Source organism: Zobellella taiwanensis (assembly GCF_003012795.1).
GTDB lineage: Bacteria > Pseudomonadota > Gammaproteobacteria > Enterobacterales > Aeromonadaceae > Oceanimonas > Oceanimonas taiwanensis.
Genome location: NZ_PXYH01000016.1, coordinates 1 through 56,976, shown reverse-complemented (window position 1 = coordinate 56,976; position 56,976 = coordinate 1). Strand labels below are relative to the sequence as shown.

The following is a 56,976-nucleotide window of genomic DNA, read 5'->3' as shown; positions in this document are numbered from 1 at the left end:
CAGATCGTAGGGCGCCACATGGCTGTTCACCGCCCCCGCCAGCACGGTGACCTCGCCGTTGACGCTGACATTGACTCCCATGGAAGCCAGCAACTGCAGGGTGGTGTCCACGTCCTTCAGGCGGGGGACATTGGTCAGGCGTACTTCCTCGTCGCACAGCAGGGTGCCGAACAGTATCGGCAGGGCGGCGTTCTTGGCACCGGAAATGTTGACGTCGCCGGCGAGCCGGCAAGGGCCCTGAATCTTGAATTTGTCCATCTGGGCTCCTGTCAGGACGGCATGAGGAATTTTTTCTCCCGAGCCCACTGCTCGGGAGTAAAGGTTTTGACGGTCAGCGCATGAATGGCGTTCTGGGCAATCAGCTCCATCAGGGGACCATTGATGGCCTGCTGGCGTTTGAGCCGGCTCATGTCGGCAAAGGCCCCGGACACCGCTATCACCTGGAAGTGGCTGCCTTCGCTTTTGACGTGGAGCTCATCCAGGGGCAGGGCTTCCCGCAACAAGCGCTCGACTTCGTTATTCAGATCCATGTTGGCTCCCGGAATCGTTGTCGGCCAGTGTAAACAGTTCACTGACACCATATAAATCGGCTAAGGGGTAGAAACTGGCCGGCGGCGCACTCAGGGTCAGCCCGCGGCCGGCGGCCGACAGGGCCTGGCTCCACTGTACCAGGAACGCCAGGCCGACCGAGTCGATCTGCTCGACCTCGCCCAGCTCGGCATTGTCCTCGGCAAACAGGGCATGCCGCTCGGCCCAGTAGGCCGGCAACTGCTCCCGGATCAGCGGCCGCGTCAGTTTCATTGGGTCACATCCAGCGGGGTGACCGGTTTGCGGGTATGCTCCTGCAACTGCCGGCTGACCTCGTCGATGCCGTTCTGGCGGATCAGGCCGCTCAGTTCGGATTGCTTGGCGGACAGCAGGCTGATGCCTTCGGCCACCATATCGAATACTTTCCATTCGCCGGTACGGCTGTTCTGGCGCAGTTTGAACTCCAGCTTGATATCGGGCTTGCCGGGATCCTGCACCGTGACCGGCACCGAAGCCAGCTTGTCATCGCTGCCCACCTGACCCCGGCCGATATCCAGGGTCTGGTTGTTATAGGCCGCCAGGGCATCCGCATAGGTCACCACCAGGTAGTCGCTGAAAGCCTCCACAAAGCGCTCGCGCTGCTCGGCGGTGGTGCTGTTGAGCTGGCTGCCAATGACCCGGAAGGCGGAAAAACGCACGTCCACCGCCGGCAGCATTTCCTCGCGCACTATGGTGCGCAGGTGTTCGGGATTGGCGCCGATCTCGGCCTGCTCCTGCTTGAGCCGGTCAAAGGTATTTTGGGCCACTTCGCTGACCAGGCGATAGGGATCGGACGCCGAGGCGGATGCCGCCAGCGGAGCCCAGAAGCCGGTCAGGACCAGCAGCCAGGATAACCATCTTTTCATGTTTCCTCCTCAGGATCGCCGTGGTTTCAGTTGTTGCCGATGGAGTAGATAAACTTGCCGATCAGCTCTTCGAGCACCAGCGCGGACTGGGTATGGGCTATGGTATCGCCATCCTCCAGCATGCCGATGCCCATTTCCTCGTCGGCAAAGCCCGGGTTGAGCCCCAGGTACTGCTCGCCCAGCAGCCCCGAGGTCAGGATGGACGCCGTACTGCTTTCGGCGAACTCGCCGGCATCCTTGTTCATCACCAGGGTCACCACCGGCACCTGATCCCGGGGATCCAGGCTGATGCCGGCCACCCGGCCAACCACCACGCCCCCCACCTTGATCGGCGAACGCACCTTGAGGCCGCCGATATTATCGAACTTGGCATACAGGGTATAGCTCTCGCCCTGGCCGTTAACACTGACGCCGGCGACCTTGAACGCCAGCAGCAGCAGGGCGCCTATCCCGGCCAGCATAAAGCAGCCGACGCTGAATTCCAGTTTGCTGTATTTCATTATTGTTTACCCAAACATGACGGCGGTGAGCACAAAGTCGAGCCCCAGTACCGCCAAAGATGAATGAACCACGGTCCGGGTGGTGGCCTGGCTGATGCCCGCCGCCGTGGGCCGGGCATCAAAGCCATTGAACAGCGCAATCCAGGTCACCACCAGGGCGAACACCAGGCTTTTGATGAATCCCTGCATGATATCCTGCTGCCAGTCCACCGCCGCCTGCATGGCCGACCAGAAACCGCCCTCGTCAACGCCCAGCCAGTCCACGCCCACCAATTTGGCGCCCCAGATGCCAACCAGGCTGAACATGAAGGCCAGCAGCGGCATGCTGATGAAACCGGCCCAGAAGCGGGGCGCAACCACCCGCCGCAGCGGATCTATGCCCATCATTTCCAGGCTGGACAGCTGTTCGGTGGCTTTCATCAGGCCCAGCTCGGCGGTCAGGGCCGAACCGGCCCGCCCCGCAAACAGCAGGGCGGTGACCACCGGGCCCAACTCGCGCAGCAACGACAGGGACACCAGGGGCCCCAGGCTGCCCTCGGCACCGAAGTCCACCAGCACGTTGTACCCCTGCAAGGCCAGCACCATGCCGATAAAGAGGCCGGACACCAGGATAATCAGTACCGACTGCACCCCCACCACCTGCAGTTGCTGTACCAACAGCGGGAAATGCTTGCGCGGCTGGGGTCGGCCCAGCAGGGCGTGCAGCAGCATAAAGCCGGCGCGGCCCAGGGCGGTGATGCCGCCGACGCCACGGCGCCCCAGCCGCCCTATTACATCAATCAACATAACCTAACGACTCTCTGAAGGCGGGCGCCGGATAATGGAAGGGCACGGGGCCGTCCGCCTCGCCGCGCAGAAACTGAACCACCCGCGGATCGGCATGGGCCTGCAACTCGGCGGGCGAGCCTGCCGCGATCACCTGCCGGTTGGCGATGATATAGGCGTAATCGGCGATCCCCATCACCTCATCCACATCATGGGTGACGATAATGGAGGTCAGCCCCTGGGCCCGGTTGAGTTCGGAAATCAGCTTGACCAGCACCCCCATGCTGATGGGATCCTGGCCGGCGAAGGGTTCATCGTACATCACCAGTTCCGGATCCAGCGCAATGCAGCGGGCCAGTGCCGCCCGCCGCGCCATGCCGCCGGACAGCTCGGCCGGAAACAGCCCCGCCGCACCGCGCAGGCCCACCGCCTCCAGCTTCATCATGACCAGGGTGCGGATGATGGCTTCGGGCAGGCCACTGTGCTCACGCAGCGGAAAGGCCACGTTGTCGAACACCGACATACCGGTGAACAGGGCGCCGCTTTGAAACAGCATGCCCATGCGCCGGCGCACTTGGTACAGGCGGGAGCGGCCCAGGGCCGGGATCGATTCGCCGTCGAAGCGTACATCGCCGCTGTCGGGCTTGATCTGGCCGCCGATCAGGCGCAGCAGCGTGGTCTTGCCGATGCCGCTCGGCCCCATGATGGCAGTGATTTTGCCGCGCGGGATGCGCAGGTTGATCCGCTCGTACAGGGTGCGATCGCCATGGCTGAAACAAAGATCCCGTATCTCGACAAGGCTTTGGTTCAAACTGATTCCCCGTAAAAAAGAGAGAATTGTATGGGTTCGCCGCCGGCTCGGCAACCGCGGGGGCAGGATTTCGGCTGCGGCTACGCCATCCCCTGACCGGCGCCGGCGGCGTCCATGAATCCGTGCCGCGCCAGTCGCTTATCGGGCCGAGCTTTTCTATAATGGCGCAGCCCAAGCCGTGGAGAGCCTTATGTCAGCAGAATTTGATTACCGCAAAACCGCCCGCCGTGTTCTCGATATTGAAAAGGCAGCCATCGACGGCCTTTATCAATATCTGGATGACGCCTTCAGCCAGGCCTGCCGCCTGCTGTTCGCCTGCCAGGGCAAGGTCATTGTTACCGGCATGGGCAAGTCGGGCCATATTGCCAACAAGATTGCCGCCACCCTGGCCAGTACCGGCACACCGGCCTTTTTCGTCCATCCCGGTGAAGCCAGTCACGGCGACCTGGGCATGATTGGCCATCAGGACGTGGTACTGGCCCTGTCCAACTCGGGGGAGAGCGACGAAATACTGTCGCTGCTGCCGGTGCTCAAGCGCCGTGGACTCAAGCTTATCTGCCTGACCGGCAACCCCGGCTCCACCATGGCCCGGGAAGCCGAAGTCCATCTCTGCACCCGGGTCGAGCAGGAAGCCTGCCCCCTCGGCCTGGCCCCCACTGCCAGCACCACCGCCGCCCTGGTGATGGGCGATGCCCTGGCCGTAGCCCTGCTCGAGGCGCGCGGTTTTACCGCCGACGATTTCGCCCTTAGCCACCCCGGCGGTGCGCTCGGCAAGCGTCTGCTGCTGCGGGTCGCCGACCTGATGCACAAGGACGACCGGGTGCCCAGGGTGGCGCTCAATACCCTGATCATCGATGCCCTGCTGGAAATCGGCCGCACCGGGCTTGGCTTTACCGCCGTGGTCGATGACCGGCAACGGCTGGTGGGCATCTATACTGATGGAGATCTGCGCCGGACCCTGGATCACAAAATAGATGTGCATCATACCCCCATCGACCAGGTGATGACCCGGCACTGCGTAACCGCCCGCGCCAACATGCTGGCAGCGGAAGCGGTCAACCTGATGGAAGAGAAAAAAATCAGCGGCCTGCTGGTGGTCAACGAAGACAACCAGCCGGTCGGGGCCTTCAACATGCACGATTTGCTGCGCGCCGGAGTGATTTGATGATAGAGCACAGTCTTTACGGTCCACTGCCACGGGAAGTCTGGCAACGGCTGGCGGCTATCCGCCTGTTGATCTGCGATGTGGATGGCGTGTTGTCCGACGGCATGATCTATCTGGGCAACCAGGGCGAGGAATACAAGAGCTTCTGCACCAAGGACGGTTTTGGTATCAAGGCCCTGCTCAACGCCGGCATCCAGGTGGCGGTGATCACCGGGCGCGACTCGCGTATCGTCAGCGAGCGCATGGCATCGCTCGGCGTCCGCCATGTGTACCAGGGCCAGGGCGACAAGATGCCGAGCTACCGGGCCCTGCTCGACACCCTCAAGCTTGAGCCCAGCCAGGCCGCCTATATCGGCGACGACGTGGTTGACCTTGCGGTGATGCGCCACTGCGGCCTGGGGGTGGCAGTGGCCGATGCCCACCCGCTGGTACTGCGGGGCGCCGACTATGTGACCCGGCTGCACGGCGGCCGGGGGGCGGTACGCGAGCTGTGCGACCTGATCCTGGAAGCGCGCGGCGAGCTGGAGCAGGCCAGGGGCATGAGCCTATGAACCGCCAGACCTGGCTGTTCGGTATTCTCTTTGTGCTGGCCCTGGTGTGTTTCCAGTGGTTTCGCCAGGACGGCGACATCGCCCTTAACGACAGGGATTTCCAGCCCGATTTCGTGGCCAGGGACCTGGCCAGCATCCAGTACAACCGGCTCGGCCTGCCCTACCGGGGATTGGCGGCCGAGTACGCCGAGTACTACGATCCGCTGTCCATGACCCTGATGGAAAAACCTGTTATCTTGCTCTATTCGCCCGACGGCCAGCCCCAGTGGCGGCTGAGTGGCGACGAGGGCACCCTCAACACCGGCGACAACGCCGTGCTCAATGGCAATGTAGTCGGGCGGGGGCTGCTGCCGGACGCCCTGGTGGACACCCTGACCACAGAGTATCTGGAACTGGATTTTATCAACAACCAGCTGCGCTCCAACAAGGAAGTGCGACTGCAAAGCCCCCAATACCTGGCCGAGGGCCAGGGACTGCTGGGCCAGCTTGACCAACAAACGGTGGAATTACTGCATGAAACCCGGGCAACTTATTTCAATCCTTAGCCTCGGCGGCCTGCTCGGCCTGGGACAGGCCGCAGCCAAAGAATCCGACTTCCGCCAGCCGGTGACCATAGATGCCGGTCGCCAGCTGGTGGAGCTGGCCGACGACAAGGTGACCTTCAGCGACCGGGTGGTGGTCAGGCAGGGCACCATAGACGTGCGTGCCGACGAGCTGGTGGTGATCCGCAACGAGCAAGGCCTGCAGTCAATGACCGCACGGGGCGCGCCGGCCACCTACCAGCAGACCCTGGACAACGGCCAGCCGGTCAAGGCCGAAGCGCGGGAAATCCACTTCGACATGCGCGCCCGCACCATCACCCTGGTGCAGGACGCCAAGCTGACCCAGAACGACAATATCGTGACCGGCTACCGCATCCGCTACCACATCGACCGTGAACAAATGGAGGCAGAAAGCCAGGGCGGCACGGACAGGGTGACCACCATTTTCCTGCCCGAGCAGGTCCAACAGCTCGACAATCAGGGCCAGGACTGAGCCATGGCGGTACTCAAGGCACGCGGACTGCAGAAAAGCTACAAGGGCCGCAAGGTGGTGGCCGACGTCAGCCTCACCGTCAACACCGGCCAGGTGGTGGGACTGCTCGGCCCCAACGGCGCCGGCAAGACCACCTCCTTTTACATGATAGTAGGCCTGGTGCAGCGGGACGCGGGCAGCATCACCATCGACGACCAGGATATCAGCCACCAGCCGATGCACGTACGGGCCCGGGCCGGCATCGGCTACCTGCCCCAGGAAGCCTCCATCTTCCGCCGGCTGAGCGTGGCCGACAACCTGATGGCGGTGCTGGAAACCCGCAAGGATCTGAACGCCGCCGGCCGCGACGAGAAACGGGAACAGCTGCTGGAAGAGTTCAATATCACCCATATCCGCGACAGCCTGGGGATGAGTCTGTCGGGTGGCGAGCGCCGGCGGGTGGAAATCGCCCGGGCGCTGGCGGCTGATCCGCGCTTTATTCTGCTCGACGAGCCTTTTGCCGGGGTCGACCCCATTTCGGTGATAGACATCAAAAAAATCATTCTGCACCTGCGGGACCGGGGACTGGGCGTGCTGATCACCGATCACAATGTGCGGGAAACCCTGGATGTCTGCGAGCGTGCCTATATCGTCAGCCACGGCCACCGCATCGCCGCCGGCACCCCGGCCGAGATCCTCGCCGACGAGCAGGTCAAGAAAGTCTATCTTGGTGAACAGTTCAGCCTCTGAGTGGGCACCGCCCGACGGCGGTTGATACAGAAGGACTTTTTTAACAGATGAAGCCAACTCTTCAGTTACGCCTGGGGCAGCAGTTGACCATGACGCCCCAGTTGCAGCAGGCGATTCGCCTGCTGCAGTTGTCCAGCCTGGAGCTGCAGCAGGAAATCCAGCAAGCCCTGGAGAGCAATCCCCTGCTGGAACAGGAGGAAACGGACAGCATAGCGGTGGCCGACAACCACAATGAAGAGCAGATGGCGACGGATACCGCCATGGAGCAGAGCCAGCTGCCCGACGACCTGCCCATGGACACCAGTTGGGACGATGTCTACACCGCCTCTTCCGGCGGCGGAGCCGGCCTGCCCGACGGCATCGAGGATAACGTCTACCAGGGGGAAACCACCGAAACCCTGCAGGACTACCTGCTGTGGCAAATGCGCCTGACCCCTTTCAGCGACACCGACCAGGCCATCGCCCTGGCCATTATCGACGCCATCGACGACGCGGGCTACCTTACCATAACGGTGTCCGACATCCTGGAGGCGGTGTCCGGCGATGAGCTGGACATAGAAGCGGACGAGGTGGAGGCAGTTCTCAAGCGCATCCAGCACTTCGACCCCATAGGGGTAGCGGCCCGCAGCGTCCAGGAATGCCTGCGCATCCAGCTGGAACAGTTCCCGCCCGATACCCCCTGGCTGGAACAGGCCCAGGAGGTGATCAACCTGCACATGGATCTGCTCGGCAACCGGGACTACCGCACCCTGCAGCGCAAGACCCGGCTCAAGGAAGAGGAGCTCAAGGAAGTGCTGGCGCTGATCCAGCAGTTGGAGCCCAGGCCCGGCAACAGCGTGATCCAAAGCAGCTCCGAGTACGTTATCCCGGACGTGGTGGTACTCAAACGCAACGGCGCCTGGGTGGCGGAACTCAATCCCGAAGCCATGCCCAGGGTGCGCCTCAACCAAACCTACGCCGCCATGGCCCGGCAGCCGCGCAGCAGCGAGGACGGCCAGTTCATCCGCAACCATCTGCAGGACGCCAAGTGGTTCCTCAAGAGTCTGGAGAGCCGAAATGAGACCCTGCTCAAGGTTGCCAATTGTATTGTCGAGCAACAACAGGCATTCTTTGAGTATGGTGAGGAAGCCATGAAGCCCATGGTACTGAACCATGTGGCGGAGGCGGTGGAAATGCACGAGTCCACCATCTCGCGGGTGACTACCCAGAAGTTCCTGCACACCCCCAGGGGAGTGTTCGAGCTGAAGTATTTCTTCTCCAGCCACGTGGGCACCGACGACGGCGGAGAGTGTTCTTCAACGGCAATTCGCGCCCTGATCAAGAAACTGGTGGGGGCGGAAAACCCGGCCAAGCCGCTGAGCGACAGTAAAATCGCCCAGTTGCTGGCCGACCAGGGGATACAGGTGGCCAGGCGAACCATCGCCAAGTACAGGGAGTCACTGGCCATCCCCCCTTCCAATCAGCGCAAACGCCTGGTTTAAAGGCAGACAAAGAAGGAAGACGTTATGCAAATAAACCTGACTGGACACCATGTGGAAATCACCGACTCACTGCGTGACTACGTGAACAGCAAATTTTCCAAGCTGGAGCGCCACTTCGATCACATTACCAACGCTCACGTCATCCTGAATGTGGAAAAAATGCAGCAGATTGCCGAGGCCAAGCTGAACGTCAGCGGCGGTGAAGTCTTCGCCAATTCCCAGCATGAAGACATGTACGCGGCCATCGACAGCCTGGTCGACAAGCTGGATCGCCAGATCATCAAACACAAAGAGAAGCTCAAGCAAAAATAACCATGGAAGTCGCCGATATACTGAGCAGGGACTGCACCCGCAGTGCAGTTCCCTGCACAAGCAAGAAACGAGCCCTGGAAATCATCAGCGAGCTTGCCGCCCAGCACCTGAACGTCAGCAGTCAACAGTTGTTCGATTGCCTGCTGGCCCGGGAAAAAATGGGCAGTACCGGTATCGGCAACGGTATCGCCATTCCCCACGGCCGTATCAGCAATGACAACCAGGCGACCGCCGTATTACTCACCTTTGCCGAACCGGTGGAATTCGATGCCATCGACAACCAGCCGGTCGGCCTGGTGTTCGCCCTGCTGGTCCCCGAGCAGGAGTGCAAGCAGCACCTGAAAACCCTGTCGCTTATCGCCGAAAAGCTGAGCAACAAGCAGGTCTGCAAGCAACTCCGCCAGGCCGGCAGCGACGACGAACTCTACCGTATCATCACTTCAGCCTGAGGAAAGCCGCCATGCAGCTGGTTATCGTCAGTGGTCGTTCGGGCTCCGGCAAGACGGTGGCCCTGCGGGTACTGGAGGATCTGGGCTATTACTGTGTCGACAACCTGCCGGTGGAACTGCTGCCGGAACTGGTCCGCCTGCGCCGGCACCGGCCGGGCGAGGTGGCAGTCAGCATAGACGTGCGCAACCTGCCAGACAGCAGCGAGCAGCTCGAAGCCTTCCTGGCGGAAGTCAGGGCGATGGACGGGGTCAATTTGTCGAGTATCTTCATCGATGCGGACAACTCGGTGCTGATCCGCCGCTTTGGCGACACCCGCCGGCTGCACCCCCTGTCCCGTCACAGCCTGACCCTGGACGAGGCCATCCGGGAAGAAACCCACCTGCTGGCCCCCCTGTCCTCGGACGCGGACCTGCGCATCGATACCTCGGCCCTGAGCATCCACGACCTGAGCGAGATTATCCGCGAGCGCATTCTCGGCAAAAAGGAAAAGGAGCTGAACTGGGTATTCGAATCCTTCGGCTACAAATATGGCGTCTCCAAGGACGCCGATTTTGTGTTCGACGCCCGTTTCCTGCCCAACCCCCACTGGGTGGCCGAGCTGCGCCCCTTTACCGGCAAGGATCAGCAGGTGGCCGATTACCTGGCCAGCCAGCCCGAGGTCATGAAATACCTGTGGCAGCTGGAAAACCTGCTGATCACCTGGATGCCCCACCTGGAGCGCAACAACCGCAGCTATGTCACTGTGGCCATCGGCTGCACCGGCGGCCAGCATCGCTCGGTATTCATCGCCGAGCAACTGGCGCGGGTCTTCGGCCAGTTGGGCAAGAGTGTCCAAATCCGTCACCGTACCCTGGAAAAACGCAATGCCGAAAATTGAACGGGACCTGCAAATCGTCAACAAGCTGGGCCTGCACGCCCGGGCCGCCATCCAGCTGGTGCAGCTGACCCAGCAGTTCGATGCCGTGGTCACCGTCTGTAACCAGGAGAAGCAGGCCCCCGCCAACAGCGTGATGGGACTGCTGATGCTGGAAACCGCCCAGGGCCACGCCATCCGGGTCGTCGCCGAAGGCCCCGACGCCGAAGCCGCCATGGAGGCCGTGGCCCGGCTGGTGGCGGCTCGCTTTAACGAATCGGAATAACCCTCCCCAGCCGCGCCGGAGCCCGGATGACTGAGCCAGCCGAACAACCCAGAACACCGGATCACCTGGAAACCATCACCCAGGCCCTCAACAGCGGCATGTTCGTGCACGTGCGGCGCATGCTGCAGCAAATGCGCCCGGGGGATGTGGCCTGGCTGCTGGAGTCGTCGCCCTCCCCCAGCCGCAAGGTGCTGTGGCAGCTGATCGACCCCGACGACTACGGCGAGATCCTGGAAGAACTGTCGGAAGAAGTGCGCGACGGCATCATCCGGCTGATGGATCCGGAAAAACTGGCCATCGCCCTGGAAGACATGGAGTCGGACGATCTGGCCTATGTGCTGCGGGATCTGCCCGAGCAGCTGTTCACCCAGGTGCTGGACCAGATGGACGAACAGGATCGGCAGCGGGCCGAGCAGGCCCTGTCCTACCCGGAAGATACCGCCGGCTCGCTGATGAATACCGAGTTCATCAGCCTGCGTCCGGACGTGACCATCGACGTGGTGCTGCGCTACCTGCGCCGCCACAGCGAGCTGCCCGAAGGCACCGACACCCTCTATGTAGTGGATCAGCACAACCGCCTGCTGGGAGACATGCCGCTCGCCAGCCTGGTGGTGCAGGCGCCCACCGCCACCGTGGCCGAGGTGATGGACACCTCGGTCGAGGCCATTCCCCTGACCATGACCGACACCGAGGTGGCCAACCTGTTCGAACGCCACGACTGGCTGTCGGCGCCGGTGGTCGACGACAATAACCAGTTGCTGGGGCGGATCACCATAGACGATGTTGTAGACATCATCCGGGAAGAGGGCGAACACTCCATGATGGGGATGGCCAAGATGGACGACGACGAGGACACCTTCGCCCCCGTGCTGACCAGCGCCCGGCGCCGTTCCATCTGGCTTACCGTCAACCTGGGCACCGCCCTGGTGGCGGCCAGCGTGTCCAACATGTTTGAAGCCACCCTATCCCAGCTGGCCACCCTGGCCATCCTGATGACCATAGTGCCTTCCATGGGTGGCATTGCCGGCAACCAGACCCTGGCACTGGTCATCCGCGGCATGGCGGTCGGCCATATCGGCGACAGCAATGCCCGCTGGCTGCTGACCAAGGAAGCCCTGGTGGGCCTTATTAACGGCATGGTCTGGGCCCTGGCCATCGCCGTTGTGGTCAGCCTGTGGAAGGGCAGTTGGGAAATCGGCCTGGTGATTGCCGCTGCCATGTTCATCAACCTGTCGGTGGCCGGGATCGCCGGTGCCACTATCCCGTTGGTGATGAAGCGGCTCAACATAGATCCGGCCCTGGCCGGCTCCATGGCCCTGACCACCATCACGGATACCGTGGGCCTGCTGTCGTTTCTGGGCCTGGCCACGCTGATCCTGCTGCACTGAATAAGAAAAAGGGACTAGGGACTAGGGACTAGGGACTAGGGACTAGAGCGCCATATAGTTTAAAAATCAGGCAGCTAGACGCAGTGCTATATGCAAGTTGGTGATCATCGCTGTCCGGTTAAGATCGTATTCGTTCAGTCGCAGGCCCAGGTACCTGGTCCTGGGCCCTTTCCGATTACAGATCGATGCCAGAGCGTGCTCTACCTTGACTCGCTCTCTGGCATCGGCCCGTCCTTTCGCCGTTTCTACATACGGCTTTAGGCCTTGCAGCATCGCCTCTTGCGGGTGCAGGGTCAGTATCCTGCCTTGCCCTGAGCTCGTACACTGCGCTTGCTTCGGACACCGGTTGCAGTGGCTGGCTGGGAAATGGGCCCGGCTAACCTGACCGACGCGGATGGCAACGCTGTGCCCTGTCGGGCAGGTGACTTGCCCCGCTACCAGATCAATGTCGAACGCCTTCTTGTTGAACTTGCCGTTGTTGCCCGGATTCCACGGCTTGGCAATGATTTTCTGGCCCTGCTCATGCAGCTCCTTTGTCCAGGCGGACGCCAGATAGCCGCGATCGATGCTCAGTTCAATCACCGGACCATAGTTCAACACCTTAGGCTTCAGCCATGTCGACGCCTCGTGCTCCGCTTCATTGGCCGGGCGAACACAGGTGGCCAGCACCAGCTTGCTGTCCATATCAATGGCAATATGCTGCTTGAAGCCGTTAATGGTGCGAGAGCGCGATTTACGCCCATGCCGCATGCTGCCGTCGGTAACCGAGATCTGCCGGTCCTTGGCCACGGCTTGCTTGATCCGTGCGCCGCCATCCGGATCGGGCTCGATATTTTGCGCCAACACCTTTTCCAGCAGCGACAGGCACGCTTGCAGCTCTTGGTGCTCCACCATCCCCGGCGGCTGACGTTCAAGCCATTGCCTCATCGCCGCCACATCATCAAGCAACGTATTGATGGCGTTGTGCTTTTCTTCCGGAACCGACCAATCTATATCCAGCGCCGCCTTGATGCTGGACTGACCGAGGAGGCGGGTCCCCGCCTCCGCGATAATCTGCTCTTCGCTGACCATCCTGAGCCGGGCGGCACAGTCCAGCACCAGTGCCAGTGCGTGCCCCACCAGATTAAAGGTGTCCTCCACCCGTCCAGCGCCCTGCAATGGGGCGGAGTCCAGCGCGACCCTGAGCTGCTGGTGGCCAAAACCACCAAATTCCTTGGCAATCTGGACGGTTCGCTCCAGTAGGGTGACGTCCAAGTTATGTTTGATCAAGCGATGGCGGAAGTCACACAAGGTCCCTTGAGAAAAGGGCGCGGTGTCGTCATCCCCCAGACAGTTGAGCACCATCCGCCAACGTACATCGAACATCGCCTCCAGGGTGGCGCCGGCGTCAGATTTCTGTTCATAGGCCTGTAACAGGGTGGCCATGGCCAGTTGTGCCGCCGGTACGGGCGGCTTGCCTTTGGGGTGATCGGCGTACATGGCACACAGCTGATGGTTGAGCTCGTCATTGAAGATGAGATGCCGCGTTTCCCGCAGGAAGACAAACAATTTTCCGGTTGTTTTCAGCTTACTGCAGATAAATTTCTCTTTTTTGGTCAATTCAACGGGACAGTCCCAATAGCGAGGATCGGACATGCATCAATACTCTAAGTCTGAACAGATACTGTGTATTTGATCATGTATCAGAACGCATGTCGATCTGCTCAACTTTTAAACTGATCGGTGCTCTAGGGACTAGGGACTAGGGACTAGGGACTAGGGACTAGGGACTAGGGACTAGGGACTAGGGACTAGGGACTAGGGACTAGGGACTAGGGACTAGGGACTGAAGGTATGGTTTCTAATCCCTAATCACCAGTCCCCAATCCCGGTTTTTACTGTCCAGCTATCTTCATATTGTCGATCAGCACAGAGCCGGTCTGCAGGCTGGAGCGGGTTTCTATGTCGGTGCCGATGGCCTGAATACCGGCAAACATACCCTTCAGGTTGCCGGCAATGGTGATTTCCTCCACCGGATAGGCAATTTCGCCGTTCTCCACCCAGAAACCGGCGGCACCACGGGAGTAGTCGCCGGTGACAATGTTCACCCCTTGTCCCATCATCTCGGTCACCAGCAGGCCGGAGCCCATCATCTTCAGCAGTTCCGCCAGGCTCTGGCCACTGCTGGAGACCGTCCAGTTGTGGATGCCGCCGGCATGGCCGGTGAGCGGCAGCCCCAGCTTGCGCGCCGAATAGCTGGTCAGCAGGTAGGTCTGCAGCACGCCCTGCTCAATGATGTGGCGCTCACGGGTGCGTACCCCTTCGTTGTCGAAGGGGGCGCTGGCCAGGCCCTTGTCCAGATGTGGCTGCTCGTGGATGTCCAGCCAGTCGGGGAAAAGGCGGCTGCCCTTGGCGTCGAGCAAAAAGGAGGACTTGCGGTAAAGGTTGCCGCCGCTGATGGCCATCACCAGATGGCCGAACAAGCCGCCGGCGACGTCCGGATGGAACAGCACCGGCGCCTGGGTAGTGCCTATTTTGCGCCCGCCCAGCCGGCCCAGGGTGCGGCTGACCGCCTCGTCCGCCACCCGCTCGGGCGTCCAGAGATCGTCGAAACTGCGGGCCGAGGTATAGCCGTATTCCCGCTGCATGTCGCCGTCCTGCTCGCCGATCAGCACGCAGCTCAGGCCAAAGCGGCTGCCCGCATAGCCTTTGATGAAGCCATGGCTGTTACCGTAAACCTTGATGCCCAGGTTGGTGGAGAAGCTGGCCCCGTCCGACTGCTTGATACGGCTGTCGCGGCCCAGGGCCGAACGCTCGCAGCGCAGTGCCAGCTCGAGGCCATCCGCCGGCTCCAGCGGCGTCGGGAAACACAACTCGAGCGCCGGGGCGTCCCAGGCCAGGTCGGCCGCCTCTGCTATACCGGCAAAGGGATCGGCGGCAGTATAGCGGGAGATATCGAGCGCCGCCGCCACGGTGCGGGCAATGGCGTCGGGACGCAGGTCCGAGGTGGACGCGGAGCCCTTGCGGCCATCCCGATACACGGCGATACCCAGGGCGCCATCCTTGTTGAATTCAATGTTTTCCAGCTCGCCATTGCGGGTGTTGACCGACAGGCCGGTCTGCTTGCTGATGGAGACTTCGGCCGCCTCGGCACCCAGCCGCTTGGCCGCCTCCAGGGCTTGCTCTACCGCCAGTTCGAGCTGGCGCTGTTCGGTTTGAATCTCTTCCGGGGTCATAAATGAAATCGCTGGCTCTGTTTGGGGTTAGCATAACAGACCCCTGCGCCCCTTGGGAGAAGCTGGTAATATATATGCAAATCTTTGTTTGAACGGAAAAGCCATGCGCCAACACGACGAGCACACCGACCACGACGACGACATCGAGTGGGTCAGCAAGAGCGAAATGAAGCGGGAAAGCCATGCCCTGCAGCAGCTGGGCATGGATCTGGTCCGGCTCAAGCCCAGCGAGCTGGCCAAGGTGCCCCTGGATGAAGAATTGCAGGATGCCATCGCCCTGGCCCACAAGCTCGGCAACAAGCGGGAAGCCCTGCGCCGCCACCTGCAGTTTATCGGCAAGCTGATGCGCAACCGGGACGTGTCAGCCATCCAGGAGGCCCTGGCCGCCTTCGACCACAAGAGTGCCGTGGCCAATGCCCGTTTTCACAAGCTGGAGCTGTGGCGGGACCGGCTGATCCGGGAAGGTGACAAGGGGGTGGACGCCCTGATGGCGGAATTCCACGGCCTGGATCGGCAAAAGCTGCGCCAGCTGGCCCGTACCGGCCGCAAGGAGCAGGCCGCCGGCTTGCCCCCCAAGGCCTACCGGGAGCTGTTCCAGTACCTCAAGGAGAATATAGAGCCCTGATTTCCGGGCGCCATTCTCCGATAACGACAACGCCGGCCTGATGCCGGCGTTGTCGTTATCAGGGCTGGCGGCTCATTGGGTGCCGCCAACCGTCATCCGGTCCAGCTTGAGGGTCGGCTGGCCTACCCCCACCGGCACGCTCTGGCCATCCTTGCCACAGACTCCGACGCCGCTGTCCAGCGCCAGATCGTTGCCCACCATGGAAACCTGGCTCATGGCCTCGGGCCCGTTGCCAATCAGGGTGGCCCCCTTGATGGGAGCGGTCAGCTTGCCGTCTTCGATCAGATAGGCTTCGGAGGCGGAGAACACGAACCGGCCAGAGGTGATGTCCACCTGGCCGCCGCCGAAATTGGGCGCATAGATGCCCTTTTTCACACTGCGGATAATCTCCTCCGGCGGTGTCTGCCCGGGCAGCATATAGGTGTTGGTCATGCGCGGCATGGGCAGGTGGGCATAGGATTCGCGCCGGCCGTTACCGGTGGGCGCCATCTTCATCAGCCGGGCATTGAGCTTGTCCTGCATATAGCCCTTGAGCACGCCGTTCTCGATCAGCACGTTGTAGCCGCTGGCGGTGCCTTCGTCATCGACGCTGAGTGAGCCGCGCCGGTTGGCCAGAGTGCCATCGTCCACTATGGTGCACAGGCTGGAGGCCACCTGCTCGCCGATACGGCCGGAGTAGGCGGAAGAGCCCTTGCGGTTGAAATCCCCCTCCAGGCCGTGGCCCACCGCCTCGTGCAGCAACACCCCGGGCCAGCCGGCGCCCAGCACCACCGGCATGGTGCCGGCGGGGGCATCCACCGCCTCCAGGTTGACCAGGGCCTGGCGTACCGCTTCCTTAACATAGCCCAGGGCGCGCGGCTGGCCGTCCTCTTCCTCCAGGAAATAGTCATAGCCAACCCGGCCGCCGCCGCCGCTGCCGCCCCGCTCCCGCCGGCCGTTGCGCTCGGCCAGTACCGAGCAGTTAAGCCGCACCAGGGGACGCAGATCCGTGGCCAGGGTGCCGTCTGTCCCCAGCACCAGTATCTCCTCGTAGACCCCGGAAATGGAGGCGATCACCTGGGTCACCGCCGGGTCCAGGCTGCGGGCAAATGCATCCATTTGCTGCAGCAGGGCGATTTTCTGCTCGCGCTGCAGGCTGTCGAGGGGGTTCCGGCCGAGATAGCGGGCGGTCACCGGCTGCTCCCGGCCAATCTGGAAGCGGCCGTCGCCGCCGCGCTCGGCGATGCCCCGGGCGGCGGTCACCGCCTGGCTCAGGGCCGACGCGGTCAATTCGTCGGAATAGGCAAAGCCGGTCTTGTCGCCGCTGACCGCCCGCACACCCACGCCCTGCTCGATGTTATAGCTGCCGTCCTTGACGATACCGTCTTCCAGCACCCAGGACTCGTGCACACTGTTCTGGAAATAGAGATCGGCAAAATCGATCTGGTGGCGGCACAGTCGCGCCAGCTGGGCATCCAGCAAGGCCATGTCCAGCTCGTTAGGCTGCAGCAGGCTCTGGTTGATCTGTTCAATACTCATTATTGTCTCTCCACACCGCTCGCAGGCGGGCATGTTGGGCCACCGGCATTTGCCGGCGCAGGCTGTCGAGGCGCTGTCGGTCGAGGGAGGCCAGGATCAGGCCCTCGCCCCTGGGCAGGCAGGCACAAATCTCGCCCCAGGGGTCCAGAATAATCGAGTGCCCCCAGGTCTGGCGTCCCCCGGCGTGTTCGCCAAACTGGGCCGCCGCCAGCACATAGCACTGGTTCTCTATGGCCCTGGCCTGCAACAGCGGCAGCCAGTGCGCCTGGCCGGTGACCCGGGTAAAAGCCGAAGGCACCATCAGGATATCGGCGCCCCGCTCGCGCAGCGCCCGGTACAATTCGGGAAAACGCAGATCATAACAGATGGACAGCCCCAGGCGCCCGAAGGGACTGTCGACCACGCAAAGATCATTGCCAGGTGCATAGCTGTCGGACTCCCGGTAGCGGCCGTGACCGTCGGCCACGTCCACATCGAACAGGTGCAGCTTGTGATAATGGGCCACCTGCCGGCCCTGGTCATCGTACACCAGGCAGGTGGAGTGCCATCGTTCGCTGCCGTCGATCAGGGTCGGCATGGAGCCCACCACCAGCCAGATACCGAACTCCCGCGCCCAGCCGGACAGGGTGTCCTGCACCGGGCCCGATCCCAGGGGCTCCGCCCAACGCCGGACCGCGTCCCGGTTGCCGAATACCACGGCGTTTTCCGGCAGCTGTACCAGCAGCGGCCGGCCAACCGGCAACTGTTCCAGCAAGCCCGCCAGTTTTTCCTTGTTGACCGGCCAGTCGGCCGCGCCATTGAGTTGAATCGCCACCAGTTCCATGGCTTGCTCCTTATTGCTCATTCGCCAGGCGCAGGCGCTCCCTGTCTCGCCCAAGCTCGTTCACCTCGGGCTGGTCCAGGGGGCCGCTCACCCGGTAACGGATACGTGTGAATACATCTACCACAGGTCCCAGCACCTTGGACAGGGCCAGCACATAAAGACCGGTAACCGGGGTCACGGCAAAGGCCGCCAGGACCGGCAGGTTGCCGGTGAGGTGGGGAGTGAAGTCGAAACGGTAATCGAGTTGCTCCGCCACCAGGTCTATCCGGCCCTCGCCACGCAGATCCCCCGCGGCGCCTTCCAGCAGGAAGTCCTCGTTGTGCAGCACGCCGTGCTCGAAGTCGCCGCTGGCACGGATCCGATCGAAGTAGAATCCTTTTTCAAAGACATCGCGAAAATCCAGCCGCAAGCGGCGCAGCACCGAATCCACGCTCAGCGCCGACAGCAGGCCCGCGCCCCTGTCATCCAGCTCAGTCAGCACACCGGCGCCGGTCTCTGCCTCCACCCGCCCCTGCAGGCTGTCTGGCCGGGGCCGCCAGGGCAGATCCTGCCAGCCTAACTCACCCTGCAGCAGTGCCTGGGTGTCACTGAAGGGCGAAGCCTGGCCCAAGCCCTGCCACAATCCCTGCAGGGAGTGGGTGCCCCCCTGCCACTGCAGCCGGGTAATGTCACCGCCGTCGTGCTGCAGCCATTGGCCCTGGGCCGTCCCCTGCAAGAGCGGGCCGTCAAGCCAGAGTTCGCTCAGGCGGACCCCGTTTTGTCCCTCGACCGGGTCAAGCCGGAAACCGGCACCACCCAGCGCCAGCTCGCGCCAGCGGCAATCCTCGCAACGAAACTGCAGGGCTGGCAGCCGGCCAGGGTCCGGACGGACCGCGGTTCCGGCATCGCCATCACCCGGCTCGGGATCCAGCCACAAACGGCTGAATACCGCCTCGACCGGCGCCTCGCCGCCCCACTCCAGTTCACCCCGCGCCTGCTCGGCATCAATATCCAGCCGGTACCGACCGGCCTCGGCCGGCACCAGTTCGAGCCGCAATTGATCGAGCGGCTGCTGCCGGAGGCGGGCCCGCTGCGCACTAACCTCGACGCGGTATTGTTCGGGCCAGCTCAGCGCCGGGCCGGGGGCGGTATCAAGGGCAGCCAAGCCCGACCCGGCCAGTAACGCCAGCCAGTCGTCCAGCGCCAGCTCGGGCACGCGCAACGCCACATCGAGCGGCGCCCGTACCGCCGGCACCCGGGCATCGCCCCCCGTCACCCAAAGCCGCTCTATCCGGGCACCGCCAGGGCCGAACCCGAGCCGGGCGCTGGCCTCGATATCCGGCGCCAGGCTGAACGCCAGGGTTGCCCGCTCGTCGTCCCCCGACAGCCGCACCGCCAGCGGCAGGCGCGCCTCCGCCGCCTTGGCCAGGGGCGCTGGCAACCGGCTGTGCCAGCCCGTCAGGCCGGAGTCGGCCTCGAATTCATAGCTCACGCCCGCCGCCGTCAGATCCAGTTGCAACCGCCCGCGCCAGTCGGTCTCGCCGCTCACCGGCAACCGGCTCCCGGCCAGGACGTCGGCCCGCAGCCGACCCTGCATATCCAGCCCCACCCGATAGCCGTCGTCGCCGGCCCGGCCCAGGTAATCCAGCGTCAGGGGCTGGCCCAGCCAACGGGCACTCAGCCCTTCGAACCGGGTCTGCCGGTGGTCGAACAGCAACCGCCCCGATACCTCGGTCAGCGGCAAATCAAGAGGCCGGATCCGTACCCTGTTCTGGGCGAAGTCCACCTCGCCCGCCACGTCCACCTCGCCGCCCCGCAGCGGTATACCCAGTGCCAGCCGGCCAGCCAGGGGGCCGCTGACCTGGATTTGCTCCAGGGTTCGCCCCAGGGAGTCGGCCAGGGCCGACTGCTGCAGATAGGCGGTCACCGCATCGCCCTCGCCCCGGATGTCGGCGTTCAGCTCCAGCCGGGCCGCCGGCGCGAGGGGCGCGATACGGGCCGTAATGGCGCTGGCATCCACCTCGCCCAGGCGGCCGGCAGGACCGGACATGAACAGACCGTTATTTTCAAACAGCAGGTCCAGGCTGAGTCCGGTAAGGGGTTGCCAGTGGGGATTGAATTGAAATTCGGCTTCGCGCAGGGGCACTCGGGCCTGGAACAGGCCGCTGCCGTCGGCATAGGGAAAACGGTCGAGGGAGCCGTACCAGAGCACCTGGGCCTGCTCCGCCCGGCCGGCGCGGATGGCGCCCTGCAGATAGTCCACCAGCGCCGTACCCATCAGCGGTTCGGGGAAATAGGCAAACGCCCGCTCGGCCCGGTGCAAGTCCACTGTCGCCGAGGCGCTGAGCAGGGGCGCACGGTCGGCGTCCAGCTCCAGGTTGAACCAGCCCTGCAGATCCAGATCGGCAGTATCGACCCCGAGCCGGTCGCTCCACAGCCGCCAGCCGCCGGGCCGGCGCTGCCAGTGCAGCTCGGTATCCAGCCGGCGCATCGGCCAGGACTGGCGGAAGGCATCCTGATAATGCCAGTCTGCCGCCTGCCGCTGGGCCAGAGCCAGCCGGCCCTGGTCGGCGGACAGGGCGAAGGAGCCCGACAGCCCGGCGGTCTGAGGCACCCAGCCAAAGGCCCGGGTGCTGACCTGCTCCAGAGCGCCGCCGACCCGCCAGTCCCGGCCGTCAGGCCGGGCCGACAGCCAGATCCCGGTGAGTTGGCCGCGGGGAGCAATACCCGCCAGCTGGCGCGCCGCACGCGGCCAGTAATCCTCGCCCCACTGGGCCAGCAGGGCCAGATCGGTAAAGCTCATCCGATCCAGGTAGCCCCGCAGCCGTTCGGCGTCGCTGTCCAGCTGGAAATGCCAGCTCGGCCAGGACTCGCCGTCCACGCTGATGCCGATGTCCCGGCTCGCCAGTTGCCAGCCCTCGCCGGTCGGCTGCCATTGCACCCGGCCGCCATCGATGGCCACCTCATGACCGTCGCCCCAGCCAAGCCGGTTGCGCCCCAGGGTCAGCAGGCCCGCGGCCAGTTCGCCCTGGCGCCATTCCAGCCACAACTCAAATGCCAGCCGGGCCGACACGGCGTCGTCCTCGGGCCGGATGCCGGCCAGCACGGCGCCGGCATCGACGCCGTCGGCCTGCAGGTAGATGCCGCCGTCCAGCCGCTCCGGATCACCCTCGAGCCGTCCGCGAAACAGAAACTGCTGAGCGGGATCGGGACCAAAGCCGATGCGCCCCTCCCCCTGGTGCAGGCCCTCGCCATTGCGCCAGCTCAGGGTCGGCAGGTGCAGTTCAAGCAATTCCCGGCCGGGACCGGAAAGCACAAAGCGGGCGTCACGCAGCTCAAAACGGGCCATGCCCTCCAGGGCCAGGGTGCGCAGCGCGGCCAGATCGGCACCGCCCTCAGCCCCGCCGCCGGCAGGGGCCTGGGGCAGACGCAGGCCATCCAGTACCACCTCGTTGAGCACGGGCCGCCACTGGCGCAGGCTTTGCCAAAGATGGACATCGACCAGGGCGCGTTCAAGCGTAAGCGCCGGCTGCCGGGGGCGGTGCAGGCTGAGCCCCTCCAGCACCAGCACGGGGCCGTAATCCTGCCAGGACAACCCCAGCCGGCCCACCTCCAGGGTCAGGCTGTGCTCACTCAACACCCGGTCGAGCCAGTATTGGGGCCAGTTGGCCAGCACCGGCGCGCCCCAGCGCAGCAGGGTCACCAGCAGGGCCAGCACCACGGCAATTCCGGCCAGGCCGAACCAGGCCCAGCTAAGCCCCCGCCTGATCACTACATCATCACCACGTCGAACTGTTCCTGGTTGTAAAGGGGCTCGCTGCTCACCTTGACCTGCTTGCCGATAAACACCTCCAGTTCCGCCAGCATATGGGTTTCGTCCTCCTGCAGGGCGCTGGCCACGGCGCTGGAGGCATAGACCACGAACTTGTCGGCGTCATAAGCCTTGTTGACCCTCGTTATCTCGCGCAGTATCTCGTAGCTCACCGTCTCCACCGTCTTCACCCGCCCGCGCCCCCGGCACTCGGGGCACTCGCCGCACAGCACATGCTCCAGGCTTTCCCGGGTGCGCTTGCGGGTCATCTCCACCAGGCCGAGCTGGGAAAAGCCGTTGACGTTGGTCTTGGCCCTGTCCTTGCTCAGGGCCAGCTCCAGGCTGTGCAGCACCCGGCGCTTGTGATCCTCGTCGTACATGTCGATAAAGTCGATGATGATGATGCCGCCCAGGTTGCGCAGCCGCAGCTGACGCGCGATGGCCTGGGTGGCCTCGATATTGGTGTTGAAGATGGTCTCTTCCAGGTTGCGGTGGCCGACGAAGGCGCCGGTGTTGATGTCCACCGTGGTCATGGCCTCGGTCTGGTCGATGATCAGGTAGCCGCCGGACTTGAGCTCCACCTTGCGGTCCAGGGCCCGCTGGATCTCGTTCTCCACGTCGTAAAGATCGAAGATCGGCGATTCCCCCTGGTAATACTCAATTTTGCCCGACAGCTCGGGCACAAACTCATCGACGAAGGCGCGCAGGGCATCGCAGGTACTGCGGGAGTCGACCCGGATCCGGTCCAGTTCGGTGCCGACAAAATCGCGTACGATGCGAAACGCCAGCCCCAGATCCTCATACAGCATGGAGCAGGACTTGTACTTGCCCCGCCGTTCCAGGATCTTGCGCCACAGCCGCTTGAGGAAGGCCGCGTCCTGGGCCAGCTCCTGCTCGCCGATCCCCTCGGCGGCGGTGCGGATGATAAAGCCGCCCAGCTCGTCTACATAGCCGGCCGCCAATGCCTTGAGCCGCTCCCGCTCCTGCTCCGAGTCGATGCGCTGGGACACCCCCACATAGGCGCTGCCGGGCATGAACACCAGGTAGCGGGACGGCAGGGTAATGTCGGTGGTCAGGCGGGCGCCCTTAGTGCCGAGCGGATCCTTGACCACCTGCACCATGATATCCTGGCCCTGGCGCACCAGCTCGGCGATGTTGCCCGCCTGGAAATGGGCCTGTTCGCGGGTATCCACGCATTCGGTGTGGGGCACTATGTCGGAGGCATGCAAAAAGGCCGCCCGCTCGCCGCCGATATCGACAAAGGCGGCCTGCATGCCGGGCAGCACCCGGCTGACCTTGCCTTTGTAGATATTGCCGACGATGCCGCGCCTGGCCTGGCGCTCCACGTGCACTTCCTGCAGTATGCCGTTCTCCACCAGCGCCACCCGGGTTTCCGCGGGCGTCATATTGATAATCAGTTCTGCAGACATGATGGCTCCGCCAGTCGGATGAGGAATATCTTAAGCTACCACAGAATGGCGGGTATCAAGAGCGGGATCAGAGCGGCGCCAGGCCGGCCCGATCGAGCAGGGCCTCGGTTTCCACCAGCGGCAGGCCGACCACGGCGCTGTAGCTGCCATCGATACGCGCCACAAAACGTCCGCCCAAGCCCTGGATACCGTAGCCGCCGGCCTTGTCCGCCGGCTCTCCGCTTTGCCAGTAGCGGAGCATTTCCGCTGCCGTCATCGAGCGGAAACTCACCTCTGTGGTGACCAGCACCCCCTCGCAGCGCCCGTTCCAGGCCAGGGCCATGGCGGTCATCACCTGGTGGCTGCGGCCGGACAAACGGCGCAGCATGGCCAGGCCATGCTCCTGGTCGCGCGGTTTTTCCAGCACATCGCCGTCCACCACCACTATGGTATCGCCGGCCAGTACCGGCAGCGGCCGGGGCGCCAGGGCGGCACCGGCCAGCGCCTTGTCCCGGGCCAGGCGCCGGACATAGTCGGCGGCGGCCTCATCGGGACCCCGGCACTCTTCCACCGCCGGCAGCACCAGTGCGAAAGGGCGCTCCAGCAGGGCCAGCAGTTCCCGGCGGCGAGGCGAGGCGGAGGCGAGATAGAGCACCGGATCCAGGGTCATGCTCAGCTCAGGGCAAACTGGCGGCGGCACTTGCGCAGCAGCAGGAAGATCCAGGGCCAGAACACCATGCTGCTGACGATGGACCAGAAATAGTGGTAATCGAGCTGGACTTCGCTGTTGAGGTAGGCGGTCCAGAAGATCACCAGCTTGTTGAGCATCGCCAGGGCACCGACCACAAAGGACTGCTGCCAGACCGAATAGTTGCGCATACGCTGGAACTGGGACGCCGCCAGGTAAACGGGGATCACCAGCGCCAGGGCATGCACCCCCAGCACCGAGCCCAGCAGCAGATCAAGCATCAGGCCGGCCACAAAGGCGGTGCCGACGTTGGCCCGGTGCGGCAGGGCAATGCTCCAGTAAATGAGGGTGACCAGCAGCCAGTCGGGACGGAAGGGGGCGATCAGCTCGGGCAGCGGCAGGATCGACAGGATCAGCGCCAGCAACAGGCTGAGCAGGATTACCAGCCGCCCCTTAAGGGAAAAGGCACTCATGGCACCGGCTCCTCGTGGACATCGATCAGCCTGTGCTCGGGCCACAGCAGCAGCAGGTAGCGCACCCGGTCCAGGGCGGCAAAGGGCTGCACCCGGATATCGGCAAAGGGCTGGCCTTCCTCATAGCCCACATGGCTGACCCGCCCCACCGGGTAACCCTCCGGAAAACGGCCGGCCAGGCCGGAGCTGAGCAGCACATCCCCCTCCTGAATGTCGGTATTGCGGGTGATATTGTGCAGCACCAGGCGGTCCAGCTGGCCGCTGCCGCTGGCGATGGCCCGGATATCGTTGCGCGCCACCCGCACCGGTATGCCATGGCTGGTGTCGGTGATCAGCAGCACCCGGCTGGTGGTCTTGCCCACAGACGTGATCTGGCCGACCACCCCCTGCTCATTGAGCACCGGCTGGCCTTCGAACACCCCCTGCAGGCTGCCCTTGTCGATCACCACCTGGTGGGAAAAGGGATCCGTATCCACCGCCATGATTTCCGCCACCATGCGGCGGGTATCGTAATGCACCGGCGAGCCGAGCAGATCCCGCAGCCGCTGGTTTTCCTGCTCCAGATGGCGCAGGCGCAGCAGATCGTCGCGCAGCAGGAACAATTCCCGTTCCAGCCGCTCCGACTGGGCCAGCAGCGACTGGCGCGACATCAGTTGGGTGGAAGCGGAATCGAGCAGGATGCGAGGGCTGTTGGCCATGTACTGCAACGGGCTGACCAGGGAGTTAAGGTAAACCTTGGCCCCGGCGAAGGCGTGATAGCGGCTGTCCGCCACCATGAGCAACAGGCAGGCCAGCACCGCCAGGGTCAGGCGGATGGGCAGTGAGGGACCACGACCGAAAATGGGTTTCATGGCAGCAAAGGCAGGCCGGCCAAGCCGGCCTTGTCATCAGTCGTAATGGAACAGGTCCCCGCCGTGCATGTCGATCATCTCCAGCGCCTTGCCGCCACCCCGGGCCACACAGGTCATGGGATCATCGGCAACCACCACGGGAATGCCGGTTTCTTCCATCAGCAGGCGATCCAGATCCCGCAGCAGGGCGCCACCGCCGGTGAGCACCATGCCCCGTTCGGAGATGTCGGAAGCCAATTCGGGCGGGGACTGCTCCAGCGCCACCATGACGGCACTGACGATGCCGGACAGGGGCTCCTGCAGCGCTTCCAGGATCTCGTTGGAGTTGAGGGTGAAGCTGCGCGGCACCCCTTCGGCCAGGTTGCGACCCCGGACCTCGATCTCCAGCACTTCGTCACCCGGATAGGCGGAACCCACTTCATGCTTGATGCGCTCGGCGGTGGCCTCTCCGATGAGCGAACCATAGTTGCGGCGCACATAATTGATGATGGCTTCATCGAAACGATCGCCACCGATGCGCACCGACTGGGAATACACCACGCCGTTGAGCGAAATAATGGCTACTTCGGTGGTGCCGCCGCCGATGTCCACCACCATGGAGCCGGTCGCTTCGGAGACCGGCAGGCCGGCGCCGATGGCCGCGGCCATCGGCTCGTCGATCAGGTACACTTCGCGGGCACCGGCACCCAGGGCGGATTCCTTGATAGCCCGGCGCTCCACCTGGGTGGAGCCGCAGGGCACGCACACCAGCACACGGGGGCTGGGGCGGAAGAAATTGTTGTCATGCACCTGCTTGATAAAATGCTGCAGCATTTTCTCGGTGACATAGAAGTCGGCGATAACGCCGTCCTTCATCGGGCGGATGGCGGCAATATTGCCGGGTGTACGCCCCAGCATCTGTTTGGCGGCATGGCCGACGGCGGCAACACTCTGCGCCGAACCGGATCTTTCCTGGCGAATGGCCACGACCGAGGGCTCGTTCAGAACAATGCCCTGATCTTTGACATAGATAAGGGTGTTGGCCGTTCCCAGATCGATCGAGAGATCGTTGGAGAACATGCCTCTGAGCTTTTTAAACATATGCTGAAGGGGATCCTGGATTGAGAAACCGGAAAATTCGGCTAACTTTACCAACGCAACCCGCCGCTAGCAAGGCGCAACCTTGGCCAAAGCCACCACCGGCGGTTATGAGTTTTAATAAACCGATAAGTTCCTTACACTTGCCGCAAACGCCTTTTTATTTACGACCGTGTCCCGACTTCAACGCTGGCAGCGCCTGTTCGACCAGGCCTCCCCCTCGCCCCTGCAGTCCCTGCAGCATCCCCTGCTCGAACGACACCGGCTGCGCCTGTGGATCAAGCGCGACGATCTGTTGCACCCGCGCATTTCCGGCAACAAGTGGCGCAAGCTCAAGTATGTGCTGCGCCAGGCGCTGACGGAGCACGCGCAAGGCCTGCTGAGCTTCGGCGGGGCCTGGTCCAATCACCTGCATGCCCTGGCCGCCGCCGGACAAGCGCTCGGCCTGCCCACTGTGGGGATCGTTCGCGGCGAGCCGGCCAGTGCCGCCAACCCGACCCTGAGCGATGCCGCCGCCTGGGGCATGGCCCTGCGCTTTGTCAGCCGCCAGGACTACCGCCGCCGCCAGGATCCGGACTGGCTGGCGGCCCTGGCCGCCGGCCATAGCGGCTTTTACCTCATTCCCGAGGGGGGCAGCACCGCCCTGGCCCTGCCCGGCGTGGCGGAACTATGGCGGGAGTTGCCGGCAGTGGATCAGGTGATCCTGCCGGTGGCCAGCGGCGGCACCCTGGCGGGACTGCTCACGGCGCGGCCGGCCGGCACCCGGATCACCGGTTATGCCGTGCTCAAGGGCGCCGGCTGGCTGGCCCGGACGGTATCGGCACTGTATCCCCCGGCCACCCTGGATCCGGGCTGGCAACTGCGGCTGGAGCATCATGGCGGCGGCTACGCCAAATGCCCGGCCCAAGACCGGCAGCGCATCCTCGAACTGGCCGCCGAGCTGTCGGTTCCCCTGGAGCCGGTGTACAGCGGCAAGGCCATACTGGGGTTGTTCCGGGACATTGAAGCCGGCCGCTATCCCGCCGGCAGCCGCCTGCTGTTTGTGCACACCGGCGGCCTGCAGGGCGCGCGCGGCGGCTTATAGCAACCCGAACCGCTCGGGACGGCCAAAGTAGTATCCCTGGCCGCCATATACGCCCAACTGGCGCAGGCACTCCCACTCGGCTTCCGTTTCCACCCCTACCGCTATCACCCGGGTATGGCCGCCGATGCAGTTGCCCACCAGGCTGCGCACCGCCATCTGATTGACCGGTTTGCGCTCTATGTCCCGCACCAGGCTGGGGTGCAACTTGAGATAATCCAGCTCGTAGTCCTTGATGTACTGGGTGCTGACCACATCCTGGCCCGCATGATCCACCGCCAGCCGGCAGCCGAGCGCCTTGAGCGCCCGCAGCGGCTTGATCAGCGCCTGGAAATGGCGGCTGACCTGGGCTTCCGACAGCTCGATCACCAGCTCGCCCAACTGGGACTTGGGCAACTGGATCAGCTCGAAGATCAGCCAGCGGTGGAACCCCCGGTTGAGCAGGCTGGCCGCCGACAGGTTGACCGCCAGGGTGGCGCGCCGGTCGCTTTCCTGCAGCAAGGTCAGGCAACGGAGCATGATATTCCGGTCCAGCTCCTGCAGCAGGCCGCATTTTTCCGCCATGGGGATAAAGTGGCCCGCCGCCAGCTCCCGCCCCTGCTCGTCCATCATCCTGGCCAGCAATTCATGGGCGATCGGCGGCTGCCCCGAGCCGGTATGGATCCCCTGGCGGTCGAGCAGCAGGCTGTCCTGCTCCAGCTGGCGCCCCAGCAGTGTGCGCCAGCGCACTGTCCCCTTGCCGCTGCTTTCCTCGGTGACACCCTTGTAATACATGAAGTAACCGTCGCCGCCCTGCAGGTTCGCACTGCGCAAAGCCAGTTCGGCCTCCTCCTCCACCTGGGTGAGCTGCTCGCCAAAGCGGAAGCAAACCCCGCCAATAAACAGCGCCGGCTCGCGGATGTCGTCGGGCCAGTGCAGCCGCAGCAGCAGTTTCATTACCTGGCGGGCAGCGTCGAGGGCCTCGCTTTCCACCAGGTTGGGAAACAGCAGGGCAAAGGTATTGCCGGTATAGCGGGCCTGAAGGGCGCCGGGATAACGGCGGATCAGGTGGCCGAGGTAAACGGAGGCGGACGACAGCAGTTCGTCGCCCCGCTCGTAACCCAGGTTGTAGTTGATGTATTCCAGATCCTGCAGCTCCACCAGCAGCAGGGCGCCGGAATGGCTGGCCGGATCGTTGAGCGCCGCCTCCAGCCGGTTGTCGAAAAATACCCGGTTGCCGATACGGATCTTTTTATCCACGAACACATTGGCGCGGATGAAGGTATCGAAGCGGCTGCGTTCCTTGCGGGCGTCCTTGAGTTCCAGCATCAGTTTGTCGAGCGCCTGGCTGGCATGATGTGGCCACTCTTCCCCGGGATTGTGCTGCAACATGTTGATCTTGCCGTCGAGGATCAACTGGCCGCGCAAATCGAGCAGCTCGGCGCCGCGCAACTGGCGTCGGAACCAGCGCAGGCTGAACAGCAGGCCGACAAACACCAGCAGGATGGCGGCACTCAGCCCGGATACCGCCGCCAGGGAATGATCGATTTCGTAGAAGGGCGGACGCAGTACCAGTTGCACGCTCAGGCCTTGGTGGGCGGTGAGGGGACGCCGGTATTCCAGGGACAACTCGCTGTCCGACAGCCGGCTGTCGGCCTGGTAGCGGTACAGTACCCGGTCGCCGCGCAACACCGAAAAGTCGATGATGTCGTTGACGTCGAGCAGGGCAGGCAGCCAGCGATCTATGCTGTCCTGGCGCGCTTCCCCGGGATGCCAGCCTTCATTGACCAGGCGCACCACCGAGTCCACCTGCCGTTTCTGGTAGGCCGTTCCCATCTGGTAAAAGCTGATCCCGGCGCCAACCAGCACCATCAGCACGGCCGCCAGCACACAGAGGGTAATGGTGGCGATAAACTGGTTGGTAAATTTCATCGTTGTCCCTGTCGACCGCCTGGGGTCCGCTGTTTCCCTGTCCGGCAGTTATCGCAGACCCGGGTGGGGCCTGGCAACCAGACTTTTCCATTATCGCCGCTTCGCCAGCAAAACCGGGCACACCGAGTCAGCCACTGGCGCGTCAACCATAAAAAAGCCCCGCAAACCGGGGCCTTGGAGTGAAATCCAGAGAGCAATGAACTGAACACGGCGCACTCAGAACGGGATATCGTCATCGAAGTCCATTGGCGGCTCATTGTACACCGGCGGCTGGCTCTGGGGCTTGCTGGCCGGCTGCGGGCTCTGCTGGCCATACTGGGGGGCCTGTCCCTGGGGCTGACCACCCTGCTGGTTCCAGTTGCCTTGGCCGCCCTGATTACCACCGGACTGCTGGCCCCAGTTGCCCTGGCCACCGCCCTGGGGAGCACCACTACCCTGGGGGCGTCCTCCCAGCATCTGCATGGTGCCACCCATGTCCACCACCACTTCGGTGGTGTAGCGATCCTGGCCGCCCTGATCCTGCCACTTGCGGGTCTGCAGCCGGCCTTCCACGTAGACCTGGGAACCCTTGCGCAGGTATTCACCGGCAATTTCCGCCAGCTTGCCGAAGAACACCACCCGGTGCCATTCGGTCCTTTCCTTCTGCTCGCCGCTCTGCTTGTCGCGCCAGGTTTCGCTGGTGGCCAGGGTAATGTTGGCCACCGCATTGCCGTTGGGCATATAGCGCACTTCGGGATCCTGGCCCAGGTGGCCGATCAGGATGACTTTATTGATGCCTCTATTGGCCATAACTCGCTCCGTACTCACAGGTTGATCAGGCGCCTGGCCTGATCCAGTTCAAAAATCTTGCCGTCCACCTTAAGGTAGGCGGCCCCTTCCTCGGGGATAATCAGGGCTTCATGCACGCCGGGCAGGGCCATCAGCCGCTGCAACAGCCGCTCGCGGGCATCCTTGCTTTCTATATTAACACCGATGGGCAGGATGTGAGACCGCACCTGGCTGACGTTGGCCATGCCCGCCGCCAGCCAGAACCAGAACGCCATGGTCAGAGCCACCAGCAGGAAAACGCCGGCGCCGCCCAGTTGCTGGAACAGCAGCCCGCCCAGCACACCGCCGAGAAAGGCACCCAGGAACTGGCTGGTGGAATAGATGCCCATGGCGGTGCCCTTGGCCCCCGCCGGCGCCAGCATCGACAAAAAGGCCGGCAGCGAGGCCTCCATAAAGTTGAAGGCGGTGAAATACAGCACCATGGCCAGGGCCAGCAGCCACAGCTGGCCCTGGCCCACCGCCATCAGCACCAGGGCCACCATCATCACCAGGATGGAGGCCTGGAACAACGGCTTGTTGAGGTTGCGCCGGGCCCCCAGGATCAGGAAGGGAATGATCAGCAGGAAAGACAACAGCAGCGCCGGCAAATACAGCCACCAGTGCCGCTCCGCCGCCAGGCCGGCGTCGAGCAGGGTCAATGGAAAGGCCACGAACACGGCGGTAAGGGTCAGGTGCAACAGCATAATGCCGAAGTCGAGGCGCAGCAGCTGTTTGTCCTTCAATAACCGGCCGAACAACTCGGGGGCGGCGGTCACATCGCGGATCTGGCCCTTGCTGGCCGAGGCCGGCAACAGAAAGCGCACCATGGCCATACCCACCAGCGCCAGCAGCGCCGTGGTCCAGAACACCCCGGACAGGCCGAACCAGGCCGCCAGCAAGGGACCGGCCACCATGGCCAGGGCGAAGGAAATGCCGATGCACACCCCGATGATGGCCATCGCCTTGGTGCGGTGCTCTTCCCGGGTAATATCGGCGGCCAGCGCCAGTATGGCGCCGGCAATGGCGCCGCTGCCCTGCAGCACCCGGCCGGCCACCACGCCGTATACCGAGTCGGCCAGGGCCGCCACCACCGAGCCCAGGGCAAACAGCGCCAGGCCGGCGTAGATCACCGGCCGCCGGCCGATGCGGTCCGACAGCCAGCCGGCGGGAATTTGCAGCACCGCCTGGGTCAGGCCGTAGGCACCGATGACAATACCGACCCACAATGGCGAAAAGCCGACCAGATCCTGACCATAGAGCGCAAATACCGGCATGATCATAAAGAGACCCAGCATCCGCATGCCGAAGATGCCCGCCAGGGTAAAGGAGGCCCGCCGTTCGCGAGGACTGAAGCCGTGCTGGTCGCTCATGGTTATCCTTCCGCCGTCCGTCTGAATCATAAAAGGCGGCTAGTTTAGCACGGAGGCACTGTCAAGATTAATCCCTATCGTCCCCTTGGCTGTCTATTCATCCAGTGCCATACTAGCCGGTCGAATTTACACCAAGGTCATGCTCAGATGGATAAAATCGAAGTTCGCGGCGCCCGCACCCACAACCTGAAGAACATCAGCCTGGAACTGCCCCGGGACAAACTCATCGTGATCACCGGCCTGTCCGGCTCGGGCAAGTCTTCCCTCGCCTTCGATACCCTCTACGCCGAGGGCCAGCGCCGCTACGTCGAATCCCTCTCGGCCTATGCCCGCCAGTTCCTTTCGCTGATGGAAAAGCCGGACGTGGACCATATCGAGGGGCTGTCGCCGGCCATCTCCATCGAGCAGAAGTCCACTTCCCACAACCCGCGCTCCACCGTGGGCACCATTACCGAAATCTACGACTACCTGCGGCTGCTGTTCGCCCGGGTGGGCGAGCCCCGCTGTCCCAGCCACGCCCTGCCGCTCACCGCCCAGACCATCAGCCAGATGGTGGACAAGGTGCTGGAACAGCCCGAGGGCACAAGGCTGATGCTGCTGGCGCCGGTGGTACGCAACCGCAAGGGCGAGCACAGCAAGCTGCTCGACAACCTGGCGGCCCAGGGCTTTATCCGCGCCCGCATCGACGGCGAGGTGTGCGACCTGTCGGATCCGCCCGCCCTCGAGTTGCAGAAGAAACATACCATCGAAGTGGTGGTGGACCGCTTCAAGGTGCGCGAGGATCTGCAACTGCGGCTGGCGGAGTCCTTCGAAACCGCACTGGAGCTGTCCGGCGGTATCGCCTCTGTGGTGGCCATGGACGACCCGGAAGCCGAACCCCTGGTGTTCTCCGCCAACTTCGCCTGCCCCGAGTGCGGCTATTCCATCGCCGAGCTGGAGCCGAGGCTGTTTTCCTTCAACAACCCGGCGGGCGCCTGCGACCATTGCGACGGCCTGGGCGTGCAGCAAATCTTCGATCCGGACAAGGTGATCAGCAACCCGGAACTGAGCCTGTCCGGCGGCGCCATCCGCGGCTGGGACAAGCGCAGTTATTACTACTACCAGATGCTCAAGTCCCTGGCAGACCACTACGGCTTCGACCTGGAGCAGCCCTTCGAGCAGTTGCCCAGGGATATCCAGAAGGCGGTGCTGTACGGCTCGGGCCGTACCAGCATCGAATTCAAGTACATGAACGACAGGGGCGACGTGCTGGTGCGCAAGCATCCCTTCGAGGGCATATTGCACAATATGGAGCGCCGTTACCGGGAGACCGAGTCCAACTCGGTGCGGGAAGAGCTGGCCAAGTACCAGACCAACCGCGCCTGCCCCAGTTGCCAGGGCACCCGGCTGAAGGAAGCGGCGCGCCACGTCTATGTGGCCGATCACAACCTGCCCAGGGTGGCCGACATGGCCATCGGCGAGGCCCATGCCTTTTTTACCGGGCTGCAGCTGGCCGGTCAGAAGGCCCAGATCGCCGACAAAATCCTCAAGGAAATCGTGGAGCGGCTGGGTTTTCTGGTCAACGTGGGGCTCAACTACCTCAGCCTGTCGCGCAGCGCCGAAACCCTGTCCGGCGGCGAGGCCCAGCGCATCCGCCTGGCCAGCCAGATCGGCGCCGGCCTGGTGGGGGTGATGTATGTACTCGACGAGCCCAGTATCGGCCTGCACCAGCGCGACAACGAGCGGCTGCTGAGCACCCTCACCCATTTGCGGGATCTGGGCAACACCGTGATCGTGGTGGAGCACGACGAGGACGCCATCCGCGCCGCCGACCATGTGCTGGACATCGGCCCCGGCGCCGGGGTGCACGGCGGCCAAATCGTGGCCCAGGGCACCCCGGCCGAGGTGATGGCCAACCCGGACTCGCTCACCGGCGCCTACCTCTCGGGGCGGGAACGGATCGCCGTGCCCGAACGGCGCACCCCGCCCGGGGAACACTGGCTGGAACTCAAGGGCGCCCGGGGCAACAACCTGAAGGATGTCGACCTCACACTGCCGCTGGGGCTGATGACCTGCGTCACCGGGGTATCCGGCTCGGGCAAGTCGACCCTGATCAACGACACCCTGTTCCCCCTGGCCCACCGGGAGCTGAACAAGGCCACCGTCAGCCAGCCGGCCCCCTACCGGGAGATCCTCGGCCTGGACCGGCTGGACAAGGTAGTGGACATCGACCAGAGCCCCATCGGCCGCACCCCCCGCTCCAACCCGGCCACCTACACCGGTATTTTCACCCCCATCCGCGAGCTGTTTTCCGGCACCCAGGAGGCCCGGTCCCGGGGTTACAAGCCGGGCCGCTTCTCGTTCAACGTCAAGGGCGGCCGCTGCGAGGCCTGCCAGGGCGACGGGGTGATCAAGGTGGAGATGCACTTCCTGCCCGACGTCTATGTCCCCTGCGACGTTTGCAAGGGCAAGCGCTACAACCGGGAAACCCTGGAGATCCAGTACAAGGGCAAGAGCATCCATGAGGTGCTGGAGATGACGGTGGAGGAGGCCTGCGACTTCTTCGCCCCGGTGCCGGCCATCGCCCGCAAGCTGCAGACCCTGATGGACGTGGGCCTGTCCTATATCCGCCTGGGGCAGTCGGCCACCACCCTGTCCGGCGGCGAGGCCCAGCGGGTCAAGCTGGCCCGGGAATTGTCCAAGCGCGACACCGGCCAGACCCTCTATATCCTGGACGAGCCCACCACCGGCCTGCACTTCCACGACATCCAGCTGCTGCTGCAGGTGCTGCACCGGCTGCGGGATCACGGCAATACGGTGGTGATCATCGAGCACAACCTGGACGTGATCAAGACCGCCGACTGGATAGTGGACCTGGGGCCCGAGGGCGGCAGCGGCGGCGGCCGTATCCTGGTGACCGGCACCCCGGAGCAGGTGGCGGAGCATGAAGGCTCCCACACGGCCCGTTTTTTACAGCCTATGCTGAAAGGGCGCTAACTCTCGATGGAGTCAGGGATGACCCGAATCTCTTTGCCTTACCTCTGGTTCTGGTGTTTCGCCGCCTGGGCGCTGGGCGGCATGCATTTCTTTATGCACAACCCCGGCGGCGCCGGCCTCTACCTGCCCTTTAACATGACCGGCTGGATCTTCGTCGCCCTGATGACAGGCCTGGGCCTGTGGCAGCTGACCCTCAACCAGGCGGTATGTTACAGCCGCTTTCATCTGTGGTGCTGGCTGCTCCTGGCCCTGTTGCTGGTGCCCCTGCTCTATCCCGACAGCCCCTTCGCCGACCACGCCCTGCCCCGCCTGGCCGGCCTGGCAGGCGGCCTGCTGTTCTGGTTCGCCCTGCTGCAGTGCCGCTTCGATGACGCGGGCCGCTGGCGCCTGTTGTACCTGCTGCTGGCGGCGGTCAGCCTGGAACTGCTGCTCGGCCTGGTACAGTATTATCTGCTGACCCCGGGCAACTGGATTGGCTACAACACCCAGACCAATCGCCCCTACGGCATCTTCCAGCAGCCCAACGTCATGGCCAGTTTTATGGCCACCGGCCTGGTGCTGGCCTGGTATCTCTGGCTGGAGGACAGGCGGGCGCACCCGCCGGTACGACGGCTCTGGCTGGGCACCGTGATCGCCGGTACCGCCCTGCTGCTGGTGGTGCTGCAGTCCCGGGTCGGCCAGCTCGGCGGCCTGGTGGGCCTGCTGCTGCTGCTGCCCCTGGCCTGGCATAAACACCGCAAGGCCTGCCTGGGGCTGCTGGCCCTCACCGCCTTCGGCCTGGCGCTCGGCCTGCTGTCCATGGCACTGGTGGACGGGGTGCAACGCGGCCTGGAGGTATACACCAATCCGGGCGTGCGCCGCCATTACTGGCTGCAAAGCCTGGCATTGATCGCCCAGCATCCCTGGACCGGGGTCGGCTACGGGGACTTCGAGCGGCAATTCATGGAGTTTTACGCCGCCCGGCGGGAGCGGCTGCCGGCCCTGCCCCCCATGGAGCCCAACCTGGACCATCCCCACAACGAGTTGCTGTACTGGGGAGTGGAAGGCGGCCTGCTGCCGATGCTGGCTATCCTGCTGGCGGCGCTGGCCTTTGTACGCCTGCTGGCCCGGGCTCCCTGGCGCCAGGCGCTGGCCCTGGCGGCCCTGGTGTGGCCCATTGCCCTGCACAGCCAGACCGAGTATCCCTTCTACCATTCCCTGGCCCACTGGATAACCCTGCTCACCCTGGTTGCCTGGATTGACCTGCGCCTGGGCGAGCCGCAGCAAAAAACCTACCGCCCCTGGCTGCTGGCCCGTTTCGCCGCCCTGCTGATACCGGCGCTGGTGCTGCCCTTCATGCTCACCGGGCTGCACACCGCCCGGGTGGTCACCCAGTACGAACGGGGCGGCGCCCGTGAGCCGGCGCTGCTGCTGGCGGCCAGCAACCCCATGGCCTGGCTGACCCGGCTGGAGTTCAACGCCATGTCGCTGCGGCTGTCGGTGGGCGCGGCCCGCCAGGATACGGACGCCTTCCAGGCCTATCTCGACTGGGGCCGGGAGTTCGTACGCCACACGCCCAGGGCTAATATCTACTACAACATGGTGCTCGCCCTGAACCGGCTCGACCGGCCCGAGGAAGCCGCGCAACTGCTGGCTCAGGCCCGTTATTACTATCCGCGGGAGCCCCTGCTGCGCCAGGACAACATCAGCCAGGCCCTGCAATCCCTGGAGCAGGGCGTTCAGTCCGCCGCCGACTGAACGAAGCGGACCTTGAACAGCCGGGGCCAGAGCTTGCCGGTGAGATAAAAGACATCCTGCCCGGGATCCCGGGCGATGCCGTTCAGCACCGCCTCCCTGTCCGCCGGCCGCTCGCTCAGGGGCAGCAGGGCAGAGGCATCGATCACCGCATCGACACGGCCGCTCGCCTTGTGGATACGCAGTATGTGGTGGTCGTGCCAGACATTGGCATAGACATGCTCCCCCACACAGGCCAGTTCGTTGAGCCGGTATTGGGGCTCGCCGTCCAGGGTGACCGCCAGCCGCTCCAGCAGGGTGAAGTCGCCGGCGTCCCGGCGCTGCAGCGAGGCGGAGCCGTCGCTCATCCACAGCGCTTCACCGTCGTGGCACAGGCCCCAGCCTTCGCCCTCATAGGAAAAATGCCCCGCCGGGGCAAAATCATCCCGCCGCCACACCAGGGCCAGGCCCTCGCGCCAGGTCAGCTGGATCAGCCGATCCCCTACCAGGGCCAGCCCCTCGCCGAACAGATGCCTGGCCAGCCCGATCCGACGCAGCACCTCGCCGCTGTCCGGGTCCAGTTGCCGCAGTTCCGAGCGGCCGTAACGCCCGGTACTCTCGTACAACTGCCCCCGATGCCACAATAGCCCCTGGGTAAAGGCATCGGCGGCCTTGGGCAACACCGCCAGCACCTCGACCTCCAGCCGCTCGGCCGGTTCGGCCTGGGCCCACCCGCCGCCAAACAGGGCGAGCAACAGGCACAGCCATCCGGTCTTCATCCCTTGCTCCGCGGGGGCGCCAGCCGGTCCAGCCGCAGCCGCTCGCGCTCGTCGAACAGCCGGCGGCTGGCCAGGGTCACCGCCAGCAGGGTGCCGAAGCCGGTGGCGGCGGTGATGGCGAACATCACCAGGATCTGGTATTTCACCGCCACCGCCGGCGGGCTGCCGGCCAGTATCTGGCCGGTCATCATGCCCGGCAGGCTGACCACGCCCGCCGCCGCCATGCCGTTGATGGTGGGGATCAGGCCGCCGCGCATGGCGTCCCGCCGCAGATCCCCCACCGCCTCCTGCCAGCGCTGGCCCAACATCAGCCGTCCCTCGATCAGCGCCCGCTGGCGCCAGACCCCTTCGGTCAGCCGGTCCAGACTGAGCGCCACCCCGGTCATGGTATTGCCGAGCATCATGCCCAGCAGGGGAATGGCGTACTGGGGGGTATACCAGGGCTCTGGCCCGATGATCAGGGTCAGAGAGAGCACCGTCACGGTAAATGCCGACAACAGCATCGAAAAGGTGCCTATCCCCAGGGTCCAGGCGCCGTTCAGCCGGCGCTGCTGGCGGGCCATCACCTCCCGCCCGGCGATCAGCAGCATGGCGGTGGCCATCAGCACCACCCAGTACAGCGCCGAGGTGGCAAACAGCGCCTCCAGCACCAGGCCGATCAGGGCCAGTTGCAGCACGGTGCGCAGGGCCGCCACCAGCAGGCTGCGCCCCACCGCCAGCCGGGCAACATGGGTGCAGGCGGCCAGGGCCACTATCATCAGCGTAGCCAGGGCCAATTGCCACCAGCTCAGTTCAACCACTCCCATCGTCTTGCTCCAGCCGGTGGTCGTGGATCCGGTAGTGGCGATCCGCCACCCGGGCGATCTGGCCCGGATCGTGGCTGATCCAGACCACCGGCAAGCCGGCTGATCTGGCCCAGTGGAGGATCCAGCGTTCCGTCCGCTCGGTCAGCCTGGGATCCAGGTTGGCGGTGGGTTCGTCGAGCAGCAAGGCCCTCGGCTGTCGGGACCAGGCCCGCAGCAGGGCCAGCCGCTGCTTTTCGCCGGAGGACAGCCGGCTCACCTGCCACTCCTCAACAGCCTCGGCAAAACCCAGCGCCGCCGCCGGCTCGCCACAGGGCAGGTTCAGATGATCGCCGACCCGCTCTCCCCACCACTGGCTGTCGGCGGGTACCAGCATCACCCAACCCCGCCAGCAATGCCCCTTCACCCGGGACTGGCACAGCTCCCCCAGCCAGATCTCGCCGCCGTGGGCATCCAGATCGGCCACAGCCCTGAGCAACCGGCTCTTGCCCGAGCCGGAGGGACCGGACAGACAGAGGATCTCGCCGGGGGCCACCGTCAGGGAGACCGGTGCCAGCGTGCCCACCTGCAGTTGATCCAGCCGAAGCCCGGAGGCTGGCGGCGGTATGGGATGCCAGGAGTCGACAGCCCGGCTCATCGCAAATCCTTCGTCATGCCCTGGGCCAGGCTCCAGTCGATCAGCTCCCTCGCCAGGCGATCCGCCGCCCGGCCCAGGGCGGCCACCGCCTCCGCCTCGGCGGGGCCGGCCATCGGCGCCTGGGCCTCGAACCGCCGGCTGGCCAGGATCCGCCGGCTGCCGCTATCCACCAGCCGGGCGTCGTAGCGGATCACCGCCACCGGACCGCCCTCCCGCATCTCCACGTTCAGGGCGCGCAACACCCCGCCCAGCTCCAGCCCGGCCTGCAGGCCGTCGCCGTCGCTGCTGAGCCGGGCCACCCGGCCGTCGCGCCAGAAGGCATCCAGCAGCCAGTCCCGCCACAGCAGCGGCATGGGCGCGGCCCAGCGGGCCCGGGGATAGGCCTGGTAGCGGTGGTCCGCGGTCAGCACCAGCAGGCGGTTGCCGCCCAGGGCATCGGTGGTGGCGGGCCGGGCCAGGCGCAGCGCCGCCAGCTGAGTTCCTTTCCGGACTTCGGCCGCCGGGGGCTGGCCGGACGGGGGCAGCCGGTACAGGGCCACGGGAGTGGGCTCGGGCAATACGCTGCAGGCCCCCAGCAGGATGGACAGCGATAGGCAAAACAGGACCCGGATCATGGCTTGAACTCCTCAATGTCGTCGCGGCCGAGCAGGTAGCCGGCGGGATCCTGCTCCAGCCGGCGGGCGATGTCGCCCAGGGTGGCCAGGGTCCGGCGCAGTTCCTGGATGGCCGGCCCCAGCTCGGCCAGGCCCTGCAGGCCCCCGTCCAGGGCCGGCCGGTTGTCGGCCAGCAGGGCGTCCAGCCGGCGGCTCGTCCGCTCCAGGTTGGCCAGGGCGGCGGCGGCGCTGGCCAGCATGGGCTCGCCGTGGCGGCCGACCTGGGCATCGAGCCGGGCCAGCAGTCGCTGCAACTGGTCGCCGGCCCCGGCGAGGCTTTGCAGGCCGGCGGCCAGGCTGTCCTGCTGGGCCGCCAGGGTGCTGGTGGTGGCGTCCAGGTTGGCCAGCACCCGGCCCAGATGGCGGGCGTTGTCTGCCGACAGCATGCGGTTGGCGTTGTCCACCAGGGTGGTGATGGCCAGCAGCAGCTCTTCGCTGTTGAGCCGCAGCCGGGCCAGGGGCGAAGGCTCGGCGACGATCACCGGGATCTCGTCGTCCCGGGCCAGCAGCGGGCTTTCCGGCGAACCCTGGCTCAGCTCGATGTGGGCGGCGCCGGTGATGTTGGTCAGGGCCAGGCGGGCGCGGGTGTCGGTCTTGACCGGCGCGTCGCCGGCGATGCGCACCCGGGCCCAGACCTGGCGGGGATCGTCCGGATCCAGGGTCAGGCGTTCCACCTCCCCCACCCGGATGCCGCTGTACTGCACGGCGCTGCCCACCGACAGGCCGGACACCGGCTCCCGGAACAGGATATCGTAGCGGCGGGCATCCCGCTCGCCGCCGGCCTTGGCCAGCCAGAGCGCGAACAGCAGCGCGGCCGCGGCCACCGCCAGGGTAAAGACCCCGATCAGTACATGATGGGCCCGGGTTTCCATGGTCACTCCTTTCGTTGCGCGGCCCGGGCGGCGCGTCCGCGCGGGCCGTGAAAATAGTCGCGGATCCAGTCGTCGTCGGTGGCGGCCACCGCGTCCAGCCGATCCGCCACCAGCACTTTCCGCCGGGCCAGCACCGCCACCCGGTCGCAGCTGGTGTAGAGGGTGTCGAGATCGTGGGTGACCAGGAACACCGTCAGTCCGAGGGCGTCCCTCAGGGTCAGCAGCAGGCGATCGAAGGCCGCCGCCGCGATCGGGTCCAGGCCGGCGGTGGGCTCGTCCAGGAACAGGATATCCGGATCCAGCGCCAGCGCCCGGGCCAGGGCCGCCCGCTTGACCATGCCGCCGGACAGCTGGGCCGGATAGCGCTCCCCCGTTCCGGCCGGCAGGCCGGCCAGGGCCAGCTTGACCTCGGCCAGATACTGCGCCTCCGGCCGGGGCAGGCCGGCGTGCTCGATCAACGGCAGGGCGATGTTCTCGGTCACCGTCAGGGAGGAGAACAGGGCGCCGTTCTGGAACAGCACCCCCAGGCGCCGCTCCAGCCGGGCCCGTTCCCGTTCCGGCAGGGCGAGCAGATCCTGCCCCAGCAGCCGCACCTCGCCCCCGCTGGGCCGACGCAGGCCGACGATGGAGCGCAGCAGCACCGACTTGCCGGTACCCGAGCCGCCCACCACTCCCAGGATCTCGCCCCGGTAGACGTCCAGATCCAGCCCCTGGTGCACCACCTGCTCCCCGAAGCGGTTGTCCAGGCCGCGGATGCGGATCACCGTCTCCCGGCTCACCAGCCCATCTCCATCAGGAAGAGGGCGGCGATGGCGTCCAGCAGTATCACCACGAAGATGGACTGCACCACGCTGGAGGTGGTGTGCTCGCCCACCGACTGGGCGCTGCCGCCGACCTTGAAGCCCTCCAGGCAGCCGATCAGGGCGATCAGCAGGGCGAACAGCGGCGCCTTGCCCAGTCCCACCAGCAGGTGCCGCACCGGTACCTCGTGCACTATGGCCAGGTACTGGGCCAGGGAGATATCGAGGGAGACCAGTCCCACCAGGGCACCGCCCACCATGCCCGACAGCATGGCGATAAAGGTCAGCAGCGGCAGGGTGAGCAGCAGCGCCAGCAGCCGGGGCAACACCAGCAGCTCCACCGGATCCAGCCCCTGGGCGCGCAGGGCGTCCAGCTCCTCGTTGACCTTCATGGCGCCGATCTGGGCGGTGAAGGCGCTGGCGGTACGCCCCGCCAGCAGGATGGCGGTAAGCAGTACCCCGAACTCGCGCAGGAAGGAATAGGCCACCAGATCCACCGTATAGATGGTGGCGCCGAAGTTGGCCAGCACAGTGGCGCCGAGAAAGGCCACCACGGCCCCCACCAGGAAGGTCAGCAGGGCGACGATGGGCACGGCGTTGAGGCCGCATTGGTGTATCTGGGCCACCAGGGCGGTCGGTCGCCAGCGGCCCGGCCTGGGCATCAGCACCAGCAGGGTGCTCAGGGTCAGCCCCATAAAGCCGAGCAGCTGCAGCCCTTGCCGCCCGGCGCCGGCCACCAGGGCACCCAGCCGGACCAGGCCGTCGCTCCAGCGGCGCACCGGCCCCGGCGGCGGCTCCCGGCCGGCCATGGCCTCGGCCACCGCCCGCAGCAGGGCCCGGCGCTCGTCCGACAGTCCACTGGCGTCGGGGAGCAGTCGGCCGAGTTGCTCCGCCCCCAGCAGCCGTACCAGTTGGGCGGCCCCGGCGGTGTCCAGGGCGGTGAGGCCGGCGGCATCAAGCAATATCGGAGAGGCATCCGTGGGAAGCTGCGCCTGGCTCAGTTGCCGGTAGCGGGCCAGGGTCCAGTCCCCGTGCAAACGGACACGGAGCACCGGACCGGCTTCCAGGATCAGGGGGGCAGTCATCTCGTCCGGGCCCGTCCAAAAAATAAACTCATACGAATCTGCATTGTCTGCCATTCCATGGATAACCACAACCTGAGCCCGCTCTTGGGCCGACCAGCACCGCTGCTGAGACCGTTCGGGAGCCGGGATCATGGCCATAGAGCAACCCCTTCGTCAACGCAGTGGCGATCGTGATGAACGGTGCGGCACCCCCTGAAAAAAACCGTCCGGCGATAGGCTCACCCTGGTCAAGAACATCAGCCTGCTCCATAATCCGGAGCATATCGAAGGCAAGGTCAGCGGCGTATACATCGCGCGGGTGGCCCAATGCCTGAAAAAGGCCTGAGCAGCCGGGAGCTAACCATGTACAAGCTGGTGTTCTTTGTACCCGAATCCCATTTGGAACCGGTCAAGGCGGCGGTGTTCGCCACCGGCGCCGGCCGGATCGGCGACTACGCGCAGTGCTGCTTCGAAACCCGGGGCCAGGGCCAGTTCCGCCCCCTGGACGGGGCCAACCCCTTTCTCGGACGCCCCGGCGAGCTGGAACGGGTGGCCGAGGTCCGGGTCGAGCTGGTGTGCGAAGACCAGTTGATCCGGGACGCCGTCGCCGCCCTGCGCGCCGCCCACCCCTACGAAGAACCCGCCTTCGACGCCTGGCCCCTGGCCGAGCTCTGAGCCGGCGGCGGCCGGGCCGGATAACTGCCACCCTGGCCCTAATGGGGATACAATCAGGGTATCCCCATTACACCAGCCGGAGTCCTTATGCACGCCATCCTGCCAAGCCCCCTGGGGCCCCTTTATATCGCCGCCAGCGATGACGCCATCCTCGAGGTCGACTTCCTGGAGGACGCGGCTATGGCTTACTGCCCGCCGGCCAGCCCCCTGCTGCAGGACGCCTGCGACCAACTGGGGGCCTATTTCGACGGCCGCCTGCGCCAGTTCAACCTGCCACTGGCGCCGCGGGGCACCCCATTCCAGCAAGGCGTCTGGCGGGCCCTGCAAACCATTCCCCATGGCGAACACCGCAGCTACAAAGATATTGCCCTGCTTATCGGCAATCCTGCCGCGGTGCGGGCCGTGGGCCTGGCCAATGGCCGCAATCCCATTTCCATCATCATTCCCTGCCACCGGGTGATCGGCGCCAGCGGCAAACTGGTGGGCTACGGCGGCGGCCTGGAACGCAAGGCCTGGCTGCTGCGCCACGAGACCACCGACATGGCGGGCGGATAATCCCGGCAGCCTGTAAGAGATCTCTCAAGGAGGCGGCAGAGAAAACGTTTTATATTGTCAAAAAGAACCCGAGAAGCGGAGTTTAATCATTAAAAATCAAAGCATTAATTAAATTGTGTATTTTACAGCCAGAAATGCGCTCAAGCCTGTGCCTTGAGCGGCGTCCCGGTTGGGCTATTATCTCTCTCGCAAGGAAAGAGCAGGCCGGTCAGGATGATGGCCGCCAGGAAGGCAAAGGAAACTCGCAGGATGCGAGCAGGGACACCTCCCGGGACGGAGATGACCAAAGCGGGTCTGGACGACGCGCGGTCGGGATGACCAAGGACACACCGAAGGATCGGGAAGAGGATTGCCCAAGGGAACAGGCAGACGTCAGGGATTGCAGGGAGCAATTGGGTTTAGGGACAGAACCACAGAGACGACAAGAGAAAGGGGAGTGACATGATGTCACTCCCCTTTTTCCTTTCTGATCCGGCCAAAGCGGGCCCGCCGTTGAAGGCGGCGAGCCCGGGATCTCAGCTGCCGCTGAGTTTGACAACCAGGCAGTCCATGCCCTGGCGGGAAAGACGCTGGCAGGCGTTCTTGGCCTGGGCTTCTTCCAGGCCGACCAGGCGGGCGCGGAACAGCTTGCGGTTGCTGATCTCCACCTCGCTCACCGCGATCTGGGCCAGGGCTACGTCGTTCAGCCGGCGGGCCGCATCGGACGCCCTGTCCCTGGCCTGTTCAGGCACCCGGAAGGAGCCAATCTGCACCGCCCAGCCCAGCTCATCGGTGATCAGGCTCTGCTCGATCGGCAAGCTCTGGGAGGTACGCTGCAGCACGGCCGGGGCCCGGGTTTGGGGCTCCTGACGGACTGTCTGGCGCACGGTTTCGGTACTGACCACCAGCTTGGCCGCCGCAGGCGCCTGCTCGGCAGAAACCTTGGCGATACGGGTGGCCCGGCTGATACTGCGATCCAGCAGCGAAGCCATGTGCTGATCCCGGGACTGGGCGGTCTTGCCTCCCATGACCACACCAATCACCCTGCGCTCGTCCCGCTCGGCCGAGGTCGCAACGTTGAAGCCGGACGCACGAATGTAGCCCGTTTTCATGCCATCCACCCCGGGATAGTTGCGCACCATGCGGTTGTGACTGTTGTAGGTGCGCCCCTTGTAAGTAAAGGACTGGGTGGAAAAGTAGTGGTAATACTGAGGAAAGTCCTTCATCAGCCGCAGGGACAGTACGGCCAGGTCCCGGGCTGTGCTGGTCTGGGCCGAGTCAGGCAAACCCGAGGCGTTGCGGAAGGTGGTGGACGTCATCTTCATCGTCTTTGCCTTGTCGGTCATCATGCGGGCGAACGCCGTTTCCGTGCCACCCAGGGCCTCGGCCACCACCGAGGCCACATCATTGGCGGAGCGCACTATCAGCGCCGGTATGGCATCCCTCACCTTGAGCCGGTCCCCCGCCTTGAGCGATATGTTGGTCTGGGGCATGGAGGCGGCATGGGCCGATACCGGCATGGCGGTATCCAGGGTCATCAGCCCCTTCTCCATGGCCTCAAACAGCAGGTAAAGGGTCATCATCTTGGTCAGAGAGGCCGGATAGCGGCTGGCATCGGCATTGGCCGCATGCAACACGGTACCGGTTTCGGCATCAATCACGATGGCCGCATAACGGGGATTGGCCCGGGCCTGGCTGGACAGGGAGAAAAGCAACACCAGGGCCAACAGGCCGATCAGGGCTTTTCCCGCTCGGGGTACGGCAAACATGGGACGCTCCTCCCAAAGGTTGAACAAAGCCGGCAGAAACTACGCGATCGCCCGAATTCTGTCCAGCCTTCTCTGTAGGTGAACGGCTGCCGGACGATACGTCAACCAGTCTTATAACAAGCATACATGGCGGTGCAATCGGCAAGGACGAAAAAAGGGAAATATTTACGCCGGCGGCACGGGTCTGGCGCCGCCGGCGGCAAACTTATTCACCCAGGTTGGGCGCCAGCCACTTTTCGGCCTCGAGCCGGCTCATGCCCTTACGGGCGGCGTAATCCAGCAGCTGATCTTCCTGAATGCCGGCCACCGCAAAGTAGCGGGTGTCCGGATAGGAGAAGTAGAAGCCCGACACCGCCGCCCCCGGCCACATGGCATAGGACTCGGTCAGCTTCATGCCGATACGGCTTTCCACGTCCAGCCACTGCCACAGGGTGCCCTTTTCGGTGTGCTCGGGGCAGGCCGGATAACCCGGTGCCGGACGAATACCCTGGTACTTCTCACGGATCAGCTCGTCGTTATCGAGGTTTTCGTCCGGCGCATAGCCCCAGTATTCCCGCCGCACCTTCAGGTGCATGTATTCGGCAAAGGCTTCCGCCAGCCGGTCGGCCACGGCGCTGGCCATGATGGCGTTGTAGTCGTCGTGAGCGTCCTTATAACGCTTGACGATCTCGTCCTCGCCGATGCCACCGGTGACCGCAAAGCCGCCGATGTAGTCCGGCTTGCTGCCCTTGGGCGCCACATAGTCGGCCAGACAGTAGTTGGGGAAGCCGTCCTTCTTCTCGGTCTGCTGGCGCAAAAAGCGCAGGGTGTGCAGCACCTGTGAGCGACTCTCGTCGGAGTAGATTTCCACATCGTCGCCCACGCTGTTAGCGGGAAACAGGCCAATCACGCCGGCACAGCTCAGCTCGCCCTCGGCGGTGAGCTGATCCAGCATGGCGTTGGCATCCGCAAACAACCGCTTGGCTTCCTCGCCCACCACCTCGTCTTCCAGAATACGCGGGTACTTGCCCGCCAGGGACCAGGTGAGGAAAAACGGTGTCCAGTCGATGTATTCCCGCAGCACCGAGATGGGCACATTGTGGAATTCGTGAATGCCCGGCTTAACCGGCACCGGCGGGGTGTAGGCGTCCCAGTCGATGTCCACCTTGTTGGCCCGGGCCTCCGCCAGGGTCACCGGTTTGGTGCGGGGCTTCTTGCGGGCATGCTGATCCCGCACCACCTCGTATTCCTGATTGAGCCGCTCCACAAAAGCCGGCTTGTTGGTCTCGCTCAGCAGGCTCTGCACCACGCCCACGGCGCGGGAGGCGTTGGACACATACACCACCGGCTCGTCGTAATTCTGCTCAATCTTGACCGCGGTGTGGGCCTTGGAAGTGGTGGCACCGCCGATCAGCAGCGGGATTTTGAAGCCCTGGCGCTGCATCTCCTTGGCCACGTGCACCATTTCATCCAGAGACGGGGTGATCAGCCCCGACAGGCCGATCATGTCGGCATTGGTTTCCCGGGCGGTCTTGAGGATGGTTTCGCAGGGCACCATGACGCCCAGATCCACCACCTCGAAGTTGTTGCACTGCAGCACCACACCGACGATGTTCTTGCCGATGTCGTGCACGTCGCCCTTGACCGTGGCCATCACAATCTTGCCGTTGCTCTGGCCCACCGCCTTGGTGGCTTCGATATAGGGGTTGAGGTAGGCCACCGCCCGTTTCATCACCCGGGCCGATTTCACCACCTGGGGCAGGAACATCTTGCCCTCGCCGAACAGATCGCCGACCACGTTCATGCCGTCCATCAGCGGGCCTTCAATCACGTCCAGCGGACGGGCCGCCTGCTGACGGGCCTCTTCGGTGTCTTCCTCGATAAAGTCGGTCAGGCCCTTGACCAGCGCGTGCTCAAGACGCTTGTTCACCGGCCAGCTGCGCCATTCCAGATCCCTGGCATCGTTGACCGCGCCGCCGCTGTCGCGGTAACGCTCGGCCAGCGCCAGCAGGGTTTCGGTGGCATCGTCGTTCAGGTTAAGCACCACGGCTTCCACGCTGGCCTTGAGCTCGGGATCTATGTCCTCGTAAATGGCCAGCTGACCGGCGTTGACAATGCCCATGTCCATGCCGTTCTTGATGGCGTGGTACAGAAAGACGGCGTGAATGGCTTCACGCACCGGCTCGTTGCCGCGGAACGAGAAGGACACGTTGGACACGCCACCGGAGATCATGGCGTGGGGCAGGTTGTCCTTGATGTCCTTGACCGCCTCGATAAAGTCCACGGCATAGTTGTTGTGCTCGTCGATACCGGTGGCCACGGCGAAGATATTGGGGTCGAAGATAATGTCTTCCGGCGGAAAGCCCACCTTGTCCACCAGCACCCGGTAGGCACGCTGGCAGATTTCGAACTTGCGCTGGCGGGTGTCGGCCTGGCCCACTTCGTCAAAGGCCATGACGATCACGGCGGCGCCGTAGCGGCGCACCAGTTTCGCCTGCTCGATAAACTTGGCTTCTCCTTCCTTGAGGGAGATGGAGTTGACGATGCCCTTGCCCTGAATGCATTTGAGGCCGGCTTCGATCACTTCCCACTTGGAGGAGTCGATCATGATCGGCACCCGGGAGATATCGGGCTCACCGGCGATAAGATTAAGAAAGCGGGTCATGCAGGCCTCGGCGTCAAGCATGCCCTCATCCATATTGATGTCGATGATCTGGGCGCCGTTTTCCACCTGCTGCAGCGCCACCTCCAGCGCCTCATCGTACAGCTCTTCCTTGATCAGCCGCTTGAATTTGGCCGAGCCGGTGACGTTGGTGCGCTCGCCCACGTTGACGAACATGCTCTCGGCGGTGATCAGCACCGGCTCCAGGCCGGACAGCCGGCAGGCCACCGGTAGCTCGGGCAGTTTGCGCGGCGCCAGGCCTTTCACCGCCTCGGCCATGGCGCGAATATGTCCCGGGGTAGAGCCGCAGCAGCCTCCCACCAGGTTGAGGAAACCGCTTTCGGCCCACTCGCGAATGTGGGCGGCCATGTCGTCGGCCTCAAGATCGTACTCGCCAAAGGCGTTGGGCAGACCGGCGTTGGGGTGAGCGGACACATAGGTCTCGCTGATGCGGGACATCTCGGCCACGTACTGGCGCAGCTCGTCCGGCCCCAGGGCGCAGTTCAGGCCAAAGGAAATGGGCTGGGCATGGCGCAGTGAATGGTAAAAGGCTTCTGTGGTCTGACCGGTCAGGGTCCGGCCGGAGGCGTCGGTAATGGTGCCGGAGATCATCACCGGCAGACGCACACCCCGCAGCTCAAACACCCCTTCAATGGCGAACACCGCCGCCTTGGCGTTGAGGGTGTCGAAGATGGTTTCAATCATCAGCAGATCGGCACCGCCATCGATCAACGCTTCGGCCGCCTCGGTATAGGCTGCCACCAGCTGATCAAAGCTGACGTTGCGGTAGCCGGGATCGTTCACGTCCGGCGAGATGGAGGCGGTGCGGTTGGTGGGGCCCAGCACGCCGGCCACAAAGCGCGGCTTGTGGGGCTCCTTCGCGCTCCACTCATCGGCCACCCGGCGGGCCAGACGGGCCGCTTCCAGGTTGATCTCCGCAGCCAGGCTTTCCATGTGGTAATCGGCCATGGCGATGGTGGTGGCGTTGAAGGTGTTGGTCTCGATGATGTCGGCGCCGGCAGCGAAATAGTCACTGTGGATTTGGGCGATGATCTCGGGCTGGGTCAGCACCAGCAGATCGTTGTTGCCCTTGAGATCGCTGGGCCAGTCGGCAAAGCGCTCGCCCCGGTAGGCGGCCTCGTCCAGCCGGTGGGACTGGATCATGGTGCCCATGCCCCCGTCGATGATCAGAATGCGTTCGGCCAGGGCCTGTTCGAGCTGGGAAAATACCGGGGATCTGGACACTGCTGACTCCTGTAACAACCTGATTCCTGTAATCGGCCTCCATGCTAACACAAAATACGCTGGCAGAAATCCAGACATCCATAAGGCCAGCATGTCTGTGTCATTTTTTCGCCAAAAAGAAGCAGATGAATCACTCTTTTCACTAGGGAAACTGGGCCGGCTTGGGGCACACTATGCAGAGCCGGCAACAGACCGGCGATCCCAGCTTGCAAATCAAAAATAACAACCGGAAGTGCCTCTATGAGCGTTTACTACACCCTGTGTTTTTTGGCGGCCATGGCAATCAGTATTGCCTTCGTCAATCAATACATCATGAAAATACAAACCACCATCGCCATCACCTCGGGCGCCCTCGCCATCTCCATCCTGATGCTGATCCTGGGCAAGACCACCTGGCCCGAGTTGCAGGAACACGCGGTGGAAGTGGTCAAGACGGTGGACTTCGGCGAGTTCCTGTTACAGGGCATCCTTGGCTTCCTGCTATTCGCCGGCGGCCTGGGCATCAACCTGCCGGCGCTGAAAAGCCAGAAATGGGAGATCTCTGTCCTGGTGATCGTGGGCGTGCTGATCTCCACCCTGGTGGTGGCCGCGGGCCTCTGGTTGCTGGCCTATGTGGCGGCCATCCCCCTGCCCTTTATCTATTGCCTGCTGTTCGGCGCCCTGATCTCCCCCACCGACCCCATCGCCGTTCTGGCCATAGTGAAAAAACTGGGAGCACCGGAGCAGATCGCCATCCAGATCGAGGGGGAGTCCCTGTTCAATGACGGTATCGGCCTGGTTGCCTTCCTGACCATCTTCGCCGTCGCCTTCAGCGGCAACGAGGCCTCATTCGGTTCGGTACTGACCCTGTTCACCCATGAGGCCATCGGCGGCATCATCTTCGGCGCCCTACTGGGGCTGATGTCGCACATCATGATCAGCGCCACCGACGACGGCTCCATGGAACTGCTGATGACCCTGTGCGTGCCCACCGCCGGCTTTGCTCTGGCCAATGTGCTGGGCGTATCCGGTGCCCTCGCCATGGTGGTGGCCGGCATCATTACCGGAAACTGGACCCGCTATACCGGCTTTTCCGAGCAGAGCCAGAAATACCTGGATCACTTCTGGCACCTGCTGGACGAATTCCTCAACGCCCTGCTGTTCCTGTTAATCGGCCTGGCCATGCTGCTGGTGGAATTCCACTGGCAGGCCTGGATACTGGTGCTGCTGTCCATTCCGCTGACCCTGGCCGGCCGCTTTGTCAGCGTGGCCCTCCCCTATGTGGGCTTCCGCCGGCTGCGCAGCTACAACAAATATTCGGTACGCATCCTCACCTGGGGCGGCCTGCGGGGCGGTCTGTCGCTGGCCATGGCGCTGTCCATTCCGGCCGGCATCAAGCTCGGCAGCAGCGGCCAGGTGGAACTGAGGGATCTGATCCTGATGATGACCTACGCCATCGTCATTTTCTCGATTATCGTCCAGGGCATGACCATCACCCCCATGATCAACAAGGCCAAGGCGGCCGAAAAAGCCGGATTTCCCATCGAATAAGGGAAACGACCAGGGGGCGAACGCCCCCTGTTTTATTCTTCCCAGTCCTTGGTCAGGGTATCGCCGGCGGCGCTGAGCGTCCGCAGGTCGTAAGGAGTCAGCTGGTAGACGTGATAGTTGAGCCAGTTGGCGAACAACAGGTGGCCGTGGCTGCGCCAGGTAGCTTTTGGCGCCTGCTGCGGATCATTGCCGGGATAGTAGTTCTCCGGCATTCGGGGCTCCAGCCCGGCGCTCAAATCCCGCACATATTCCTGATGCAGGGTATCGGCGTCGTATTCCGGGTGGCCGGTAACAAACACCTGGCGCCGGTCCGGGCTCACCGCCAGGTAGACCCCGACCTGCTCCGAGCCGGCCAGGATCTTGAGGTTGGTCTTCTCCCGGATGAGATCCAGGGGGAAATCCGCATAACGGGAATGGGGGGCCAGGAAAGCGTCATCAAAGCCGCGTACCAGGGGCTCGTACCGGGCCAGGTTCTGGTGCTCATAGACCCCGGACAGCTTTTCCAGCCGGGTCTGCTTGTCCAGGCCATAAAGGATCCTGAGCCCGGCCTGGGCCGCCCAGCACAGGAAAAGCGTGGAAGTCACATGGCTCTTGGACCACTCGACGACCTGCTCGATTTTATCCCAGTAAATCACATCGCAAAAATCGGTCAGTCCCAAGGGGGCGCCGGTAATGATGAGACCGTCGTAAAACTGATCCTTTACCTGTTCGAAATCATAGTAAAAGTGTTCCAGGTGGGACTGGGGCGTATTCTTGGAAGGCCTGTCGTCGATGCGCAGCAGGTCTACCCCTATCTGCAACGGCGAGTTGGACAGCATGCGCAACAGCTGATTTTCGGTTTCTATTTTTTTCGGCATCAGGTTGAGCAACAGTACCCGCATCGGCCGGATATCCTGATTGACCGCTCGGGTCTCCGTCATCACGAAGATATTTTCCTGGGCCAACACCTTGGCCGCGGGCAGGCGATCCGGAATTCTGATGGGCATTTGCTCACTCCATGCTCAGTATCGGTAAGAAAGTCTAGACATCTAGAAATCTACAACAAAGGCCTTGTGCTTGTCATCCCCGGCGTGTGCCGGGGCGGCAACTTGCGTTAAAATCGCCACAATACCCAACAAGGATATGTATATGGATGCAGTGATTGAGCTGATCAGTACCGGCGATGAGGTACTGACCGGGCTGATAACCGACACCAACGCCGGCTGGTTGTCGCAACGGCTGCTGGAGCAGGGCTGGCAGGTTCGCCGGCGCTTCACCGTGGGCGATGACAAGGCCGACCTGGTCGAGTTGTTCGAACAACGCAGCCACCAGGCCGACCTGGTGATCGTCAATGGCGGGCTGGGCCCCACTTCGGACGACATCAGCGCCGAGGCCATGGCTGCCGCCGCCGGCGTTCCCCTGACGCTGAACGAACACTGGCTGGCGGTGATGGAGCAAAAATACGCCAATCGCAACAGGGCCATGCCCAGCAGCAATATCAAGCAGGCCATGCTGCCCCAGGGCGCCGAACTGGTGGACAATCCGCTGGGCACCGCCTGTGGTTTCGCGGTCAGGCTCAATCGGGCCATTTTTGTTTTTACTCCCGGTGTTCCTTCCGAACTAAAAACCATGACGGAACAGGAAATTTTTCCCCGCCTGGAACAGTGGTTCGGCCGCCGCGGCAATAGTGAGGTCCGCCGCTTTTTCCTGTTCGGCCTGTCGGAGTCGGGCCTGAGCGATCGCCTGGACGGCCTTGGCTGGCCCGCCGGCATTACCCTCGGCTACCGGGCCAGCCTGCCGACCATCGAGGTCAAACTGATCGCAGAACAAGCCAGCACCGAGGCCCTTGCCCAGGCCGAGCAACAACTGCTGGTGGAAGTGGGCAGCCACCTGCTGGCCAGGGATCGGCTTGATTTGAGTGAAAGCCTGGGCGGTTTGCTCGACAAACAAGGACTGACAGTGTTCGAAGAGGCCAGCGGCGGCCGCCTGACGGATACCATCAGCACCATCACCGCCGAATTCGAGGGCCACTACCTGAGCGGCCTGCCCGACAGCGCCGAGGATCTGGGACTTTGGCTACAACGCAGTACCCGCCCTCTGGCCCTGGCCGTGGGTGCAGAAGGCCCGGACGGGGTGCCGCTGGCCCTGCTTACCGAACAGGCCTGCCAGGTACAGACCCTGAAATTGCATTTTCGCGATCCCCTGTCCCGCCGCCGACTGCTGGCCACGGCGGCACTCGACATGCTGCGCCGCCACCTGCAGGGGCTGGAGGTGATGATCGATTACGACATTTTGCCCTGCAGCGAGCGTCTGACCCTGACTGGCGCCTCCTAGCCGATCAGGCGCAGACGCCGTAGCACCCCTTCGACCAGGCCGGTGAGCAATGCGATCGCCCTGCCGGCCAGGGGAGTGTGAAACAACCAGGCCGCGGTGATCAGGGCCAGTGGCAATGAACCACACAGGAAATCGGTCAGCCAGTGCGCTCCCGATAGCACCCTCGGCATGGCCAATGCGAGCACCAAGGGCACGACCACATAAAGATAGCGACGGGGAAACTGATAAACGGCAAACAGCAGGAAGGTGGCAAAGCCGATGCCGTGATCGCTGGGGAAGGAGTCTCTCGAGGCGTCCTTGGCCTGGATATGGGGCACCAGTTGGCTAACCCGCTCGGCCTGCTCATACACCAGGGTTGGGCTGGGCCGCTCTATGGGCAGGGCCTTGCCTGCCGCCGCCTGTAGCGCAAAGGCACCGGCCATCAGCAACAGCAGGCAGCAAATCCTGGCGCGCTCACGGCCGGACACCATCCAGGCATGGCGGAACACAAATCCGGCCATCAGCAAGGCCACGACGCCGTCGATCCAGCGCTGATTGGCAACGGCGACGAACCCGGCCCAGCCGGGCACCGTCACCAGCCAGCCATTGAACAGCCAGAACACCCCTTCGTCGAGCCCCAGCCAGTGGCCTTCAAACCAGCTGACGAAGAGCACCAGCGCCAGGCATTGCAGTCCAAGCCAGCCTTTCAGATCCCATCCCATCGCCACCCCCTAAATGACAGGGGTTATACCAGAACGGAAGATTTTTTCCAGCGCCGGTGGCGGATGGACGGCCGCAATCCTCAGCGCAGGATAGCAGCCAACTCGCGCTGACGCGCCTTGAGCCGATCCAGATCCAGCCCTTCAATATGACGGTTGCGCACTCGCCAGCGACCGGCCACCATCACTTCGTCGGCCCGGTAGGCTCCGCACAGGATCAATGCTGCCAGGGGATCGCCGGCACCGGCAAACTGGATATCATCCAGCCGGAACAGGGCCAGATCTGCCTGTTTTCCCACGGCAATCTCGCCAATATCATTACGCCCCAGGCAGGCGGCCGAGCCCCGGGTAGCCCAGCCGATCACTTTCTGGTGGGTAATTTTTTCAGCACCGTAACGCAGCCGCTGCAACAGCAAAGCCTGGCGCACTTCCATGATCATGTTAGAGCCGTCGTTGGAGGCGGAACCATCCACCCCAATACCGACCGGACAACCGGCGGTTTCCAGATCCAGGGTCGGACACTGGCCCGAGGCCAGCAGCATATTGGAAGACGGGCAATGGGCAATGCCTACCCCTGCCTTGCCCAGGCGGATAATCTCATCATCGTTAAAATGGATACCGTGGGCCAGCCAGACCCGGTTGCTGAGCCAACCCACCGACTCCAGGTAATCCACCGGCCGCATGCCGAACATCTTCAGGCAGAACTCGGTCTCGTCGTGGGTTTCCGCCAGATGGGTGTGCAGTTGCACACCATGATGCCCGGCCAGGCTGGCAGACGCCCTCATCAATTCGGTACTCACTGAGAAAGGTGAACAGGGGGCCAGCGCCACCCGTGTCATGGCTCCCTCCCCATGGTCGTGATAACGGCGGATCAGCCGCTCGCTGTCGGCGAGAATGGCGTCTTCGGATTGCACCGTGGACTGAGGCGGCAGCCCGCCCTGTTCCTTGCCCAGGCTCATAGAGCCGCGAGTCAGGTGGACCCGGACTCCCAGCCGATGGGCCTGAGCCATCTGCATATCAATCGCATCCTCCAGGCCGGCGGGGAACAGGTAATGGTGATCGCTGGCGGTGGTACAGCCCGATAACAACAGCTCGGACAGGGCCAGCTGGGTCGATACCTCCACCATCTCCGGATGCAGCCGTGCCCACACCGGATACAGGGAAACCAGCCAGGAGAACAAGGCTTTGTTAAGCGCAACGGGATGCGCCCGGGTCAGGGTCTGGTAAAAATGATGGTGGGCATTAATCAGCCCCGGCAGCAGCACGTGGCCGGAAGCATCAAACACCTCATCGACCGCCATGGCCGGAGTACCCCCGGCAGGGACCAGTTCAGCGATGGTATTGCCCTGGACCACCACACCACCGGCACAGGCGGCATCAAGGGTGGCCAAGGGATGTTTTATCCATAGGGTGTTGGGGTTTTGCATCAGACTTTCTACTCCAGTTGCTTGAAAGTTGGCATCACCCGGATGTAGTAAACCCTGGCGCACAATCCGGGAAGGTACGCCAGGGTATTGGCCCCGGTTCAGGGCCCAATGAGAAAGTGAGTATTAACCGACTTCACCTAACTTTTTTTTAGCGGTATCGGTAACCGGCTCGACTTCAGCCAGATCGTCTTCTTCCACCCGGTTCTCGGGCAGAACCAGACTCAGCAGGATGGCCGTGATAGCGCCCATGGCAACGGGCGAACTCAGAATATTGGCCACCGTCTTGGGCAGAGCCTGCAGAACATCCGGCACGGTAGAGACACCGATCCCCATGCCGACGGAAATGGCGATGATCATCATGTTACGACGATCCAGGTTAGCCTGGGACAAGACCCGGATACCGGCCACCGCCACAGTACCGAACATGATCAGGGTTGCACCGCCCAATACCGGCTTGGGCATGGTTTGCAGCAAACCACCGATAATCGGGAACAGGCCCATAATAAACAGGATGGCGGCAATGTAGATCCCCACGAAGCGGCTGGCCACCCCGGTCAGGGCGATAACGCCGTTATTCTGGCTGAAGGTGGTGGATGGCATGCTATTGAATACGGCAGCCAGCATAGAGTTGAAGCCATCGGCCAGCACACCGCCACGGATACGGTTGATGTACACGGGCCCACTCACCGGTTCCTTGGAAATGGTGGAGTTGGCGGTCAGATCGCCCGTGGTTTCCATGGCACTCACGCAAAACAGGATCGCCAGGGGAATAAAGGCCGCCAGGTCAAACTGGAAACCGAACTTGAAGGGAACCGGAATGGAAATCACCGGCAGGCTGCTCAGATGGGAAAAGTCCAGCCGCCCCATAAAGAAGGCCGCCACCATGCCGAGCACCAGGCCGATGACAACGGCTGCCAGGCGGATCATGGGATTGCGGGAGCGGTTCAGCAGTATCACCGTAACCAGCACTATCCCGGCCAACAGCAGATTATCGAGGGCACCGAAATTTTCTGCGCCAAAGCCACCACCGATGTCGGTCATGGCCACTTTGATCAGCGGGATACCAATCAGGATGATAATCGTACCGGTTACTACCGGAGTGATCACCCGCTGCAGCTTGTGTACAAAGCGACTCAGGAAAATTTCAATGAAAGCGGCACAGAAGCTGACACCAAAGATGGTCGCCAGTATATCTTCCGGCGAGCCACCGCGGCTTTTCACTATCATGCCGGCAGACAGAACCGCGGTCAGGAAGGCAAAACTGGTTCCTTGCAAGCACAGCATACCCGCCCCTATGGGACCGATACGCCGACACTGGATAAAGGTACCGACGCCAGACACCATCAGCGCCATGCTGATCAGGTAGGGCACATGCTCACCCAGCCCCAGTACTCCCCCTACAATCAGTGTCGGTGTAATGACGCCGACCAGGCTTGCCAGCACATGCTGCAACGCAGCAAAGCAAGACGGCCAAAAACTCGGCTTGTCGTGCAGAGAATACAGTAAATCCGGATTCTTGATTTGTTCTGTTCTTGTTTCCTGGGTCATAACAGATCCCTTTGTTAATCGTTGCCAACGGGGCGGCTTCGCTGCCATTTCGTCAGGCCAACATCCATTTTAGACGTTTGGCTCATCCCTCCATACTCCACTGCAAGGCGTTGCCAAGTGCAGAGCTGTATAGATAATACCGCAGAAAAAACACATTTGTTACTTTTTTGTGATTTATTTGTACACAATATTGTTTGAGTCACATTCTTCACTGACACCAAAGGAGGTTATAAAAACCAACACCATTGTGGGGTAAAAGCAGATTCATCGACATTACCTACAGGCTTGAATTGTATACAAAGTGAAAGCGTCACCACGAAAGCTTGCGACAGGAACAGGAACAGGAACAGGAACAGGAACAGGAACAGGAACAGGAACATCCAGCCTGGCAGGAAAAGGGAACGGCATAAATGCCAACGCAAAAAACCCCGACACGTTGGTATCGGGGTTTTCTTATTGGGTGCCTGGCAGTGACCTACTTTCACATGGCAGCTGCCACACTATCATCGGCGCGGTTGCGTTTCACTGCTGAGTTCGGCATGGAGTCAGGTGGTTCCACAACGCTATCGCCGCCAGGCATAAACTGGTATCCGGAAAAAGCTTCTTTTGATGAACGCTGTTCGTTCTCGACCTGCAAGGCCTCACACTTCTTGGGTGTTGTATGGTTAAGCCGCACGGGGCATTAGTACAGGTTAGCTGCACGTCTCACAACGCGTCCACACCCTGCCTATCTACGTCTTAGTCTCAAACGGCCCTTCAGGGCTCTCTAGGAGCCAGGGATGACTCATCTCGGGGCTCGCTTCCCGCTTAGATGCTTTCAGCGGTTATCGATTCCGAACTTAGCTACCGGGCAGTGCCATTGGCATGACAACCCGAACACCAGCGGTTCGTTCACTCCGGTC

General features: G+C 63.5%; 52 protein-coding genes and 2 rRNA genes (1 of these 54 only partly in view). 19 read left to right on the top strand and 35 right to left on the bottom strand.

Going from position 1 to position 56,976, the window contains the following annotated elements; genetic code table 11:
* The 7 genes in view from murA to mlaF are tightly spaced (at most 26 nt apart) and all read right to left on the bottom strand, a layout consistent with a single transcriptional unit that may run on beyond the window.
* Positions 1–258 carry the beginning of a UDP-N-acetylglucosamine 1-carboxyvinyltransferase gene (murA, locus tag C7I36_RS11985; protein WP_106453945.1) on the bottom strand. Its footprint begins 999 nt before the window's first position, so 258 of the gene's 1,257 nt are visible here — the first part of the coding sequence; its start codon is at positions 256–258; its stop codon lies beyond the left edge, outside the window.
* Between the two features lie 11 nt (positions 259–269).
* On the bottom strand, positions 270–530 hold the full coding sequence (locus C7I36_RS11980; protein ID WP_106453944.1) for a BolA family protein: 261 nt from the start codon (positions 528–530) through the stop codon (positions 270–272).
* Entirely contained in the window at positions 517–801 is a 285-nt protein-coding gene (locus tag C7I36_RS11975) for an STAS domain-containing protein (protein WP_106453943.1), read from the bottom strand. Before C7I36_RS11975 ends, C7I36_RS11980 begins: the two co-directional genes overlap by 14 nt.
* Positions 798–1,433, bottom strand: coding sequence for a phospholipid-binding protein MlaC (mlaC, locus tag C7I36_RS11970; protein WP_106453942.1), 636 nt, complete (start codon positions 1,431–1,433; stop codon positions 798–800). Before mlaC ends, C7I36_RS11975 begins: the two co-directional genes overlap by 4 nt.
* A 26-nt stretch (positions 1,434–1,459) precedes the next feature.
* Positions 1,460–1,933, bottom strand: coding sequence for an outer membrane lipid asymmetry maintenance protein MlaD (mlaD, locus tag C7I36_RS11965; protein ID WP_106453941.1), 474 nt, complete (start codon positions 1,931–1,933; stop codon positions 1,460–1,462).
* Positions 1,934–1,939: 6 nt separating this feature from the next.
* The gene (gene mlaE / locus C7I36_RS11960; RefSeq protein ID WP_106453940.1) at positions 1,940–2,719 is read right to left on the bottom strand and encodes a lipid asymmetry maintenance ABC transporter permease subunit MlaE; all 780 of its coding nucleotides are present in this window, start codon (positions 2,717–2,719) and stop codon (positions 1,940–1,942) included.
* Entirely contained in the window at positions 2,709–3,509 is an 801-nt protein-coding gene (gene mlaF / locus C7I36_RS11955; RefSeq protein WP_106453939.1) for a phospholipid ABC transporter ATP-binding protein MlaF, read from the bottom strand. Before mlaF ends, mlaE begins: the two co-directional genes overlap by 11 nt.
* A gap of 190 nt (positions 3,510–3,699) precedes the next feature.
* Here mlaF and C7I36_RS11950 point away from each other — a divergent pair, with 190 nt between their 5' ends.
* Genes C7I36_RS11950 through mgtE form a run of 11 tightly spaced genes read left to right on the top strand, consistent with a single transcriptional unit; the run spans position 3,700 to position 11,759 of the window.
* The gene (locus C7I36_RS11950) at positions 3,700–4,674 is read left to right on the top strand and encodes a KpsF/GutQ family sugar-phosphate isomerase (RefSeq protein WP_106453938.1); all 975 of its coding nucleotides are present in this window, start codon (positions 3,700–3,702) and stop codon (positions 4,672–4,674) included.
* Entirely contained in the window at positions 4,674–5,225 is a 552-nt protein-coding gene (kdsC, locus tag C7I36_RS11945; protein WP_106453937.1) for a 3-deoxy-manno-octulosonate-8-phosphatase KdsC, read from the top strand. The genes C7I36_RS11950 and kdsC overlap by 1 nt, the downstream gene beginning before the upstream one ends.
* Positions 5,222–5,770, top strand: a complete 549-nt coding sequence (gene lptC / locus C7I36_RS11940) for an LPS export ABC transporter periplasmic protein LptC (protein WP_106453936.1) — start codon at positions 5,222–5,224, stop codon at positions 5,768–5,770. The genes kdsC and lptC overlap by 4 nt, the downstream gene beginning before the upstream one ends.
* Positions 5,739–6,260, top strand: coding sequence for a lipopolysaccharide transport periplasmic protein LptA (gene lptA / locus C7I36_RS11935; protein ID WP_106453935.1), 522 nt, complete (start codon positions 5,739–5,741; stop codon positions 6,258–6,260). Before lptC ends, lptA begins: the two co-directional genes overlap by 32 nt.
* 3 nt (positions 6,261–6,263) lie before the next feature.
* Positions 6,264–6,989: an LPS export ABC transporter ATP-binding protein gene (gene lptB / locus C7I36_RS11930; RefSeq protein ID WP_106453934.1), complete on the top strand. Its 726-nt coding sequence runs from the start codon at positions 6,264–6,266 to the stop codon at positions 6,987–6,989.
* A 47-nt stretch (positions 6,990–7,036) separates the two neighbouring features.
* Positions 7,037–8,470, top strand: a complete 1,434-nt coding sequence (locus C7I36_RS11925; protein ID WP_106453933.1) for an RNA polymerase factor sigma-54 — start codon at positions 7,037–7,039, stop codon at positions 8,468–8,470.
* Between the two features lie 24 nt (positions 8,471–8,494).
* Positions 8,495–8,782, top strand: coding sequence for a ribosome hibernation promoting factor (gene hpf, locus C7I36_RS11920; protein ID WP_106453932.1), 288 nt, complete (start codon positions 8,495–8,497; stop codon positions 8,780–8,782).
* A gap of 2 nt (positions 8,783–8,784) precedes the next feature.
* Positions 8,785–9,231 carry a PTS IIA-like nitrogen regulatory protein PtsN gene (gene ptsN, locus C7I36_RS11915; protein WP_106453931.1) on the top strand — a complete coding sequence of 149 codons (447 nt, stop codon included), beginning with the start codon at positions 8,785–8,787 and terminating at the stop codon, positions 9,229–9,231.
* Positions 9,232–9,242: 11 nt separating this feature from the next.
* Positions 9,243–10,109 (top strand): RNase adapter RapZ, encoded by an 867-nt coding sequence (rapZ, locus tag C7I36_RS11910; protein WP_106453930.1) that lies wholly within the window; start codon positions 9,243–9,245, stop codon positions 10,107–10,109.
* Positions 10,096–10,371, top strand: a complete 276-nt coding sequence (locus tag C7I36_RS11905) for an HPr family phosphocarrier protein (protein ID WP_106453929.1) — start codon at positions 10,096–10,098, stop codon at positions 10,369–10,371. The genes rapZ and C7I36_RS11905 overlap by 14 nt, the downstream gene beginning before the upstream one ends.
* 26 nt (positions 10,372–10,397) lie before the next feature.
* Positions 10,398–11,759, top strand: a complete 1,362-nt coding sequence (mgtE, locus tag C7I36_RS11900; protein ID WP_106453928.1) for a magnesium transporter — start codon at positions 10,398–10,400, stop codon at positions 11,757–11,759.
* 66 nt (positions 11,760–11,825) lie between these two features.
* On the opposite strand, the gene C7I36_RS11895 is transcribed toward mgtE, so the two are convergent.
* Together C7I36_RS11895 and pmbA are read right to left on the bottom strand one after the other, a co-directional pair.
* Positions 11,826–13,394, bottom strand: a complete 1,569-nt coding sequence (locus tag C7I36_RS11895; RefSeq protein WP_106453927.1) for a transposase — start codon at positions 13,392–13,394, stop codon at positions 11,826–11,828.
* 239 nt (positions 13,395–13,633) lie between these two features.
* The gene (gene pmbA / locus C7I36_RS11890; protein WP_106453926.1) at positions 13,634–14,974 is read right to left on the bottom strand and encodes a metalloprotease PmbA; all 1,341 of its coding nucleotides are present in this window, start codon (positions 14,972–14,974) and stop codon (positions 13,634–13,636) included.
* 103 nt (positions 14,975–15,077) lie between these two features.
* Here pmbA and yjgA point away from each other — a divergent pair, with 103 nt between their 5' ends.
* Positions 15,078–15,599, top strand: coding sequence for a ribosome biogenesis factor YjgA (gene yjgA / locus C7I36_RS11885; protein WP_106453925.1), 522 nt, complete (start codon positions 15,078–15,080; stop codon positions 15,597–15,599).
* A 72-nt stretch (positions 15,600–15,671) separates the two neighbouring features.
* Here yjgA and tldD read toward each other — a convergent pair whose 3' ends face one another.
* The 8 genes from tldD to C7I36_RS11845 form a co-directional block, all read right to left on the bottom strand.
* Entirely contained in the window at positions 15,672–17,117 is a 1,446-nt protein-coding gene (tldD, locus tag C7I36_RS11880; protein ID WP_106453924.1) for a metalloprotease TldD, read from the bottom strand.
* Complete coding sequence (locus C7I36_RS11875; protein ID WP_106453923.1) at positions 17,107–17,940, bottom strand: carbon-nitrogen hydrolase family protein; 834 nt, start codon at positions 17,938–17,940, stop codon at positions 17,107–17,109. Before C7I36_RS11875 ends, tldD begins: the two co-directional genes overlap by 11 nt.
* Positions 17,941–17,950: 10 nt before the next feature.
* Positions 17,951–21,691, bottom strand: coding sequence for a YhdP family protein (locus C7I36_RS11870; RefSeq protein ID WP_106453922.1), 3,741 nt, complete (start codon positions 21,689–21,691; stop codon positions 17,951–17,953).
* Positions 21,691–23,160, bottom strand: coding sequence for a ribonuclease G (gene rng / locus C7I36_RS11865; protein ID WP_106453921.1), 1,470 nt, complete (start codon positions 23,158–23,160; stop codon positions 21,691–21,693). Before rng ends, C7I36_RS11870 begins: the two co-directional genes overlap by 1 nt.
* Before the next feature lie 67 nt (positions 23,161–23,227).
* The gene (locus C7I36_RS11860; protein ID WP_106453920.1) at positions 23,228–23,809 is read right to left on the bottom strand and encodes a Maf family protein; all 582 of its coding nucleotides are present in this window, start codon (positions 23,807–23,809) and stop codon (positions 23,228–23,230) included.
* Between the two features lie 2 nt (positions 23,810–23,811).
* Positions 23,812–24,300 (bottom strand): rod shape-determining protein MreD, encoded by a 489-nt coding sequence (gene mreD / locus C7I36_RS11855; RefSeq protein WP_106453919.1) that lies wholly within the window; start codon positions 24,298–24,300, stop codon positions 23,812–23,814.
* Positions 24,297–25,151 carry a rod shape-determining protein MreC gene (gene mreC, locus C7I36_RS11850; RefSeq protein ID WP_106453918.1) on the bottom strand — a complete coding sequence of 285 codons (855 nt, stop codon included), beginning with the start codon at positions 25,149–25,151 and terminating at the stop codon, positions 24,297–24,299. Before mreC ends, mreD begins: the two co-directional genes overlap by 4 nt.
* A 36-nt stretch (positions 25,152–25,187) precedes the next feature.
* The gene (locus C7I36_RS11845) at positions 25,188–26,231 is read right to left on the bottom strand and encodes a rod shape-determining protein (RefSeq protein ID WP_106453917.1); all 1,044 of its coding nucleotides are present in this window, start codon (positions 26,229–26,231) and stop codon (positions 25,188–25,190) included.
* Between the two features lie 169 nt (positions 26,232–26,400).
* Between C7I36_RS11845 and C7I36_RS11840 the strand changes: the two genes are divergently transcribed.
* Positions 26,401–27,312 carry a 1-aminocyclopropane-1-carboxylate deaminase/D-cysteine desulfhydrase gene (locus C7I36_RS11840; RefSeq protein WP_245880106.1) on the top strand — a complete coding sequence of 304 codons (912 nt, stop codon included), beginning with the start codon at positions 26,401–26,403 and terminating at the stop codon, positions 27,310–27,312.
* On the opposite strand, the gene C7I36_RS11835 is transcribed toward C7I36_RS11840, so the two are convergent.
* The 3 genes from C7I36_RS11835 to C7I36_RS11825 all read right to left on the bottom strand — a co-directional run bounded on the left by C7I36_RS11835 (position 27,307) and on the right by C7I36_RS11825 (position 31,397).
* Positions 27,307–29,220, bottom strand: coding sequence for an EAL domain-containing protein (locus C7I36_RS11835; RefSeq protein ID WP_106453916.1), 1,914 nt, complete (start codon positions 29,218–29,220; stop codon positions 27,307–27,309). The genes C7I36_RS11840 and C7I36_RS11835 overlap by 6 nt on opposite strands.
* A gap of 216 nt (positions 29,221–29,436) precedes the next feature.
* Positions 29,437–30,009 carry a single-stranded DNA-binding protein gene (locus C7I36_RS11830; protein ID WP_106453915.1) on the bottom strand — a complete coding sequence of 191 codons (573 nt, stop codon included), beginning with the start codon at positions 30,007–30,009 and terminating at the stop codon, positions 29,437–29,439.
* A 14-nt stretch (positions 30,010–30,023) separates the two neighbouring features.
* Positions 30,024–31,397: an MFS transporter gene (locus C7I36_RS11825; protein WP_106453914.1), complete on the bottom strand. Its 1,374-nt coding sequence runs from the start codon at positions 31,395–31,397 to the stop codon at positions 30,024–30,026.
* 147 nt (positions 31,398–31,544) lie between these two features.
* Here C7I36_RS11825 and uvrA point away from each other — a divergent pair, with 147 nt between their 5' ends.
* Positions 31,545–34,373, top strand: coding sequence for an excinuclease ABC subunit UvrA (gene uvrA / locus C7I36_RS11820; RefSeq protein ID WP_106453913.1), 2,829 nt, complete (start codon positions 31,545–31,547; stop codon positions 34,371–34,373).
* Positions 34,374–34,391: 18 nt separating this feature from the next.
* Positions 34,392–36,110 carry a PglL family O-oligosaccharyltransferase gene (locus C7I36_RS11815; protein ID WP_106453912.1) on the top strand — a complete coding sequence of 573 codons (1,719 nt, stop codon included), beginning with the start codon at positions 34,392–34,394 and terminating at the stop codon, positions 36,108–36,110.
* On the opposite strand, the gene C7I36_RS11810 is transcribed toward C7I36_RS11815, so the two are convergent.
* From C7I36_RS11810 to C7I36_RS11780, 7 genes are read right to left on the bottom strand one after another with little or no spacing between them, the layout of a single operon-like run.
* The gene (locus C7I36_RS11810; RefSeq protein ID WP_106453911.1) at positions 36,092–36,865 is read right to left on the bottom strand and encodes a glutaminyl-peptide cyclotransferase; all 774 of its coding nucleotides are present in this window, start codon (positions 36,863–36,865) and stop codon (positions 36,092–36,094) included. The two genes, C7I36_RS11815 and C7I36_RS11810, sit on opposite strands and share 19 nt — an antisense overlap.
* Entirely contained in the window at positions 36,862–37,671 is an 810-nt protein-coding gene (locus tag C7I36_RS11805; protein WP_106453910.1) for an ABC transporter permease, read from the bottom strand. The genes C7I36_RS11810 and C7I36_RS11805 overlap by 4 nt, the downstream gene beginning before the upstream one ends.
* The gene (locus C7I36_RS11800) at positions 37,658–38,305 is read right to left on the bottom strand and encodes an ABC transporter ATP-binding protein (RefSeq protein WP_106453909.1); all 648 of its coding nucleotides are present in this window, start codon (positions 38,303–38,305) and stop codon (positions 37,658–37,660) included. The genes C7I36_RS11805 and C7I36_RS11800 overlap by 14 nt, the downstream gene beginning before the upstream one ends.
* Positions 38,302–38,919, bottom strand: coding sequence for an ABC-type transport auxiliary lipoprotein family protein (locus C7I36_RS11795; protein WP_106453908.1), 618 nt, complete (start codon positions 38,917–38,919; stop codon positions 38,302–38,304). Before C7I36_RS11795 ends, C7I36_RS11800 begins: the two co-directional genes overlap by 4 nt.
* On the bottom strand, positions 38,916–39,830 hold the full coding sequence (locus C7I36_RS11790) for an MlaD family protein (protein ID WP_106453907.1): 915 nt from the start codon (positions 39,828–39,830) through the stop codon (positions 38,916–38,918). Before C7I36_RS11790 ends, C7I36_RS11795 begins: the two co-directional genes overlap by 4 nt.
* Positions 39,831–39,832: 2 nt before the next feature.
* Entirely contained in the window at positions 39,833–40,609 is a 777-nt protein-coding gene (locus tag C7I36_RS11785; RefSeq protein ID WP_106453906.1) for an ABC transporter ATP-binding protein, read from the bottom strand.
* A complete protein-coding gene (locus C7I36_RS11780; RefSeq protein ID WP_106453976.1) occupies positions 40,606–41,715 on the bottom strand; it encodes an MlaE family ABC transporter permease in 1,110 nt (369 codons plus the stop codon). Before C7I36_RS11780 ends, C7I36_RS11785 begins: the two co-directional genes overlap by 4 nt.
* A 306-nt stretch (positions 41,716–42,021) precedes the next feature.
* Here C7I36_RS11780 and C7I36_RS11775 point away from each other — a divergent pair, with 306 nt between their 5' ends.
* Positions 42,022–42,369: a YqfO family protein gene (locus C7I36_RS11775; RefSeq protein WP_245880105.1), complete on the top strand. Its 348-nt coding sequence runs from the start codon at positions 42,022–42,024 to the stop codon at positions 42,367–42,369.
* Between the two features lie 87 nt (positions 42,370–42,456).
* A complete protein-coding gene (locus C7I36_RS11770; RefSeq protein WP_106453904.1) occupies positions 42,457–42,924 on the top strand; it encodes a methylated-DNA--[protein]-cysteine S-methyltransferase in 468 nt (155 codons plus the stop codon).
* Positions 42,925–43,439: 515 nt separating this feature from the next.
* On the opposite strand, the gene C7I36_RS11765 is transcribed toward C7I36_RS11770, so the two are convergent.
* Together C7I36_RS11765 and metH are read right to left on the bottom strand one after the other, a co-directional pair.
* Positions 43,440–44,672 carry a D-alanyl-D-alanine carboxypeptidase gene (locus C7I36_RS11765; RefSeq protein ID WP_106453903.1) on the bottom strand — a complete coding sequence of 411 codons (1,233 nt, stop codon included), beginning with the start codon at positions 44,670–44,672 and terminating at the stop codon, positions 43,440–43,442.
* Positions 44,673–44,877: 205 nt separating this feature from the next.
* Positions 44,878–48,558 carry a methionine synthase gene (gene metH / locus C7I36_RS11760; protein ID WP_106453902.1) on the bottom strand — a complete coding sequence of 1,227 codons (3,681 nt, stop codon included), beginning with the start codon at positions 48,556–48,558 and terminating at the stop codon, positions 44,878–44,880.
* 240 nt (positions 48,559–48,798) lie between these two features.
* Between metH and C7I36_RS11755 the strand changes: the two genes are divergently transcribed.
* Positions 48,799–50,088 carry a cation:proton antiporter gene (locus C7I36_RS11755; protein WP_106453901.1) on the top strand — a complete coding sequence of 430 codons (1,290 nt, stop codon included), beginning with the start codon at positions 48,799–48,801 and terminating at the stop codon, positions 50,086–50,088.
* Between the two features lie 32 nt (positions 50,089–50,120).
* On the opposite strand, the gene metA is transcribed toward C7I36_RS11755, so the two are convergent.
* Complete coding sequence (gene metA / locus C7I36_RS11750; protein WP_106453900.1) at positions 50,121–51,074, bottom strand: homoserine O-acetyltransferase MetA; 954 nt, start codon at positions 51,072–51,074, stop codon at positions 50,121–50,123.
* Positions 51,075–51,216: 142 nt separating this feature from the next.
* On the opposite strand from metA, the gene C7I36_RS11745 reads away from it, so the two are divergent.
* Positions 51,217–52,401, top strand: coding sequence for a CinA family nicotinamide mononucleotide deamidase-related protein (locus C7I36_RS11745; protein ID WP_106453899.1), 1,185 nt, complete (start codon positions 51,217–51,219; stop codon positions 52,399–52,401).
* On the opposite strand, the gene C7I36_RS11740 is transcribed toward C7I36_RS11745, so the two are convergent.
* From C7I36_RS11740 to C7I36_RS11720, 5 genes are all read right to left on the bottom strand, one after another.
* Positions 52,398–53,102: a phosphatase PAP2 family protein gene (locus tag C7I36_RS11740; RefSeq protein WP_106453898.1), complete on the bottom strand. Its 705-nt coding sequence runs from the start codon at positions 53,100–53,102 to the stop codon at positions 52,398–52,400. The genes C7I36_RS11745 and C7I36_RS11740 overlap by 4 nt on opposite strands.
* A gap of 80 nt (positions 53,103–53,182) precedes the next feature.
* Positions 53,183–54,526: an 8-oxoguanine deaminase gene (locus tag C7I36_RS11735; protein WP_106453897.1), complete on the bottom strand. Its 1,344-nt coding sequence runs from the start codon at positions 54,524–54,526 to the stop codon at positions 53,183–53,185.
* A gap of 123 nt (positions 54,527–54,649) precedes the next feature.
* Positions 54,650–56,074: a uracil-xanthine permease family protein gene (locus tag C7I36_RS11730; RefSeq protein WP_106453896.1), complete on the bottom strand. Its 1,425-nt coding sequence runs from the start codon at positions 56,072–56,074 to the stop codon at positions 54,650–54,652.
* Between the two features lie 462 nt (positions 56,075–56,536).
* A 5S ribosomal RNA gene (rrf, locus tag C7I36_RS11725) occupies positions 56,537–56,651 on the bottom strand.
* Between the two features lie 84 nt (positions 56,652–56,735).
* Positions 56,736–56,976: ribosomal RNA gene (locus C7I36_RS11720) — 23S ribosomal RNA — on the bottom strand; the annotation flags it as partial.

Coding starts and splice junctions, on each gene's coding strand:
- C7I36_RS11800 (WP_106453909.1), bottom strand. CDS start 38,305: ATGAGCCGGGCTGTCGACTCCTGGCATCCCATACCGCCGCCAGCCTCC.
- C7I36_RS11815 (WP_106453912.1), top strand. CDS start 34,392: ATGACCCGAATCTCTTTGCCTTACCTCTGGTTCTGGTGTTTCGCCGCC.
- C7I36_RS11770 (WP_106453904.1), top strand. CDS start 42,457: ATGCACGCCATCCTGCCAAGCCCCCTGGGGCCCCTTTATATCGCCGCC.
- mreD (WP_106453919.1), bottom strand. CDS start 24,300: ATGAGTGCCTTTTCCCTTAAGGGGCGGCTGGTAATCCTGCTCAGCCTG.
- C7I36_RS11790 (WP_106453907.1), bottom strand. CDS start 39,830: ATGGAAACCCGGGCCCATCATGTACTGATCGGGGTCTTTACCCTGGCG.
- C7I36_RS11825 (WP_106453914.1), bottom strand. CDS start 31,397: ATGAGCGACCAGCACGGCTTCAGTCCTCGCGAACGGCGGGCCTCCTTT.
- C7I36_RS11905 (WP_106453929.1), top strand. CDS start 10,096: ATGCCGAAAATTGAACGGGACCTGCAAATCGTCAACAAGCTGGGCCTG.
- C7I36_RS11730 (WP_106453896.1), bottom strand. CDS start 56,074: ATGACCCAGGAAACAAGAACAGAACAAATCAAGAATCCGGATTTACTG.
- uvrA (WP_106453913.1), top strand. CDS start 31,545: ATGGATAAAATCGAAGTTCGCGGCGCCCGCACCCACAACCTGAAGAAC.
- mlaC (WP_106453942.1), bottom strand. CDS start 1,433: ATGAAAAGATGGTTATCCTGGCTGCTGGTCCTGACCGGCTTCTGGGCT.
- kdsC (WP_106453937.1), top strand. CDS start 4,674: ATGATAGAGCACAGTCTTTACGGTCCACTGCCACGGGAAGTCTGGCAA.
- C7I36_RS11755 (WP_106453901.1), top strand. CDS start 48,799: ATGAGCGTTTACTACACCCTGTGTTTTTTGGCGGCCATGGCAATCAGT.
- C7I36_RS11860 (WP_106453920.1), bottom strand. CDS start 23,809: ATGACCCTGGATCCGGTGCTCTATCTCGCCTCCGCCTCGCCTCGCCGC.
- C7I36_RS11830 (WP_106453915.1), bottom strand. CDS start 30,009: ATGGCCAATAGAGGCATCAATAAAGTCATCCTGATCGGCCACCTGGGC.
- C7I36_RS11780 (WP_106453976.1), bottom strand. CDS start 41,715: ATGACTGCCCCCCTGATCCTGGAAGCCGGTCCGGTGCTCCGTGTCCGT.
- metA (WP_106453900.1), bottom strand. CDS start 51,074: ATGCCCATCAGAATTCCGGATCGCCTGCCCGCGGCCAAGGTGTTGGCC.
- mgtE (WP_106453928.1), top strand. CDS start 10,398: ATGACTGAGCCAGCCGAACAACCCAGAACACCGGATCACCTGGAAACC.
- C7I36_RS11895 (WP_106453927.1), bottom strand. CDS start 13,394: ATGTCCGATCCTCGCTATTGGGACTGTCCCGTTGAATTGACCAAAAAA.
- C7I36_RS11875 (WP_106453923.1), bottom strand. CDS start 17,940: ATGGAACTGGTGGCGATTCAACTCAATGGCGCGGCCGACTGGCCGGTC.
- C7I36_RS11740 (WP_106453898.1), bottom strand. CDS start 53,102: ATGGGATGGGATCTGAAAGGCTGGCTTGGACTGCAATGCCTGGCGCTG.
- lptA (WP_106453935.1), top strand. CDS start 5,739: ATGAAACCCGGGCAACTTATTTCAATCCTTAGCCTCGGCGGCCTGCTC.
- ptsN (WP_106453931.1), top strand. CDS start 8,785: ATGGAAGTCGCCGATATACTGAGCAGGGACTGCACCCGCAGTGCAGTT.
- rng (WP_106453921.1), bottom strand. CDS start 23,160: ATGTCTGCAGAACTGATTATCAATATGACGCCCGCGGAAACCCGGGTG.
- hpf (WP_106453932.1), top strand. CDS start 8,495: ATGCAAATAAACCTGACTGGACACCATGTGGAAATCACCGACTCACTG.
- C7I36_RS11745 (WP_106453899.1), top strand. CDS start 51,217: ATGGATGCAGTGATTGAGCTGATCAGTACCGGCGATGAGGTACTGACC.
- C7I36_RS11810 (WP_106453911.1), bottom strand. CDS start 36,865: ATGAAGACCGGATGGCTGTGCCTGTTGCTCGCCCTGTTTGGCGGCGGG.
- C7I36_RS11735 (WP_106453897.1), bottom strand. CDS start 54,526: ATGCAAAACCCCAACACCCTATGGATAAAACATCCCTTGGCCACCCTT.
- rapZ (WP_106453930.1), top strand. CDS start 9,243: ATGCAGCTGGTTATCGTCAGTGGTCGTTCGGGCTCCGGCAAGACGGTG.
- C7I36_RS11980 (WP_106453944.1), bottom strand. CDS start 530: ATGGATCTGAATAACGAAGTCGAGCGCTTGTTGCGGGAAGCCCTGCCC.
- pmbA (WP_106453926.1), bottom strand. CDS start 14,974: ATGACCCCGGAAGAGATTCAAACCGAACAGCGCCAGCTCGAACTGGCG.
- C7I36_RS11775 (WP_245880105.1), top strand. CDS start 42,022: ATGCCTGAAAAAGGCCTGAGCAGCCGGGAGCTAACCATGTACAAGCTG.
- C7I36_RS11950 (WP_106453938.1), top strand. CDS start 3,700: ATGTCAGCAGAATTTGATTACCGCAAAACCGCCCGCCGTGTTCTCGAT.
- C7I36_RS11795 (WP_106453908.1), bottom strand. CDS start 38,919: ATGATCCGGGTCCTGTTTTGCCTATCGCTGTCCATCCTGCTGGGGGCC.
- mlaD (WP_106453941.1), bottom strand. CDS start 1,933: ATGAAATACAGCAAACTGGAATTCAGCGTCGGCTGCTTTATGCTGGCC.
- lptC (WP_106453936.1), top strand. CDS start 5,222: ATGAACCGCCAGACCTGGCTGTTCGGTATTCTCTTTGTGCTGGCCCTG.
- C7I36_RS11845 (WP_106453917.1), bottom strand. CDS start 26,231: ATGTTTAAAAAGCTCAGAGGCATGTTCTCCAACGATCTCTCGATCGAT.
- C7I36_RS11805 (WP_106453910.1), bottom strand. CDS start 37,671: ATGGGAGTGGTTGAACTGAGCTGGTGGCAATTGGCCCTGGCTACGCTG.
- tldD (WP_106453924.1), bottom strand. CDS start 17,117: ATGAGTATTGAACAGATCAACCAGAGCCTGCTGCAGCCTAACGAGCTG.
- mlaE (WP_106453940.1), bottom strand. CDS start 2,719: ATGTTGATTGATGTAATAGGGCGGCTGGGGCGCCGTGGCGTCGGCGGC.
- C7I36_RS11835 (WP_106453916.1), bottom strand. CDS start 29,220: ATGAAATTTACCAACCAGTTTATCGCCACCATTACCCTCTGTGTGCTG.
- mreC (WP_106453918.1), bottom strand. CDS start 25,151: ATGAAACCCATTTTCGGTCGTGGTCCCTCACTGCCCATCCGCCTGACC.
- C7I36_RS11975 (WP_106453943.1), bottom strand. CDS start 801: ATGAAACTGACGCGGCCGCTGATCCGGGAGCAGTTGCCGGCCTACTGG.
- yjgA (WP_106453925.1), top strand. CDS start 15,078: ATGCGCCAACACGACGAGCACACCGACCACGACGACGACATCGAGTGG.
- C7I36_RS11765 (WP_106453903.1), bottom strand. CDS start 44,672: ATGTTTGCCGTACCCCGAGCGGGAAAAGCCCTGATCGGCCTGTTGGCC.
- C7I36_RS11925 (WP_106453933.1), top strand. CDS start 7,037: ATGAAGCCAACTCTTCAGTTACGCCTGGGGCAGCAGTTGACCATGACG.
- lptB (WP_106453934.1), top strand. CDS start 6,264: ATGGCGGTACTCAAGGCACGCGGACTGCAGAAAAGCTACAAGGGCCGC.